The sequence below is a fragment of the Shuttleworthella sp. MSX8B genome (assembly GCF_000524295.1).
GTDB classification, from domain to species: Bacteria; Bacillota; Clostridia; order Lachnospirales; family Lachnospiraceae; genus Shuttleworthia; species Shuttleworthia satelles.
In genome coordinates this window covers 1-57,671 of sequence record NZ_JAQT01000015.1, presented here as the reverse complement: position 1 = coordinate 57,671, position 57,671 = coordinate 1, and the positions used below count along the sequence as shown (strand labels likewise).

Here is a 57,671-nt window from a genome sequence, read left to right as displayed (position 1 = left end):
TTTGCCCACCTTATCTCTTCCGGCCTCAAACTGCGGCTTGATCAGGCAGACCATCTCTCCTCCCTCGGCCAAGAGCGGATTGACGGCTGGCAGGACCTTGCTCAGCGAGATAAAGGAGACGTCGCAGGAGGCGAAATCCAAAGGCTGACCGATCTCCTCTGCCGTCACATAGCGGATATTCGTCTTCTCCATACAGACGACCCGCTCATCCTGGCGGAGCTTCCAGGCCAGCTGTCCATAGCCGACGTCGACCGCAAAGACCTTGTCGGCTCCATTTTGCAGCATGCAATCGGTAAAGCCGCCGGTAGAAGCCCCGATATCCATGCAGACCTTTCCCCTAAGAGAAATGGGAAAACTTGCCATGGCCCGCTCCAGCTTCAGGCCGCCTCTGCTGACATAGGCCAGGACTTTGCCGTGAATCTCAATATCCGCATCCGTCTTCACCTGGGTTCCCGCCTTGTCTTCCCTCTCCTGGTTGACAAAGACATTGCCCTCCATAATCATCGTCCTGGCCTTCTCGCGTGAGGGAGCCAGTCCGCGTTTTACCATAAGAACATCCAGTCTTTCCTTCAAGGCTCACTCCTCACTCGATAACAGGGAAATAATTTTCTGAGAGATCTTTTCGGCTGTCAGCCCCTCCTCCTCCATCAGGGCCTCCACTGACCCGTGCGGGATGAAGTGATCCGCGAAGCCGACCAAAAAGGTCTTCCCCCTGTAGCCGATTTTCTTCAGACAGGTCTCAATATGCTCCCCGAAACCGCCTGCCAGGACATTCTCCTCCATTGGAACAACCAGATCGACCCGGTTGGCGTAGTCGGCCAGGATCGCTTCATCAACCGGCTTTGCAAAGCGCATATTGACCAGGGCGACATCATACCCCGCCTGAAGGAGCAATTCTCTTAAGCAGAGCGCGCGCTCCACCATAGACCCGATCGGGGCCAGAAGGATCATCTTTGTCCCTCTGCCGCGCAGGGGATAAATTTCCTCCGCCCGGCCCCTTTGAATCGGTTCCCGAAACTCCCTCAGTCCGTCGAAAGCCGCCCCCCTGGGATAGCGAATCGCCACCGGCCCCTCTGTGTCAATAGCCCATTTGAGCATATCCGAAAGCTCCCACTTATTCTTGGGCGCCAGAATCACCATGTTGGGGATCAAAGAGAGATAGGAGAGGTCAAAGATCCCCTGATGCGTCTCTCCGTCCGGTCCGACCAGACCGGCCCTGTCAATCGCGAAAATCACATGCAGCTTCTGAATGGCGACATCGTGCAGAATCTGGTCAAAAGCCCTCTGCAGGAAAGAGGAATAGACGGCGAAAACCGGAATCAGCCCCTGGCTGGCAAGTCCCGCCGCGAAGGTCACCGCGTGCTGCTCCGCAATCCCCACATCGAAAAATCGGTCGGGATAACGGTTATGAAAGCGAACAAGCCCGGTCCCCGTCTCCATCGCCGCTGTCAGCGCCAGAAGACGATCGTTTCGCCCCCCCATCTTGCGCATCACTGTGGAGAAGACGTCCGTGTAGGTCGTCGCCGGATTCTTCAGAGGCAGACCCGTCGCCATGTCATAGGGCGCTGTCCCGTGGAACTTGGCCGGGTGACGCTCCGCCGGGGCGAAGCCCCTTCCCTTGGTCGTAAGCACATGGACAATCACAGGCCCCTCGATTTTGGTGGCCTCCAGGAAAATCTGCCGCATCCCCTCGATATCATTTCCATCGATCGGTCCCAGATACATAATCCCCATCTGCTCGAACATCATCCCGGGAATAACCAGCTGCTTGATTCCCTCCTTGGTCTTGCGCATCCGGTCTACAATCCGATTGCCGTAGATCGGGATCTTTTCCAGAGAGCTCTGCATGCCGGACTTGAAATTCTTGTAGTTTTCCGAGGTCCTCATCCTGGCCAGGTTCATGGACAGGCCGCCCACATTGCGGGAAATGGACATGTTATTGTCATTTAAAATGATGACAAAGTTCTTCTTGAATTCGGCCGCGTTGTTCAGGGCCTCGTAGACCATGCCCCCTGTCATGGCCCCATCGCCGATCACAGAGAAAATCTTATAGTCCTCCCCCTTTAACTCTCTGGCCACAGCCAGTCCCAGACCGGCAGAAATAGAGGTTGAAGAATGGCCTGTCCCGAAGATATCGCAGTCGCTCTCCTCCCGCTTTGGAAATCCGGCCAGTCCTCCCATGGCGCGCAGTCTGTCAAAATCTCCCTTGCGTCCGGTCAGGATCTTATGCGTGTAGGACTGATGCCCTACGTCCCAGACAATCTGATCTCTCGGCAAATCACAGATCGAGTGCAGGGCGATCGTCAATTCCACCACGCCCAGATTCGAGGCCAAATGTCCTCCCGTCACAGATAACTTCTCAATCAGGAAGGAGCGAATCTCCCGCGCCAGTTTTTCCCTCTCGAACGCGTCCAGTTTATGCACGTCGTTCGGGCCCTGTATTCGATCAAGAACCATAGTATCCCTCTGCCTTCGATCCGGCGATCACATCTCGCTACCTGTTGCGCCTGGCCAGATAAGCGACCAGCTCCATGAGAAAGTCATTTCTCCTGGGGAGAGAGGCAAGATTCTCAAGAGCCTCTCCTGTCAGGCTCTCCGCGTCCCTGAGGGCCCCCTCCAGACCGGCGAAGGTCACATAGGTGACCTTGTGGTTTCGCTCATCGCTTCCCACAGGCTTGCCGATGGTCTTCTCATCTCCGGTGATGTCCAAAATGTCATCTTCAATCTGAAAGGCCAGCCCGATCTTGGCAGCCGCCTGCTCCACGGTCAGCAGCTGACTCTCATCTGCGCCGCCCAAAAGAGCCCCAATACACATGGCGGCCTCGATCAGCGCCCCGGTCTTCAGCTCATGAATGAAATCCAGCCGGTGCTTGTCCATCCCCTGGATGTGCTCCGCCTCCACGTCAACGACCTGGCCGCCAATCATTCCGTAAATCCCCGCCTTTCTGGCCAGAAGAATCAGAGACTTGTGAACAGCCGGATTTGTCCCGTCCGTCTCAAGAGACTGAAGCGCCGTCTCAAAGGCGTAATTGAGCAGGGCGTCGCCCGCCAGAACTCCCATGGCCTCTCCAAAGCGGGCGTGCGTTGTTGGCTTCCCCCGGCGCAAGAGATCATTGTCCATAGCCGGCAGATCGTCATGGACCAGGGAATAGGCGTGTATCATCTCAATCGCCGCCATAAAGAAGGGCAGCGCCTGGGGGCTTGTCTGATCAAAGCAGGCGGCGCATTCTCTCATGAGAATGGGACGCAGTCGCTTGCCCGGGCTCATAAGGGCGTAGGACATCGCCTCCATGATTGTCTTCTGATAGCCCTCTTCCCGGGGCAAAAAGCGTCGGATGATCCCCTCCGCCTCCAGAGTCCGCTCTTCCAGTTCCCTACGAACATCCATATCTCGCACCGCTTTCTGCGTCATTTTGACAGGGTCAGATCACTGGTCTGCCCCTGAGCGTCCAGAATCTGTACCTTCCGGTCAACGGCGTCAATCTTGTCGTTAATCGCCTTGATAACCAGGGTTCCCTCCTGATAGGCCGCAAAAGAATCCTCCAGACTGCTGTCCTTATTCTCCAGTCTGGCCAGGATCTGATCCAGATAGTCAAATGACTCCTCAATCGACAGGTCCTCCCATGTCTTTTTTTCTTCTGTCATTCTTCCTCCCCGGGCATATCAGCCCTTGAAACCATCCTTTTTCAGAGAAATTCCGGACACCTCTGCGTCCAGCTGCCCTCTGTGCAGATAGATATGGATAAAATCACCCACTTTAAGCTTCCCTGCGTCTTCGACCCGTCTTCCCGCCTTATCCTGCACATAGGAGAAGCCGGAGGCCAGCTTTCTGACCGGCGACAATCCGTCCAGCCGTTCCGCTGCGACCGCTAAGAGCTGCTTCTTCTGCTCCAGTCTTCGATCCATATCCTGGCAAAGACGCTGCCTTGCCCGCAGAACCTCCTCCCTCGTCAGAGAAATTCGCCTGCTGGGATGGGCCTGGTCCAGTCGATGTCTGGCTCCATCCAGACGCCCTCTTAAATTTCGGATCATCTCCTGCGGAGAAGCCGTTTCCAACCGGTGCTCGATGTCGGCCAGACGATTTCTGAATGTATTGAGCCGGTACTGCATGGCGGATGCTATACGCTCTCTTTTCGAGCGCAGGTCTTTTTGCAGGCTCGCGTAGTCAAAAACAGCCAGTTCCGCCGCGGCCGACGGCGTCGGCGCTCTCAAATCCGCCACAAAATCGGCGATCGTGGTGTCTGTCTCATGTCCGACAGCGGAGATCAGCGGGGTCCTGCAGTCAAAAATCGCCCTGGCCACAGACTCCTCGTTAAAGGCCCAGAGGTCTTCCATAGAGCCTCCGCCGCGGCCGACAATCAGAAGATCCATCCCCATGGCGTCCAGGGTCTGAATCCCCCGGACAATGGAGGCAACCGCCTTCTCTCCCTGTACCAGGGCAGGGTAGAGGACGATTTCAATGCCCGGATACCTTCTCTTGGAGACCTGAATAATATCGCGGATGGCTGCCCCCGTGGGAGCGGTCACGATACCGATTTTAGTCGCGTATCTGGGGATTTGCTTCTTATAGGAGGCGTCGAACATCCCCATCTCAGACAGCTGCTTCTTGAGGGCCTCGAAGCGCACATAGAGATCTCCCAGTCCCTCCTTTTCAATCTGAGAGGCGATCAGCTTATAGGAGCCCCCCTTCTCATAGACCTGAACCGTCCCGCTGACGACGACCTGATCTCCCTCCCGCATGGCAAAGGTCAGACCGGAGGATCGCTGACTCCTCCACATAGCCGCGCCTAAGACACCGGAACTGTCCTTGAGACTGAAATAAATATGTCCCGACTTGTGATAGATCAGATTGGACACCTCACCCTTGACACGGATCCGGCGCAGGAGGAAATCCTCCTGAAAGAGGCCCGCGATATAGTGATTAACTTGTTCGACAGTATAGGTTTGACCGCTCATGAGATTTTTGCCAGAACCCCGTTGACGAAAGCGGGGGATTTATCCGTTCCATAGCGCTTTGCCAGCTCGACCGCCTCGTTGATGGCGATGCCGGAGGGCAGATTTTCAAACTTCATTTCATAGACCGCCAGCCGAAGCAGAGTCAGGTCCACCTTGGTCAGGCGGCTCAGCTTCCAGCCCTCAGAGGACTCCTCGATGATCCGGTCAATCTCCGGCAAGTGTCCGGCCGCGCCCAGGCATTTTGCTGTGATCTCCGGCCAGGACGCCTGGTCCAGCCGGATGACGGCCTTCTGATCCTCCTCCTCGGTCAAATCGTCTATTTCAAGCTCGGTATGATCGGTGAAGTAGAAATTCAGCTGATCCTGCATCTGATCTGCCGGACAGAAATTAAGGACAAAGAGAATGCGAAATGCGGTTTCACGAATCTGACGCCTTATCATGGTCTTCTTCTCCATCTTCTGACTCTGTTGCCGCGCGGCTTATCCCTCCTCTGAGAGAAAAGCCGCGGGGCAATCCCTCTACAACAAAGAAAAAGGTGCCTGCTGTACAGACACCTGAATGATACAACAGATAGATTGTCTGTCCCTATCCCGCTCAAGACAAGCGCACGCCCTCGACGCGCACATTGACCTCAGAGACCTTGAGTCCGGTCATATTCTCGACCGTCGTCTTGATCCGGTCCTGTACCTGGGCACAGACCTTGGGAATCTCATAGCCGAATTCCAGGTTGATAATAATCGCCACCCGAAGCGTATTGTCATCCGCCCTGACCAGGCGGACGGACTTGGACAGCTTGGACGAGGTCGTCTTGGAAATAGAGCCGGCATCCAGATTCCCGCCCAGAGAGACGACACCGTCCACCTCGCAGGCGGCCAGGCCGGCGATAATGGAAAAGACATCATTGGCCACGTTGACGCCCTCATTGATTGCGAAATGATTCTCAGCCATGCAAAGCCTCCTGCACTCAAAAGACAAAAAGCGGTAAAAACACGATCAAATTAACAAAAATATTATATCAATCCCTCTCCTGCTGCGCAAGCTTGGCGGCCTGATCCGCGGCCATCAGGGCATCTAAAAGCTCCTGAAGATCTCCGTTCAAAATCTTGTCCAGCTTGTACAGAGTCAGATTGATTCGGTGGTCCGTCACCCGACCCTGGGGAAAATTATAGGTTCGAATTTTCTCCGAGCGGTCTCCGCTTCCAATCTGCGCGAGGCGGCGGGCAGAGGCCTCCTCCTGCTGACGCAGCATTTCCATAGTATAGAGCTTGGCCCGCAGCAGGGCAAAGGCCTTGTTCTTGTTCTGCAGCTGGGACTTCTCCGTCTGACTGTAAATGACAATTCCCGTGGGATAGTGGGTCAGCCGTACGGCGGAATCCGTTGTATTGACGCACTGGCCGCCGTTTCCGGAAGCCCGCATCACGTCGATGCGGATGTCCGCCGGATCGATGACCACGTCGACCTCCTGCGCCTCGGGCATAACAGCCACGGTAACTGTCGATGTGTGGATGCGGCCGCCGGATTCTGTAGCGGGGACCCTCTGTACCCGGTGCACGCCGGACTCGTACTTAAGGGTGGAATAGGCTCCCCTTCCCCTAACCATGAAATTGATCTTCTTCATGCCCCCGATTCCGGTCTCCTCAAGCTCCATCACCTCGCATGCCCATCCTCTGGACTCAGCGTAATGGCGGTACATGCGGTAGACCTCCGCCGCGAAGAGGGCCGCCTCATCTCCTCCGGCGCCGCCGCGAATCTCAATGATCACGTTTCTGTCATCATTGCTGTCCTTGGGAAGAAGGAGGACCTTGAGCTGATTTTCCAGTTCCTCCGCCGAAGCTCTGGCCTCGGCCAGTTCTTCCTTGGCCAGTTGGCGCATCTCCTCATCGGATTCCGCGTCAAGCAGCTCCAGAGAATCCTCTATCGACTGTTTCTGCTTTTGATAGGCGCGAAAGGTCTCCACGATCGGGGCCAGCTCGCTCTGTTCTTTCATCAGCTCCGTAAATTTCGCTCCGTCCGAGGCGATATCCGGCTCCGCGATCTGGCGCATAATTTCCTCGTAGCGGGCAACCAGATCTTCTAGCTTGTCAAACATGTATCATCCTTCCTTTCAGAACCCGATCCCTCCCTGAAAGGTCCTGTATGATCTCGATTTCCTCAAAGGGGCCGTCGGACAGCATCTGCCGGACAGCCTGTCCCTGATCGAACGCGATTTCCATCAAGAGCCAGCCTCCTTCTCTCAGGTAATCCGGAGCCTGACCCGCGATTCGCCGGTAGAAGGCGAGTCCGTCTTCATCCCCGTCCAAAGCCATACGGGGCTCGTGATCTCTCACCTCCGGCATCAGATCCTCCAGCTGCCCGGAGGGAATATAGGGGGGATTGGCCGTAATCAGGTCAAAGCTTCCCTCAATCTCCGCAAAGAGGTCTGAGAGGACAAATGCAGCGGATACCCCATTTCTTTTGGCGTTCTCTCTCGCGACAGCCAGAGCCTCGGGCGAGAGATCAGCGGCCAGTCCATGTATCGGGGTTTCCTGTCCCCGGGCGAGCGCGAGAATGGAAATCAGGATGCAGCCGCTTCCGGTACAGAGATCAAGCAGACGGATTTCTCTGTCCGCGTTTGCCTGTCTATTTTTGGCGCTGCCCGATTGAAGCGAGGCAAGAATCGTAAGTCCCTCCTCCACCAGAGTCTCCGTGTCCTGCCGGGGGCAGAGGACATGCTCATTGACCATGAAGTCAAGGCCCATAAAGGCCTGGCTTCCTGTGATCTGCTGGAGGGGAATTCGCTGCGCCCTCCGTCTGACACAGTCACGGTACTTCGCAAACAGGGCCTCTGTCATCTGCTCTCTCCCATCGAGAACAAGATCGATATGTTTTCTTCCACTTGTAAATTCCAGGAGATAGCCCGCGTCCAACGCGAAGTCAGGGACTTTGACCATCCGCAATTGTTCCTGCCCCCAGGCCAGGGCCTCCCGATAGGTCATTGGCATGCTCCTTTACATCTTTATCTGCTTCGCGGTCATTTTACTCTGTACCCCGCAAAGGGTGGTTGTCCAGGTGAAACAAGAGAATGCATTCTCCGTGAACACTCCTCTGTCATATGTCAGAATACTCCCGTACAATCCCCGGCTTCACCGCCTGTGACGGCGGGAGGCCCTTTGAACATTGGAAAGATTCTGTTCCCAGCCCTTTTCAATACAGTTAACGCACTTGTGCTCCGCGCCTGCCGATAAACACGCGCAGATTACGCATTCGAATTCTACTGGTGAAATACAGAAAAAGACTGTGACCCATAGAAAAGATCGGCCGCGATAAGTGGTCGTCTTTCTATTGTCACAGCCTCTCTTGCGATCTGATATCGAATTACTCGCTGATGCCGTACTTCTTGTTGAAGCGGTCGATGCGTCCGCGGGCCTTGGCAGCCTTCTGCTGACCGGTGTAGAAGGGATGGCACTTGGAGCAGATCTCGACGTGAATGTTCTCCTTGGTCGAACCGGTGACGAAGCTGTTGCCGCAGTTGCATGTCACTGTTGCCTGATAATAATCCGGATGAATACCCTGTCTCATACTGATACCTCTTTATCATTGATACGATACGTTGATTCTCTGTTTCATGTCCCTGCAGACATACACGATACTATTTACATCCCGATAAACAGCTTTCTTATATTAGCACGGTCTCTCATCTTTTGCAAGGTATCTCCCAATCACTCTTTTTGCATCTTATCCTTATCCTTAATCGTTTCTTTTACAGATTACGAAAGGGGCTGTAATCAAACGCTCTCCCTTCAATATCTCGCAAATCAGCCAAAATACTGCTGATACATTTGTTCTAAATTTTCGATGGACAGATCCTGGTTGTACAGGAAAGGAGAGGCAATCGTAAAACCCGAAACAAGGGTGGCGTATTTCATACATATCTCAGCTGGAAACCCATTCTTGACTCCGTAAAGATAACCTGAGACAAAAGCGTCTCCCGCGCCGTTACTGTCAACGGGAGAAAATTGCTCCACAATATCCTGAAATATTTCTTTTCCGTCCGGGCTAAAATACTCTGCACCCTTTTTACCATGCGTACAAACAACGAATTGTTTATCCCGAAGAAGAGCACTTACCACCTCCTTCACTTTTTCTTCTGTCTTAAGGACATCCGAACTCATAAAAACGGCATTTGCGAAAGGAAGAAATTCCTGATGCCAGGGATTTATCCCGTCAAAATCATGAATATCCACCCAGATTTTATGTTTATGTTTTTTGAGAATAGGGAATAGATGTTTGACAAATTCACAGATATCTAACAGGATAATATCTGCCTCTTCAATGCTTTTTTCATAGGCAATGATGTCAAAATCCTGTCCAAATTTACCATAGTCCGTATAAATACTAATTCTCTCCCCATTTTTATTCATCAGATTCGTATGTCTTTCCGTGGAAGTCTCATCTTCAATATACTGATAGTTGATACCCTCGGATTCTAAGCTGGCCCGTATCTTTCGACCCGCATCATCATTGGCCAGTTTGGTCAACAAAGTGACATTAAAACCCAATCTATGTAAATTGATAGCTTTCCCGGAAGCCGTTCCACCTAGTACATCACGGCGGGCACTGGCAAAGCAGGTGCCTGCTTTTTTAGGAAAATCCTCTATATCGATAATTGTATCCCAGGAGCTTGTTCCAATAACGAGTGCCTTAAGTTGTTTATGCTTCATATTCCTATAACCATCCATTTAAAATGACTGTCCGGGATTCTGTAACTTTCTACATAAACATCACCCAAACACCTGCGCACCCATATGAAGGTCAAAAAATCGGATGACGCAGAAGCTGCCGGATGAAGTCCTTATTATCCTTGGTGTGGGCAAACATATTGAGCAGATCCTCTGTATTCTCTTCTGCCCGGCGACCGTTAATCCCCCGGTGCATAATACGGGCCGCCTCCATCTCGTCAGCGTCCAGCAGGAGGTCTTCTCTTCTGGTTCCGCTGGCCACAATATCCACCGCAGGGAAAATGCGGCGTTCAGACAGCCTTCTATCCAAAATCAGCTCCATATTGCCGGTCCCCTTGAACTCCTCGTAGACCACATCGTCCATACGGCTGCCGGTATCCACAAGAGCTGTCGCCAGAACAGTCAGACTGCCGCCCTCTCTCATATTGCGGGCCGCTCCGAAGAAGCGCTTTGGCATATAAAGAGCCGCCGTATCCAGTCCTCCGGAAAGAATGCGGCCGGAAGAGGTCACCGTCAGATTATAGGCGCGGGCCAGCCGGGTAATAGAATCCAGGAGAATGATCACGTCCTCTCCCTGTTCCACCAGGCGCTTGGCGCGTTCAATTACCATTTCAGAAACCTTGGTGTGGTGATCCTGCATCTGGTCGAAGGTGGAATAGATGATCTCCACATTGTCACCCACGATGGTCTCCTTCATGTCGGTGACCTCCTCGGGGCGCTCATCGATCAGGAGGATCATCATGTGCATCTCGGGATGGTTCTCCTGCACACTCTTGGCCACTTCCTTGAGCAGGGTCGTCTTGCCTGCCTTGGGCGGAGAGACGATCAGTCCTCTCTGGCCCTTGCCGATTGGGGCAATCAGATCAATGACACGGCTGGCGACCGAACTTCCCTTTCGCTCGAGACGCAGCCGTTCCCTTGGGAAAATCGGCGTCAGATTCTCAAAGGACTGACGGCCCCGCAGCTCCTCCGGATTGCGTCCATTGATACTGTTGATCCGAAGGAGGGCAGCGAACTTATCCGTGGGATTATTTCTCTTCTTAAGCCCCTCGACCCGGTCGCCGGTTTTCATGGCGAAGCGGCGGATCTGAGAGGGAGCCACATAGGCATCGTCCTCTCCTGTCAGGAAATTATCCGTGTGCAAAAAGCCGTATCCATCGGGCATAATCTCTAAAATACCATCGGCCTCGCTGGCGTCAGACATCTGCTCGGCTAGCTGGGGAGAAACGGCATCGCTGACTTCTTCCCTGTGGGGCCTGAAGCTGTGGCCATACTCACTGTAGGATCGGCGCGGCGACTCGTGGTAGGTCTCCTGCCTGTCTCCCCTCGATTCATCCCTGGAGTCGTAGCTCCTGCGCGAATCGGCTGAATCCTGCTCATGGCGGCGGGGCCGATCAAAGGTCTGTTCCTGCTCATGGTGGCGGGGCCGGTCGGAGGTCTGTTCCTGCTCATAGCGGCGGGGCCGGTCGGAGGTCTGTTCCTGTTCATGGTGGCGGGACCGGTCGGAAGTCTGTTCCTGCTCATGGTGGCGGGGCCGGTCAAGCCCCTGTTCATTGTATCTGTGGTAGAAGCCGGAATATCCTCCGTGTCCCGCCGCGTCCGCGGATTCTTCTTCCACTCCCAGGTCCATATGCCTCTTTGGGCGGCGCTGGATCTTCCCGATTTCCTCCCTCGACTGGTCCTCTGACAGCTGGTTCTCTGCCCTTCGAGCAGGAGTCCTCCGCTTTGCGCGCCCGATCCCGGGCGACGGTTGAGAATTCTCCGGATTCCCGCTCTCTCTCTTCTGCTCTTCCGAGCCCGCGCTCTCAGCAACCGCGGTTGTATCAGCGGACAGCTGATCCTCAACCCGCTTCTTCCGGGGTCTTCCTCTCCGCCTGACCGGTTTTACAGCTTCTCCATCGGTCGAAGCGGCATTCTCTGTCCCTGCCGTCTCGCTTCCCGTCGACTTCTCTGTGATCTTTCCTGTCCTCAGCGCTCTCTCCGCCGCCGCGACATCCTCAGTCTCTCTGGCATCTAAAGCCACCATCTCGGCGATCAGATCCGCCTTGCGTCGATTTGTGACGCGCTTGATCCCCCTCTTCTTGGCAATGGCCTTTAAATCGACCAGCTTCAGGGTTTTGTAACGGGCTTCCATAGCACTTGTAGCCATCAGCAACTCCTCAAAAATGAATATTTGATTCAACGAATGATTTCAAAGTGAATTTCATTGTCCAAACGGACCTATATGTGATGAATTCAATACTGGAAGTATATCTTATATATTCTGCGTATGCTATCATTATTTTAAATTTTATGAACAGGCAGGATATTGAGTCGCTTCTTGTAGCCGCAACTGTCTGAGCCATTGCCGGGCGCCAGGCAAGCTAAGCCGGCCGGAAAAGCTTTTGCCATGGCAGGGAAGGATTTCATTTTGACCGAACAGAATCTCCTCTTCAAAATAATGGTTTTGCAATTGATCCACTCCGCTCAGGAGCCCTTGAGCAAGTCGCAGATCACAGACTTTTTCACCGATTTCCGCTACGCGGACTACTTTCGCGTTCAGTCTGTCATCTTTGAACTGCTTGAAAGCCAGATGCTGATCGAGGGTCCCAGATCCACAGTTCACCTCTACAGACTCAGCGAGGAGGGCGAGAGAACTCTTGAGGCCTTCTCGGACCGTATCAGCGAGGCAATCGCCGGAGACATCCGGGCCTATCTCTCATCTCAGGGCAAACGCATCTGCCGGGAGAACTCCCTGACCGCCAATTATGACAGGTCTGTCGGCGGCGGCTATATTGTTCACCTGATTGCCAGAGAGGGAAATCAGGAAATCATCCGTCTCGATTTGCATGTGACCGGGAAAGAACAGGCTGAGGCCCTCTGCTACAACTGGAAAATTCGCTACGATGAAGTCTATATGCAGATCGTAGATCTCCTGCTTCAATAGAGCCGATATTTCTCTCGATACCGCGTCACAAGAAAGCCCGTCAGAAGGATAGCCCCCGTCTCGACCAGGGCCGCAATCATCCAGAGAGAAGTCCCTCCCAAAATAAGCGGCAAAAGCAGCACAAGAACGACCTGCAAAAGGACAGACCTGACCAGGGACAAAATCGCTGACACTTTTCCATTGCCCAGAGCTGTAAAGAGGGCTGAACCGAATATATTGAATCCCATAAAAAGATAAGCGACGCTGTAAATTCTCATCCCGTGCACGGTCAGCGCGTACAGCTGTGGATTGTAGCCGACGAAAATCCCAGCCAGAAGACCGGCGCTGAGTTCCGCCAGAAGCGTCAGAATCAGACTGGCCCCTGCGAGGAGAGACAGACTGCGCCGAAAGAGATTGCGCAATTCCGCCTGATTCCTGGCTCCATACTGGTAACTGATGATTGGAGAAACGCCCATGGCGTAGCCAAAGAAAATGCCCACAAAAATGAAATTGACGTACATAATCACACCGTAAGCCGCAATTCCATTGGTCCCCATGTAGCAAAGGAGCTGTCTATTGTAGAGCATGCCGATAAAGGAGGCGGCGGCGTTGGACAAGAACTCACTGGAGCCGTTGGTACAGGTTTTCACCAGAGCCCAGGGCATCCAGCCTGTCTTTCCCAATCGCAGCGGAGTCTTATTGGGCAGAATAAAAAAGACCAGAGGAACCAGCCCTCCCACTAGTTCGCTGCCCACGGTTGCCCAGGCAGCCCCTGCCAGCCCGAGGCCAAATCCTGCCACAAAGACATAATCGAGGATCATGTTCGTCACGCCGGCGATTACCGTGATCCAAAAGCCCATGCGGGGGCGTTCCGCGGCGATCAGAAAGCTCTGAAAAAAGTGCTGCAGCATGAAGGCGGTCATGCTGACCATACTGATCCTGGCATAGAGAACGCCATAGGGAAGCAGTTCCTCCGAAGCTCCCAGAAGCACTGCCGCCTGCGGGGCAAACAGGTATCCCAGCAAAGAGAGAAGGATCCCCAGGACCATAAGAGTATAGGTTGTCAGAGAAAAAATCTCCTTTGCCTGTCTCTCCTCCTTTTGTCCCAGCTTCAGAGAGACCAGGGCGACGCCACCTGTACCGAACATAAAGCCCACTGCAGCGATCAACATCAGAAGGGGCATCACCAGATTCAGAGCCGCAAAGGCAACTTCTCCGGCGTAATTGGACACAAAAAAGCCGTCCACAATGCCGTAAATGGACGTGAAAATCATGGTCAAAATGGAGTGGCTGGTGAAACGCAAAAGCTTCCTGTCATCAAAATGATCCGCCAGACTGATTGCCTTTCTGTCGGCCATATCCTGCTCCTTTTCACACGGAATATTTCATATCGGCAAGCCTGTATCGCACGTGTTTTCAGCGCGTGTTCTCAGCATATGTTCTCTTCGCCTCTTTCTATCTCTTTCTCACCGAACAGCCAAAGGTCCCCAGTTCCTGCCCCAGATCATAATAACTCCCGTGACTGTAAACAATCGGATCCGCCTTTTCCAGGCAGAACTTGCCCCTCTCATCCATATATCTGCTGTCGGCATGAATCCGCAGGATGTCCGCAAGAAACATGGAGTGGCTCCCCAGCGCTATCTCCTGGCGAACCCTGCACTCCATATTGACCGGGCTCTCCGCGATCATGGGACAGCTGATCAATTCCGCCTCCTCTTTCGTGAGATCACAGCGCTGAAATTTATCCAGGTCTTTCCCCGAGGTCACCCCGCAGAAATCCGTAGCTCGCATCAACTCACGGGTCGTTAGATTCACTGTGAAAACGCCGCTCTCCTGAATCATCAGATAGGAGTGACGGGAGGGGCGGATCGAAATTGACAGCATGGGAGGATTGGTATTGATGGTTCCTGTCCAGGCCACAGTCAGAATATTATCCTCTCCCGCCTTGTTTCTGCAGCTGACCATCACGACCGGAAGGGGATAGAGCATATTGCCCGGCTTCCAGGATTCTTTCTTCATTCCTCTCTCCATTCCTCTTCCCATTCCTTTCTCTTCAGATGGACCGATAGTGAATCGCCTCAATCATCTGCGGCACTACCTGCTTCTTTCTGGATACAACTCCAGGGAGGATCGCGGAATCCTCTGCCATCCGATCTTCTCCATAAGCGTCAAGGACGATATCCCGGCTGTCCGTCCCCGCATAGAGCAGCTCGGTGCTCTGCTCCAAAATATTTGTCAGCATGACGAAGATCATATGCAGATTTTTCTCCACAATGACCGTCTCCATGTACTTGAGCAGTTTTCCCTTGATTGCTGCCAGCTGTTTGGCGGAGACACTAGACACCTGGGAGACACCGAAATTGACATCCCCCGCGGTGAAGGTCTTAAAATCCGTGAACATGATCTCCTCCGTAGACTTGTTCCTGAAGTTGCTCCCCGCCTCGAACATGGCCATTGCGTGCTCTTCAATGTCAATATCCGCAATCTCTGCCAGGGTTCTCGCCGCGGCCTCGTCATAGGGTGTGCAGGTGGGGGAACGGAACATCAGTGTGTCCGAGAGGATGGCCGAACACATCAGGCCCGCGATCTTCTTGGGAATCTCGATCTTTTTTTCCTGATACATCTGATAAATAATGGAGCAGGAGCAGCCCAGGGGCTGATTGCGAAAGACAATAGGACTGATCGTCTCCAGGCTTCCAAGCCGGTGATGATCGATGATTTCCAGAATATCCGCGTCCTCAATCCCGTCCACCGCCTGATTCTTTTCATTGTGGTCGACCAGGATCACCTTTTTCTTCTGCTTGGACAAGAGGATCCTGCGGGAAAACATCGCCACATAGTGCATCTGTTCGTCAACAATCGGGAAATCCCTGTGCCGGATCTTGTTGAGCCGGTCCGTCACATCCTCCAAATAGTCATCCATCCCAAACCAGATCAGATTCTTGCTCATCGTCATGAACTGGCGGATCGGCATGGCCTGATGAATCAGGCGGGCCGTCGTGAAGATATCATAGGTCGTAGAGATAATCACGATATCCTTCTCCCTGGCCATGGCAATAATAGAGTCCTCCACGCTGTTCACCCCGCAGATGATCAAGCAGGAGGGATTCTCATTGATGGCAATCACCTGTCTCTCCCAGGCATTTCCCGTAATTACCATGTCATTGGCGGCGATCTCCCGCCGCATATTGTCCCGGTCGCCGGATCCGATCACGACCTTGCCCCTGTGAAAGACACCGTGGTCATTGCCGGTCCAGAGCTTCCCGTCCAGGGTCTCTACAACATTTGCGTAGGAGGTGCGGGAGCTACTCATCGTCTCGTTGTCATAGACATTCATGTAGGATCTGGCAATGTCATCAGAAGTGATGATCCCCTCCACCTGGCCTTTGTCATTGACAATCGGAAGCGTAACCACATTCAGCTCGCGCATCTGCTCCCAGGCCCTTCGCAGAGAGTAGCTGCCCTTAACGCCCGGCGTGTATTTAAGGGCCAGATCCTTAATCTGGGCGCTGACATCAAATACCGTTTCCGGCTCCTCACACTGGAAGGTTTTTAAGACATAGCGAGTCTCCTCGTTCATCTCTCCCGCCTTCTTGGGTACATATGTCCCCTTATCTGTCATATTCTTGAAATTAGCATAGGCAATTGCCGAGCATATGGCGTCCGTATCCGGATTCTTATGTCCCAGCACCCAAATCAGATCATCACGATTCATCTTTTCTCCTCAGGCACTTTATTATCTAAAAGAAAAATGCAGCAAAACTGCTGCATTTCCCCTCGATATCATCATCAGAATATTCCAAACAGTTTCAGCAGAATCACAAGCAGAGCGACAAAATCAACAGCGGCGAAGGTCGAAACCAGCGCAAAGCGTTTCCTGAGTGAAGTTGCTCTCGAATCAGCCTCTTTTAACTCCTCTTCCCTATGATCCAGTTCCTTCAGAAGGGCCTGAATATTTCGATAGGATTGGACGTTTTCCTTGTGCACCTTATTTGCAATGTCGGATTTGACTCCGTCAAGTCCTCCATTCATGCTGGCGATCGCCTCTGTCAGCTCATCCGACATCATCTTTACGGTGTCATCCAGCTTGGACCGCATCCCCAGCATCTGCCCGTCCATATCCCGGGTCATCTGCGTCACCTGACTTCCCATGTCCTGGGTCAGCTGATTCAGCTGTTGATCCATATTCTGGGCCAGCTGGCTCACCTGATCTCCCATGTCCTGGGTCAGCTGGTTCACCTGCTGATCTATCCCGCTCGTCATCTGCTGAAACTGCCCTGTCACAGACGACTGCATCTGACTCAGCTGATCTCCCATATTCTGGGTCAGCTGGCTCATCTGCCGGTCCATCCCGCTCGTCATCTGCTGAAACTGTCCTGTCACAGATGACTGCATCTGACTCACCTGATCTCCCATATTCCGGGTCATCCGGCTCATCTGCTGATCCATCCCGCTTGTCATCTGCTGAAGCTGTCCTGTCACAGACGACTGCATCTGGCTCATCTGATCCCTGAGAAAGGCATCCTGATCAGCCCTGCTCTCCTCTGTCTGCTTCAGGGAATCCGAAAGCTTCTGATTGAGAGCTCCCATATCGCCGGACAGCTTGCTGAGAACCCGGTCAACCTGATCCTCGACATCTCCGGCGATGCTGTCCGCCTCTTCCTTCTTCTCAGAAATCAGTTGATTCAGGCGGGATTTCTCCTCCTCCTTGACCCGGACAATCGCATCCAGCTCCCGGACCTGGTTCTGCCTGGACAGGATCAGATTCTGCAGCTGTGTCGCCTTCTGGCGGAAGGAGTCAATCTCAGCCAGAAAAGCCATATCCTCACTGCTGAACTGCTCTTCGGCCGAATCGACCTCCTCGTCATCAGGCCGATCGAAGTTCTCCTCTTCAGACGGATTGGTCTCCTCGTCTTGAAGTTGATCCCTGTCCGCGTCGCCAAAGCGATCGATATCCGCATCATTTGGCAGAATATTGAATTTGATCTCTGAAGTCTCTGGCATAATGGCTACATCCTTTCGTAACATATGGATCATTCTATCATCACTGGAAAATCTTGACAAGATAAACAGCCCCCGGGCCTAAGCTCGGGGACTGTTTATCAGGTCATATGAGAGCCTCATACTCTTTGATTCGAGGTGATCCTCTTTGGAATTTGAAGTGACTCTTTTTGGAATCAGTCTTCCGACTTTTTGTAGAGGTTCACCAGCTTCTGAAGGTGTTCATACTTATCTCTCGCATCCTGCTCGGACTTGGCGAAGAGTTCGGCTGCCTTCTGCGGGTCGAACTTCTGCAGGGCCGCGTATCTGTTCTCACCAAGAAGGAATTCCTTATAGTCTCCGCTGGGCTGCTTGGAATCAAGAGAGAACTTGCTGTCAGCCTGGGGATTGAAGCGGAAGTTGAACCAGTAACCGGACTGAACTGCCAGCTTCTCCTCTGTCTGCGCCTTGCTCATACCCTTCTTGATACCGTGGTTAATGCAGGGCGCGTAGGCGATGATCAGAGAGGGACCCGGATAAGCCTCTGCCTCGGCAATTGCCTTGACCGTCTGCTGCATGTCGGCGCCCTGAGAGATCTGAGCAACGTACACATAGCCATAGCTCATGGCAATGGACGCAAGATCCTTCTTCTTAGTCTCCTTACCGCCGGCAGCGAACTGGGCAACCGCGCCGATCGGTGTTGACTTGGAGGACTGACCGCCCGTATTGGAGTAAACCTCCGTATCGTAAACCATGACGTTGATATCCTTGCCGGATGCCAGGATGTGGTCAACACCACCGAAGCCGATATCATAGGCCCAGCCGTCACCGCCGAATACCCACTGGGATTTCTTGGCCAGGAAACTCTTCTCGTCAAGGATCTCCTTTGCGGCTTCAGATCCCTCCTTCTCAAGCTCGGCAATCAGGATATCGGTCGCGGCGCCATTTGTTGCGCCGACACGGAAGGTCTCCTTCCAGACTGCGATCGCATCCTTCAAGCCTGCGGAAGCAGTGGTCTTCTCCAGGGCATCCAGCTTGTTCTTAAGCTTGTCGCGCATAGCGTTCTGAGCCAGGAGCATGCCGTAACCGAACTCGGCCGCATCCTCAAAGAGGGAGTTGGACCATGCGGGTCCGTGTCCCTTGGCATCTACCGTATAGGGCGTAGAGGGTGAAGAGTTGCCCCAGATGGAAGAACATCCGGTCGCATTGGCAATGTACATGCGATCGCCAAAGAGCTGAGTGATCAGCTTGGCATAAGGGGTTTCTCCGCAGCCTGCACAAGCGCCTGAGAACTCAAGCAGGGGCTGCTTGTACTGGGAACCCTTGACCGTATTGGGCTTGAACTTCTCGACAACATCATTCTTAATGGGAAGTTCAACTGCATAGTCGAAGTACTTCTGCTCGCCCTCGTTCTCCTCGAAGTTCTGCATGGTCAGAGCCTTGTTGCCCTTCATGCCGGGACATACATTAGCGCAGGAGCCGCATCCCGTACAGTCATAAGCGGATACGACAACAGCGTACTTGTAATCGGTGGGTCTGAGATCCTTAGCTGCAAAGCCCTCGGGAGCATTGGCAAGCTCCTCATCGGTCAGGGCAACCGTGCGGATTGCCGCATGGGGGCAGACGTAAGAGCAGAAACCGCATCCGATACAGTTGTCTGAATTCCACACGGGAACATCGGTTGCGACACCGCGCTTCTCGTAAGCTGCCGTCCCGTTCGGAGTGGAACCGTCCTGATAGGGAAGAACGTCAGATACAGCAAGCCTGTTGCCGGTCTGTGCATTGACCTTCTGCTGGATATTCTTGACAAAGGCGATGGCGTCTGCGCGTCCGGTTGAGGGGACGGCAGCCTCAAGGTCATCATCTTTGGCATCCTTCCAGGAGGCGGGAACATTTACCTTGTGGTAAGCGGTTGCGCCGGCGTCGATGGCATCCCAGTTCATCTTAACAACGTTATCACCCTTCTTGGCGTAAGATGCCTTAGCCGCATCCTTCATGAGCTTCAGTACCTGCTCCTCGGGAATCAGCTTGGTCAAAGAGAAGAAAGCGGACTGGAGAACGGTGTTAATCCGTCTTCCAAGGCCAATCTCCTTACCGATCTTTACACCATCGATGATGTAGAAGTTGATATCATTCTCGGCGATGAAGCGCTTTACCTGTCCGGGAAGCTTCTCATCTAACTCATCCTCGGTCCACTGGGTGTTGAAGAGGAAGGTGCCGCCGGGAACCAGATCCTGAACCATGGGATACTTGTAGATATATGCCTGGCAGTGGCATGCTACGAAGTTAGCCTGGCTGATCAGATAGGTCGAACGGATGGGGGTATGACCGAATCTCAGGTGAGACACGGTAACGCCTCCGGACTTCTTGGAATCATAGTCGAAGTAAGCCTGGGCATACATATCGGTGTTATCGCCGATGATCTTGATGGAGTTCTTGTTGGCTCCGACGGTTCCGTCTGCGCCAAGTCCCCAGAACTTGCAGTTGGTAGTCCCCTTGGGAGTGGTAACCGGATTCTCATGAACATCGAGAGAGAGGTGGGTTACATCATCCTTGATGCCAATCGTGAATTCCTTCTTCTCGTCATTCTTGAATACGGAAATGATCTGGCCGGGCGTGGTGTCCTTGGAGCCAAGACCATAGCGGCCGCCGAAGACGGGAACCTGATCGAACTTGCTGCCTCGCAGGGCCGCAACAACATCGAGGAAGAGAGGCTCGCCAAGAGCGCCGGGCTCCTTGGTGCGGTCAAGAACATTGATCCTCTTGACTGTGTCGGGAATTGCCTCAATCAACTTCTCTGCAACGAAAGGACGATAGAGACGAACCTTGACAACACCGACCTTCTCGCCGCGGGCCATCAAAAAGTCAATGGTCTCATCGATAGTCTCACAGACAGAGCCCATGGCAATGATAACAGACTCGGCATCAGGAGCGCCATAGTAGTTAAAGAGACCATAGTTGGTTCCAAGCTTCTGGTTCACCAGATCCATGTAGTGCTCCACAATCGCGGGCATATCATCATAAGCCTGGTTGGATGCCTCACGGGTCTGGAAGAAGATATCGGGGTTCTGTGCGGACCCCATCTCACGGGGATGTGTGGGATTAAGCGCATTCTGACGGAAGGCCTTTAAGGCATCCTGGTCAACGAAATCCTTGAGGTCCTCGTAGTCCCAGGTCTCGATTTTCTGGATCTCATGGGAGGTGCGGAAGCCATCGAAGAAATTGATGAAGGGAAGACGTCCCTTCAGGGCAGCGGCGTGCGCTACAGGCGTCAGGTCCATAACCTCCTGTACAGACGACTCACAGAGCATGCAGACACCTGTCTGACGGGCGGCGTATACATCGGAATGATCTCCGAAAATGCTCAGTGCGTGAGAAGCGATGGCCCTGGCAGACACATCGAAGACGCCCGGCAGTCTCTCACCAGCGATCTTGTAGAGGTTGGGGATCATCAGCAGAAGACCCTGAGACGCGGTATAGGTCGTGGTGAGGGCGCCTGCGGCGAGAGAACCGTGGACGGCACCGGCAGCGCCGGCCTCGGACTGCATCTCGGTGATCTGTACGACCTGGCCAAAGAGGTTCTTGCGCCCCTGGTTGGCCCACTCATCGGTTGCCTCAGGCATCACTGACGAGGGGGTGATGGGATACATAGCCGCTACATCGGTAAATGCATAAGAAGCATGTGCCGCTGCATGGTTACCATCCATGGTTTTCATAGTTCTTTTCATGTTGGTTCCTCCTAATAGATTTGCGTAACATCCTAGTAGCCGTCTGCCACACGGCCCCATCAAACGTTATAGATAAAGTGTAGGGTCTTTATCATGGAAAATCAACAAATTTCCCCTGAATCTCTGTTTTTAATTGTAAACATCGTCGAAGATCGCTTATTAAGCACCGACAGGTTTCCTTCTGCGCTCCCCCTGCTCTCCTGGCAAAAGCGGGGCAAATCGTGTACACTTGACCAGAACTCTGGCAATGGGCCCATGTCATCTGTGAACGTATTCTGACGCCCATACCATTCATACACTAATCTAAGACAAGGAAGAACAAGCATGATCCAGGCAGTCAACGTATCTCTTCGTTTCGGCAAGAAGGCCCTCTTTGAAGATGTGAATGTCAAATTCACCGAGGGGAATTGTTATGGTCTGATCGGCGCCAACGGAGCCGGCAAGTCCACCTTTCTCCGCATCCTCTCCGGCGCTCTGGAGCCGACCACGGGCGACATTGTCATCAGTCCCGGTCAGAGACTGTCCGTCCTGGAGCAGGATCATTTTAAATACGACGATTACACAGTCCTTGACACGGTCATCTCCGGCAATGCCCGCCTCTATGAGATTATGAAGGAAAAGGACGCCATTTACGCCAAGCCCGATTTCTCAGATGAGGATGGCGTCAAGGCGGCGGAGCTGGAAGCCGAGTTCGCCGAGATGGACGGCTGGAACGCGGAATCCGACGCCCAGACCCTGCTCAACGGCCTCTCTGTTGACCCGGACTGGCACTACGCTGTCATGAAAGATGTCCCCACAGACATCAAGGTCAAGATCCTTCTGGCACGCGCTCTCTTCGGAAACCCTGACATCCTCATCTTAGACGAGCCGACCAACCATCTGGATCTGGACGCCATCGCCTGGCTGGAGGAGTTCTTAATCAACTTTGAAAACACAATCATTGTGGTTTCCCATGACCGCTATTTCCTGAACAAGGTCTGCACCCACACTGCCGACATTGACTATGGAAAGATCCAGCTCTACGCCGGCAACTACGACTTCTGGTACGAGTCCTCTCAGCTGATCATGAAGCAGCGCAAGGAGGCCAACAAGAAGAAGGAGGAGCAGATCAAGGAGCTCAAGGAGTTCATCTCCCGCTTCGCGGCCAATGCCTCCAAGTCCAAGCAGGCAACCTCCCGCAAGAAGGCGTTGGAAAAGATTGAGCTGGACGATATCCGTCCCTCCTCCCGCAAGTATCCCTACATTGACTTCCGCCCCAAGAGGGAGATCGGAAATGAAGTTCTCTCCGTGGAGAACCTGACCAAGACCATCGATGGAGAACTGCTCTTAGATCATTTGACCTTTAACCTCAATTCCACCGACAAGGTCGCCCTGGTAGGCTCGAACGAGGCTGCCAAGTCCGTCCTCTTCCAGATTCTGGCCGGCCAGATGGAGCCCGATGAGGGGAGCTACAAGTGGGGCATCACCACCTCTCAGTCCTACTTCCCCAAGGACAACAGCAAGATTTTTGACAACGACATGATCATCGCCGACTGGCTGACCCAGTTCTCCGAGATCAAGGACGCCACCTATGTCCGCGGATTTTTGGGCCGCATGCTCTTTGCCGGCGAAGACGGCAACAAGAAGATGCGGGTCCTCTCCGGAGGTGAGAGAGTTCGTGTTCTCCTCTCCCGCATGATGATCGAGGGCTCCAATGTCCTCATGCTGGACGAGCCCACCGACCACCTGGATATGGAGTCCATCACAGCCTTAAACACCGGACTGACCAAGTTCCCGGGCGTCCTCATTTTCTCTTCCCGCGACCACCAGGTCGTACAGACCACAGCCAACCGCATCATCGAGATCCTGCCGAATGGAACTATTGTCGACAAGGTATCCAGCTACGACGAATATCTGGAGAGCGATGAGATGGCCAGAAAGCGAACCGTCTACTCCACCACGGAAGACGAGGAAGAAGACGATTGAGTCATGCCTGATCCCATTATCTTTCACGTTGACGTCAACTCCGCCTTTCTCTCCTGGACCGCGTCAGACCGCATGGCAAAGGGCATCGACAAGGTAGACCTGCGCGATCTCCCCTCTGCCATCGGAGGCGATCCCAAAACCAGGCATGGCATTATTACCGCCAAGTCCATCCCCGCCAAGCGATACGGAATTGTCACCGGAGAGCCGGTCAGCCAGGCCCTGCGCAAGTGTCCCTCCCTGATCCTCGTCCCCGGCGATTATTCTCTCTACGCCCGGCAATCTCAGGCTCTGATGGACCTTCTGCGCAAATACGCCCCTGCCGTGGATCCCTTTTCCATCGACGAGGCCTTCTGTGATATGACCGGAACCGCCAGCCTCTATGGCGATCCGGTCCTTTTTGCCCACAAGCTCAAGGATGAAATCCGCAGAGATCTGGGCTTCACCGTCAATGTTGGCATTTCCTCCAACCATCTTTTGGCTAAAATGGCCTCTGACTTCACCAAGCCGGACCGGGTTCACACGCTCTGGCCCCGGGAGATTCCCCGGAAAATGTGGCCTCTTCCCGCAGCTGATCTCCTCTTCGTAGGCGAATCTACAGCCCAAAAGCTCAAGAGTCTCGGCATTCTGACCATCGGAGATCTGGCTGGGACACCTGAGGATCTTCTGGTCTCGCACTTTGGAAAGCACGGATCCCAGATGCTCGCCTACGCCAACGGGACGGAACCGTCAGACCTGACTTCCCGTCACAGGAAAAGCAGAGGCTTCTCCAATGAAATCACGATCTCTCATGACCTGGTCGACCGGGAAGAAGCCCGACTCATTCTCCTCTCTCTCTGCGAAACTCTGGCTGCCCGGATCAGGCTTCAGGGGGACAAAATCCGTCTGGTCGGCGTCTACTACAAGGACAGCAGCTTCGTCTCCGCCTCCCGACAGACAAGGTTAAACCGGCCCAGTTCCTCAACACAGACCATCTATGAGACCGCCTTGTCTCTCTTACATGAGCTTTGGGATGGAAGGCCTCTTCGTCTGCTCGGCGTTCGCGGCTCGGAGATTGACAAGGACAGCGGCAGCTATCAGATGGATCTCTTTGATGCCGGAAAGAGCAGGAAACTGGATCAATTAGACGCCGCTGTAGATCAGATTCGGGATAAGTTCGGCGATACCTCCATCAGACGAGCTGTCTTCCTGGGAGCGGATGAAACCGACTTAAAGAGGCGCAGGTCAAATCACAGCAGAAAAAAGCCAGAGGACCCGACCGAGCCGGAAACCCCTTGCCGCTAAAACATGACAAAGGCTGCGCTTAATTTTTAAAGGAGTGTATGGGAGCGGGAATTCTGCCGCCGCGGTTCACGAAATCCGAGCATCCGAAAGTGGATACCGGCTGTACGGGAGCTGTCCCGAGCAGACCTCCCAGTTCCACACTGTCTCCGACGTCTTTGCCGATAACCGGAATCAGACGAACCGCCGTCGTCTTCTGATTGATCATGCCAATTGCCATCTCGTCCGCGATAATCCCGGAAATGGTATCCGCGCTGCTGGCCCCGGGGATGGCAATCATGTCAAGTCCCACAGAGCAGACGCAGGTCATTGCCTCAAGCTTCTCCAGGGTCAAGGCATTGGCCTGTACAGCGTCAATCATTCCCTGATCCTCCGAGACAGGGATAAAGGCCCCGGATAAGCCCCCGACATAGGACGAGGCCATAATGCCGCCCTTTTTGACCTGGTCGTTGAGCAGGGCCAGGGCCGCAGTCGTACCGGGAGCTCCCACCCGTTCCAATCCGATCAGCTCCAGAATATCCGCGACAGAATCCCCGATCGCCGGCGTCGGGGCCAAAGACAGGTCAATGATCCCGAAGGGGATGTTCAGGCGCTTAGAGGCCTCCTTGGCCACCAGCTGCCCCACGCGGGTAATCTTGAAGGCCGTCTTCTTAATCGTCTCACAGAGGATTTCAAAGCTCTCCCCCCTGACAGACTCCAGAGCCGTCTTGACCACACCCGGCCCGGAGACGCCGACGTTAATAATCGCGTCCGCCTCCGTCACTCCATGGAAGGCGCCGGCCATAAAGGGGTTGTCGTCGGGGGCATTGCAGAAGACCACGAGCTTGGCGCACCCCAGAGAATCCTCTTCTTTCGTGTAGACCGCGGTCTCGTGTACGATCTCTCCCATGAGGCGGACAGCGTCCATGTTGATCCCTGTCCTGGTGGAAGCGAGATTCACAGAAGCGCAGACCAGCTCGGTCTCAGCCAGAGCCTGCGGGATCGATCGGATCAGGTTCTCCTCCGCGGCTGTCATCCCCTTGGAGACCAGGGCGGAGTATCCGCCGATGAAATTAATTCCCAGCTGATGAGCCGCCTTATCCAGCGTGTGAGCGATGGTCACAAAATCCTCTGGTCTCTTACAGGCCGCGGCGCCCACCAGAGCGATGGGGGTGACGGAAACCCTCTTGTTGACGATGGGGATCCCATACTCCCGTTCTATCTGACCTCCTACCTTGACCAGATCCCGTGCGACGCTGGTCAGCTTGCTGTAAATCTTCTCATTGACAGAATCTAAATCAGAATCAATGCAGTCGAGAAGGCTGATGCCGATGGTAATGGTACGGACGTCCAGGTTCTCCTCTTCTACCATGTGATTTGTCTCAAGAACCTCATACTGGCTAATCATTGCATATCCTCATATCATTTCCTATTGTCACGCGCGATTTCTTCTTGTTGTCACGCGCGCTGTCTTAGCCCGCTTTTCGGGAGCGGATGAACTGGTCTCCTCTGACACGATCAATCAAACGCGGTGCATCATCTCAAAGATCTCTTCCTTCTGGCACTTGATCTGCACTCCCTTATCCCTGCCGATCTGATCCAGACTCTTCTGCACATCTTCAAGCTGCAGAAGAGCACGGTCAAAGTCAACGATCATCATCATGTTGAAGTAGCCGTTTACAATGGTCTGGGAAATGTCTAAGATATTGATCTGCTCCTGAGCCAAATAGGTGCAGACCGCGGCGATAATGCCCACCGTATCCTTGCCGACAACAGTAATAATTACTTTGGTCTTCTCCATATGCTTCTCCTTTATTCGATCCTTTCTTCCTGTATTCAGACAACAACCCTCACGGAGGGACGATCTCTGTGGGCTACCGTAATCGGAAAGTCGCTGCCCTGATAGGGATTATCTCCCAGCGTCACCTCCAGACGAACTGTCTCGTAGGCCAGTTCTTCCAGATTGTTCTCATGCGAGAGATGACCCAGCAGAATATGCTTGATCTTGTCATGCAAAAGCCGCCCCAGAAGCTGCCCCGAGGATTCGTTGGACAGGTGTCCCCGAGATCCCAGGATTCTCTGCTTGAGAGGATAGGGATAGGGCCCGACCTCCAGCATTTTCACATCGTGGTTGGCCTCCAGAAGCATGGCGTCCATTCCCTTAAGGCGCTCTATCGTATAGTCGTCATAGGCGCCGAGATCGGTGCAGACGGCGACCCTCTTGTCCCCATCTCCTGTCCTTTGCCGCATGGTATAAGCCACGGGATCCGCCGCGTCATGAGAGATATGCATGGGACAGATCTCCATATCTCCGATTGTAAATGTCTGGTCCGGTCGAATCACATGATAGAGCGATGGGTCAATGGTTCCCAGACTCCGCTTTGTGGCAACGGCGTCTATTGTCCCCTGGGTGGCATAGATCGGCAGGTGATACTTCCGGGCCAGAACACCCAGTCCGCTGATGTGATCAGAGTGTTCATGCGTCAGCAGGATCGCGTCCATATCGGAGCTGGTCATATCAAAAGAGTTAAGGCCCGCCTCGATCTGTTTGGCGCTGATCCCGGCGTCTATCATCACATGACTCTGATCTGTCCCGACACACACACAATTTCCGCTGCTGCCGCTCCTCACACTAAATAATTCCATCACCTAAAATACTCCGAATCTGCCGATAGGATTCTTCCACACTTCCGCTGTTGTCAATCACATGTGTACAGTTCCTTCGAAAAAGCTCCTCAGATAACTGGGAGGCGAAAATCGCATTGATCTTCTCATCACTGTAGCTGCGCGACTTTCTCAATCGCTCCCTGCGATGTCCCTCATCCGCGTAAATATACCATAGTTCATCACAGATCTTTTTGTAACCGTCCTCAATCAGAAGCGCCGCTTCCACAACGAAGTAGGGGTTTCTTCCTTCCTTTTCCCTGTCGGCAATCTGCCGAATCACCTCTGCCTTGACCGCAGGGTGAATCAAATCATTCATCCGCGCGCGCAGGGTGGGATCTTTGAAAATCAGCTCCGCCGCCCTTGTCCGGATCAATCCTCCCTCCGGGTCAAAGGTATTTTTCCCGCGAAAAAGCTCCTGGAGCCTGCCGTGCAGGTCTGTTCCCGGCCTGATCAGCTCCTGGGCCAGCTCATCGGTTCGGACGACACAGGCCCCGTATTTCTCCTCAAGATATGCCAATATCAGGCTTTTCCCCGCTCCGACGCCGCCGGTGACCCCAATCACTTTCAATCTAAATCACTCTCCATCCAAGTCACTCTCCATATTCGATTTGTCCCGGCCCTTCAGGCACGGACAGAGTCAACCGCTCATGACAGACAATGGAAGCTTTATTTGGCATCATACCAGTTCCTGCCGCTGTGCGTGTCAATTTCCAGCTCGACGGAGAGCTGAGCGGCTCCCCTCATCTCCTGATCCAGGATTTCTCTGACCTCTTGCTCTTCCTGTTCGAAGGTTTCAACCAGGAGCTCATCGTGAACCGTCAGAATCAGGCGCGACCGCAATCCCTCTTTGGCAAGACGATCGTGAACCCGAGCCATGGCAATCTTGATAATATCCGCCGCCGTCCCCTGAACAGGCGCATTCATGGCAACTCGCTCTCCGAACTGCCGCTGCATGAAATTGGAATTCTTCAACTCGGGAACAGGCCTGCGTCTCCCAAAGAGAGTGACCGCGTAGCCCTCCTTCCTGGCAAATTCCACAAGGCCATCCAGATAGTCATGCAGCCTGGGATAGGCGGTAAAATATCCGTCGATATACTCCTGGGCTTCCTCTCTGGAAATCCCCAGATCCTTGGCCAGACCGAAGGCCGAGATCCCGTAGACAATTCCGAAGTTGACCGCCTTGGCGTTAGACCTCTGTTGATCCGTGACCTCTTCAAAGGGAGTATGGAAAACCAGAGAGGCTGTCGCCCGGTGAATGTCCTTTCCCTGCCGATAGGCCTCGATCAGCTTGGGATCCTGGGACAGATGCGCCAGTACGCGAAGCTCAATCTGCGAGTAATCGGAATCGACAAAGACGCAGCCCTCCATGGCGGGGAAAACCCGGCGGATCTCCTTGCCGAGCTCCATGCGTATGGGGATATTCTGCAAATTAGGCTCCGTCGAGGAGAGACGTCCGGTGGCCGTCACTGTCTGCTGGAAAGAACTGTGTATCCGACCATCGTCCGCAATCACCTTGGCCAGTCCATCCGCGTACGTCGACTTGAGCTTTGTCAGCTGGCGAAACTCCAGGACATCTCTCACAATCTGATAATTGACAGCCAGAGGGTCTAAAACATCCGCGGCAGTGGAATAGCCCGTCTTGGTCTTTCTGGCGCCGGGCAGCCCCAACTGACCAAAGAGAACCTCTCCCAACTGCTTTGGAGAATTGATGTTAAAGGTCTCTCCCGCCTCCCGGCAGATACCCTCCTCCAGCTCCTTGATACGGCCGATTAGCTGATCTCCATAGCTCTTAAGGGCCTCTTTTTCAACCGCGATTCCTGCCGTCTCCATGTCGTAGAGCGTATAGACTAAGGGAAGCTCTACTTCTTCATAGAGAGCGCGCATCCCCTGCTCCTCCAGACGCTTTAATAGCTTCTGAGGGGCCCTGGAGGCAACATAGGCCTGATAGCAGGCATAATGCATCCGATGCTCTACCTCCTCAGGATCCTCCCAGATCTGGTCCGCCTTCTTCTTTCCAAAGAATTCAGAATAGGATGGAATGCTCAGGGCAAGCTGGTCTCTCGCGATATCCTCTGTCGGATAAGAGGAGGACAGAGGATCTAAAAGATAGGCCGCCACCTGCAGGTCAAAGGACCTGCCGCGGTCTGAAAAGCTAAGCTGTGACAGCGCCTCTTTTAAGTCCAAAAAAGCAAGGTTTTTCCCCGCGTCCGCGAGAGCCTGCAGTCCGCGCCGCAGGTCAGTGGATTGGATCAGGTCCCCGGAGCCATCATCCGCTTCAGAACCAAACAGGCTCAGCTGCCTGGCCTCTGTATCCGCTTCCGCAAAAAACGCCTTCCCCTCGAAGGAGATGGCAAGCGCCCGGATCTGCCCGGCCCTGGCGGCCGAGTGATCCTTGAGAAAGAGTCCTGCCCCGATCCATGTCTCCTGGCTTTGCCCGGCCCTTTCAATCATCTCCTCAAAGGCCGTTCTCGATGTCAGATGAGAAAATCGACTGGTCAGATCCTTCTCTTCCCTGTCAACAGACTCCTTGTCAAATCGGAGAAGGATATTCTTAAATCCCCAGTCCTTACAGAGACGATAGGCGTCATCTGTGAAGATATTCCCTATCTGAGCCGCTGCCAGATCATAGTCGATTTTTGCGTGAACATCGATCGTTGCCAGTGTCTTACTGAGTCTGGCCTGGTCCCAGAAGTCAACAATGTTCCTGGCGGCTCTGGGCGGTTTCAAGTCCTGGGCGTGCTCGTGAGCGGCCTCAATGGAACCATAGGCCGCGATGATATCGGTCGCCGTCTTCTCTCCGATCCCGGGAACTCCCGGGATATTATCTGCCGTATCTCCCCAGAGGGCCTTCACATCGATGAACTCGGTTGGACTGACCTGATAGGTCTCCCTGACATCTTTGGCATAATAGCTCTCGGTCTCCGTGCCGCCCTTTTTGGTCTTCGGAATCATAATCTTGACCTTGTCCGTAGCCAGCTGCAAGAGATCGCGATCCCCGGACAGAATTGTCACATCCATCCCGGCAGCTTCTCCAATTTTTGACATGGTCCCCAGCAGATCATCCGCCTCCAGCCCCTCCTTGGTCACCAGGCATATCCCCATGGCGGCGAGCATCTCCTTTATCATGGGAACCTGCTCCCTTAACTCGGCTGCCATGGGCTTACGGGTCCCCTTGTAGTCGGCAAACATTCGGTGGCGAAAGGTCGGAGCCGACAGGTCAAATGCCACCGTCAGATGATCCGGCTTCTCCTCCTCCATTGTCTTAAAGAGAATATTCAAGAACCCATAGACCGCGTTCGTGTGCTGTCCCTTGCTATTGGTCAGGTCAGGCAATCCGTAAAATGCCCGGTTTAAAATACTGTGACCATCGATGAGGAGAAGCTTGCTCTGCTCTGCCATAGGATACCTCTTGTCTGCAAACAATACTGTTCCTATTATGCCACCAAGCCCCGCCTCCTGCAATCCATGCAGGCTCTGTCAGACAGCTGCCTGTCTGACCCGCTTGCCAGACAGCTGTACCTCTTATGCTTTTTTATCTGTCAGGCAGCTTCCCCGCTGTCCTCCCAGTAATCCCGGTAGTCATCCTCACTGGAAAAAAGCATGTAGCAATTCAGCACATAGCCCATATAGCCCTCATTGGTGTAATATCCCTTCATTCTGTCCTCCTGTCCCTGCAAGATCTGCCATAGCAGCGGAGCCTTCCCGCTTTGCCTTCCTCTTTCGGATGATCTAAGGATAGTCTTTCATATGTACCATTTATGGGATATTTATAAGTCTTCCGTTCAACCTTCTGTTCAAACTGAAAAGGCTGAATTGAAAAAGCAAATTCCATCGTCTCTTTCGAAAGATTGGGTTGATCTTTTCTCCCTATGGAAAAGGGGCTAGGTATTTTCTCCATTCACCGCTATAATAATGAACAGTCGCATGCATATGGCAAACATTCGATTGCGAAAATTCATCTATTATCACCCCGCCCGCAAAATACGGGCACAGATTATGCAGAAAAGGAGTTCCAATGAAAAAATTTCTAACTGAATTCAAGGAGTTCGTTGCCCAGGGCAATGTCATGGACATGGCCATTGGCGTCATCATCGGCGCAGCCTTCAAGGCCATCATTGATTCTCTGGTCAAGGATATCTTAAATCCCCTCATCGCCCTCTTCACCGGCGACGATTTGAGCATGCTCTCCATCAAGATTGCCGGCGCTCAGCTGACCTACGGAAACTTCATCTCCGCTGTCATCAACTTTTTCATCATCGTCCTGATTCTCTTTATCATGATCAAGGCTGTCGCCAAGGCCAAGAATATTACGGCTAAATCCGAAGAAGAGGCTTCTGAGCCGACTGAGAAGGAATGCCCTTACTGCAAGCGCATGATTCCCATCGGCGCAACCCGCTGCGGATACTGCACCACAAAGCTTAAGGGCTTCCAGGGGCAGGAATAAACATCTTTTTCCATTGAAACTGTGGAACGCGCATGTGAATCTACGGAATATGCATGTGTGTCTATGGAATATACATGTGAATCTATGAAATATATGCCGTGAACATTCCCTAATTATGAATCATATGCGTCCACCGGGCGCACGCAAGAATCCCCCTCTCCACGGGTTGTCCATGGAGAGGGGGATTCTTATCTTTTCACTGCTGCAGAGGCCTCTTTGCCAGCACATTTTGTCCTATCATTCAAAAGGACAAGGGACATGGCCGATCCCTTCCGCCAAAAAAGGACAGGCATAAGACCCCGAAATCCATCACGAAAGCCGGGAAAAAGCTCAATTCTGCGCCGCCTGAAGCAGCTTCTCCTTGAGCTGGTTCTCGATTCCGACCAGCTGCTTCTCGGCATCGGCTCTCTTGGCCTTGCCATCCTTCTGGATCTGCATTACCTCATCCAGAGTAGAGATCAGCTGATTGTTGGTGTGCTGGAGAGTCTCAATATCCACAATGCCGCGCTCAGACTCCTTGGCTGCCTCGATTGTGGCGGACTTGAGCTTATCCGCGTTCTTGCGCAGAAGCTCATTGGTCATATCTGTGACCTCTCTCTGAGCCTTAGCCGCCTGGGTCGCGTGCTCGACGCCCAGAGCAATGACCATCTGATTCTTCCAGAGCGGGATGGTATTGACAATGGTGGTCTGAATCTTCTCCGCCATCATGGTGTCGGAGGACTGAACCATACGGATCTGGGGCCCGGTCTGTACAGAGATGGTCCGGGTCAGCTCCAGATCATAGAGCTTCTTCTCGAAGCGGTCGCACTGAGCCGCAAGATCCTTGGCCGCCTGGGCATCCTCGGCGGAGCCGGTCTGAGCCGCCTTGGCCTCCAGCTCCTTGAGCTGGCCGTTTCGCACGTCGGCAAGGCGCTTCTTGCCGGCGATAATATACATGGTCAATTCCTTGTAGTAATCCAGGTTCATCACATACATCTGATCCAGCATGGCGATGTCCTTGAGCAGGGTCTGCTGATGCTTCTCCAGCTCTCTGGTGATCGTTCCCACATTGGTCTCTACCTTGGAGTACCTGGTGCGAAGCGTCTCGATCCTGTTCTGCGCCTTGTGAAAAATGCCAAACAAGCCCTTCTCCTGCTCACTTGCGTCGAAATTCTTCAGCTCGCCGATCAGGTTGGTGATCATGTCTCCAACCTCTCCCATATCCTTATTGCGGACAGAATTTAAGGTCTGTTCGGAAAAGGAAGCCATCCTCTGCTGGGTTCCTGCCCCGTAGCTTAAGATCCCGTTGGAATCCGTCAGATCGATTTTGTCTGCAAATGCCTCAGCCTGCGCTCTCTCCTGGGGGGTCAGAATCGAGTCATCCATCTTAGCCTCCGCTGGGTCAGCTGCCACCGCGACCTGGGGCGCTGCGGGGCTTCCAAAGCTTAAGGTCGCCTGAGACTGCTGCGCAAGGCCCTGATCCTGCGCCGGATTCGCCTCCTCCTGAGCCATCGCCTGAGACTGCTGAACAGCTGCTGCGGGCTCTGCCATCTGATTCTGTCCTGCCGCCGCTGCCTCCTGCGGATTGGTCTGATTGAATTCCAATTCTGCCATCTCTTTCTCCTCTCCTTTTATCCTGAAAACATCTCATTGATAGCAATGGAATATTAGCTTCGCGAATATTTCATTGTGCGTATCCAACATTGGTATTTCTTATCTAATTCTCTTCTTTTTGCGCAGAGCCTGCCAGCGCGGATGCATAGTCCCGGTCTCCAAAGGGAGCCTCCGCAGCAGCCGTCTGCGTCTGTCCGGGGCCTGCCGCACTTGCTGTCGCACCGGAGCCGAAGCTCAGTCCGCTCTCATAGTCGCGAATGCTCTTGCCTGACAAACCATCCTGTCTCATCATGGTCTCCATGACCGAGATATCAGAGCTGACATCAAACAGGACATTCTGGAAGAGATCATTCAGGAGCTTCTCAAACGCATCGTTAATGATATCCATGGAGTCTTCAATCTGAGCCTTGGTTCGCTTGACATTGTCCAGGTGGCCGGACTGGGAATCCAGTTCAATATAGGCATCAAGAAGCTTCTGAATCGTCGGAAGGTAGAAGTCTATCATGCGGCGGATGTCTCTGGCGGACTCGGGATGCTTCTTCACATTTTCAAAGATGTTTCGCATGATCTGTTCCAGCCGGTCTAACTTTGCCGTCATGGCGTGATCCGGGATTCTGTCATTGGCAGCCCGAACCTCCCTGATATAGTTCTCCCCCTCCTGTGTCAGTTCAAGGATCTCCCGTTCAGCCGGAGACATGTTTGCCTCCTGCTCTCTCCTTCGATCACGCTCCTTCTCCCAATCAAGGTACTGCTTATAAGCCTGATCCGTCAGAATGATCGTAGACATATCCCGATCAAAATGAACCAGAGGCAGATAGTCATTCTCCCTCATCTTTTTCAGATTGACCTTCACTTCATCCTCTGTCTGTCCCGCCAGGCGGGCCAGATCCCGAATACTGATCACTTCCTTATCCTGAATCAGGTTTCCATAGCGGCGATAGGTATCCGCCAGCTTATGGTCCTTAGCCCCCAGCAAAGCCAGACGGCAAAAGGCTGCCGCGGCGGCGGCAAAGCCAAATCCGCTCATCAGGCCGGCCATGCGAAGAACCGGAATGAACATGAGCGCGAAACTGCCGAGACTCAGAAGGGCAAAAAGGCCAAAGCCCGACCAGCCTAAGATCTGCTTCCCAAGGCCGGTCATCTGTGATACATCCCTGGCTAAAAAATTATTTCTCCGATCGGATACGCCCCCGAAAACCCGGTTGACCTCCGCCCGAAAATCACTGTTGCCAAAAACCCGGGAGGCATTGTCCCGGGCTGTCCCGGAAGCCTGTCCCATCTGCCCGGCGGCCTCCTGCACGGAAGCAGATACGGAAGACGCCACCTGTCTGGTCGCCTGATTAACCGTCTTGGTGATGTCGGATGTCAGCTTGGAATAGTCCCCGCTCTTCAAGGCGTAGTTGACAGAGTCCAGAATATCCTGTCCTGCACTGATCAGATCATCACTGCCCTTGCGTTTTTCCATGAAAATCTCCTGTCCGCCCAACTTTCATTATATGTGCAGAAACAGTCCCTGTGAGGAACCGCAAACTCCAGCTATTATCTTATAATATCCCTCTTTCTGCCGCAACTACCGATCCATTTTGGAAACTGCCCCTACCGATCCATCTCGGAAACTGCCCCTGCGGCCTTGTGGTCCCGGATAATTCCCTGTATCTCAGTCAGATCTGTATTCATCAGGTCTCCGGGCACCGTGTTCTTGAAGGAACCCGTGGCATTTCCATACTCCAGGGCCTTCTGATAATCCCCCGGATTGGCCAGAAGTCCATAGAGGACGCCGGACAGGTAGGCGTCTCCGGAACCAATCCGGTCCACAACGTCAATATGGTCATAGGGGGCCTCCTCATAGAAGGTATCTGTATCCGCGGCATAGAGCTTGGATCCGAAATTGTGCAGCTTGGGTGATAAAACCACACGCTCGGTCGAGGCAACAAGGCGTATGGGATAGTCTTTTGTAAAGGATTTCATAATTTCTCTGACATCCCCCTTCTTGCCGAAGGTCAGGCGCGCTGTGGAATCGGAACAGAAGAAGATATCCACATAGGGAAGGATCTGCTCAATGCAGGCCCTGGCCTCCTGGCCGCTCCAGAGATTTCCCCGGAAGTTCACATCAAAGGAAATCAGCGCTCCCTCCTTCTTAAAGCGCTTGATCATCTCAATGGCATTGGCTCTGATCTGCTCTCCTAAGGCCAATGTGATCCCCGAGACGTGAAAACAGCGGGCAGAACTGTAGATGACCGGATCCAGTTCTCCGATATGCAGGGTCTGGAAGGAGGTATTCATGCGGTCGTAGACAATGCGGGGCTTTCTTGGGTAAGCGCCGTACTCGTAATAATAGACTCCCAGCCGGGCGTTTTTACTGTGATCATAGACCAGAAAATCGTCACTGACCCCGTTCTGACGCACCCGTTTCTTAATGAAATCCCCCAGATCATTGGCCGGAAGTTTGGAAATCACCCCCGTCCGCAGTCCCAGCATAGCGACCCCGGCCGCAACATTCATCTCCGCGCCTCCAGCTGTGCGCAGCATAAATTCTCCCCCATTGAGCCTCTCGTTGAAGGCCGGGGTCAGACGCAGCATAATCTCTCCCAGTGTCAGAAGGTCAAAAGACTGATGTTCACTCATAGGCTTCTCCTCTTTTCCCGATCAGGCAGGTGTTTAAAAGCACATCGCCGACAAGCACAGAAAAACTGCCGGATGATCCGACAGTTTCATTATAGAATATGATCCGGGTCATCTCATTAGAGAAATTGACCTGCTTCTTGCATATCTTGCGGTTCGCTTCCCTCTGTCAGCGCCGGTGAAGAATCCGCCTTAAAGAGCCGGTTCTCTCTTCAGGCGCTTTTCAACAGCCCCCAGGATCACATTGGCAAGTTCCGCAATAAACATACAGAGAATCGTCGCAAAGGCAATCTTAGGCACGTTCATGGTCCGCATCCCGGAAAAGAGCAGACTTCCCAGACCGCCGGCGTTGATCGTAGCCGCAATGGTGGCAATCCCCGTGGTAGAGACAATGGCCAGCTTGATGCCGGCGACAATCATAGGGGCCGCGAGAGGGATCTGCACTCTGCAAATCATCTGCATATGCGTCATGCCCATTCCGCTTGCCGCCTCTAAGATTGCAGGATCCACCTGTGTCAGTCCTGTCATGATATTTCTGACCAGAAGATACTGGTTGTAGAGGACAAGGACCAGGATGGCTGTTCCCCTTCCAAGCCCCGTCAGAGGAATCAGGATGGCAAAGAGAGCCAGAGACGGAACGGAATAAATCGCGGAAAAAACCTGAATACAGATATTGCTGGCCCTGGGAAATTTAAGCAGAACCAGGCAGATCAGACTGGCCAGGGCAATGGAAATAAGCAAGGTCAGAGCGACAATTTGCAGATGCTGCAAAAAGGCATTGGCAAAGAGATCTATGTGATCGAAAAAGTAACGCATCAGATTCCCTCTCCATCGACCAGGCTGTCAGATCCGGTCTGTAAGGTTGCCAGCAGCGAGCGGACAAAGTCGTCGGCCGGATGAGCTAAAATATGCCGCGGGCTGTCATACTGGATCACTCTTCCCTGATCCATAATCAAAACCCTGCTGCCCAGCTTGAGAGCCTCTCGAATATCATGAGTCACAAAGAGATAGGTGGCCTTCGACCCGGAATGGATCCGCTTTAACTCGTTCTGCAGACTCTCCCGGTTGATGGCGTCGATGGCACCGAAGGGCTCATCCAAAAGCATAAGTCCGGGATGCGTGACCAGCGCTCTCGCCAGACCGACTCTCTGCTGCTGTCCTCCGGACAGCTGGGCTGGATAACGCCCCCGAAACTCTTTTGGATCTAAATCGACCAATGAGAGCATCTCATCGACTCCGGCGTCCGCCTTCTCCTTGTCCCAGCCCAGGAGCCTGGGCAAAACCTTGATATTCTCCTCGACAGTCATATGCGGGAACAGCCCGACCTGCTGGATCACATAGCCGATCCTGCGGCGCAGGCTGACCGGATCCTGACCGCGAATGTCCTGTCCCATCACCGTAATCCTCCCGGAATCCACTTCCAGAAGGCGATTGACCATCTTGATCAGAGTCGTCTTCCCGCATCCGGAAGAACCTAAAATGGTGACAAACTCGCCCTCCTCAATCTGAATGCTCACATCATCCAGGGCCTGGTAGTTTGCTCCCGGGAAGCGTTTATTGACATGTTCAAATGTGACTGCGTACATGCAATTTATCTCCTTAAGAAACTGCCTTTTCAGACCTCGGAACAAGCGTAAGTGCTCCGGAGGGACACTGCGTCTGGCAGATGCCGCAGCCCACACATGTGGATACATCCGCAGACACCTTTCGAATCTCCCGGTTCAGGGTAAAGACTGAAAAATGACATCTTCGCGCGCATTTCCCGCAGCCAACGCACTTGTCGGCATTGAGTCTGATGATGGTTTCTGTGGCCGGCCAGACTCCCAGGGAGTCTCTTCTCTTCTGGCTGCGAAAGAGATAACAGCAGTCAGAGCAACAGTTGCAGACTCCGAATGGATTGACCGTGTGCATCAGCCCTTCCCGGTCAGCCGCTATGATCATCTCTTTGGCCTCTTCTTTGGTCAGTGTCTTGGAAATACCCCGGTCCGCAAAGCTGTTAGGTCCTCCCCGATAAGAGAGGCAGGTGGACCGGCTGTGTCCGCAATCACCGGTCAAGGACCTGCAGTCACAGGGATTTAAGTAGATGGTCTCCTCATGCGCGTCGACAAACCGCAGCGTATCCTCTAATGAGAGGATTCGGTCGGGCGTAGGGACTTCCCCCTTAAGACCGTCATAGTAACGGTCAAAATACCAGGTATCCAGCGTCCCCTTCTCATGGCGGGTCAGCTGATTGTAACGATCCTGATGGGCGCAGACAAAGACATCGAACATATTGTAGAAATTGGACAGCTGAAAGATCCCCCTGTCATAATCAGCATAGGAGACAAGGCCATCTCTGTAGCACTGCCGCACAAATCCAGGCTCGTAATCCGCCTCGGTAAAGGTGTCCGGAGCATGCAAGATCAGATCACGCTGCCTGTCATCAAAGAAGAAATCAATGAGATAGGCCGCGTTCTCTGGGAAATCAAACCGCCCGCAGATCTTCTCTTTTTCCTCACTTAATGCTCTCATACAATTCCTTTGCCACATCCTTGTACTCTTTGCCCTTCAGCTCGACCTCGGCATTGGCCCTGGTGATATTCTCCGTCGTAATCTTCGGGCTGATTTTATTTAATGCCTCGGCAATCCTCGGATTTTTCTCAAGAACCTCGTCGCGGACAACCGGGGCCAGGTTATAGGGAGGCCACACCTGTTTGTCATCCTCCAGCAGCACGTACTTGCTCGTGTCTGACAGCTGCCCCTCCGTTGTGTAGGCCGGCGCCGCGTCCGCTTGATTCTGGTCCAGAACCTGATACTTGAGCGCATTGTCATAGACATTCGTGGATTTCCAATGGAATTCTCCGTACTTTGCTGTCAACGCGGGAAGCCCATCGGCCCTCTGGTCAAATTCTCCCTGAGAGGCAAAGCGGATCTGTTCGGCATTTTTCTGCAGATCAGAAATGGTCTTGATCCCATACTGATCTGAAGCCGCCTTTGTGATCACGATGCCCTGGCCGTCGTTAGCCGGCGAATAGTCAAGCCAGCTGATCTTAAACTTGTCCTCATAAGCCTTCTTGACCTCCTGATAGACCTCGTTGGCACTGGTCCTTGGCTCCTCCTTCAGAACGGAAATCAGGCCGGTTCCCGTGTACTCCGGATACAGATCAATATCGCCGGTGGTCAGAGACTGATGGATAATCGAGCTCCCCAGATCAGGAGTGCGCTCTACCTTGAGCCCCGCGTCCTCGAGGGCAAGAGCGTAAACCTCCGCCACAATTTCATTCTCGGTAAAGCCCTTGGATCCGATCCGAATGGCGGACCCCGACTTGTCGGCGGACTTGGACCCGCAGGCAGCGAAAGCCATCAGAGCGGTCGCCGCGACTAAAGTTAGTGAGAGAAGTTTCTTCATAGCGTATCTATCCTGCTTTCTGTTTCCTGGAACTCTTTCTGTTTTCTGTAATTGAAAATCCTCTTCCCGTCCTCCCGGCTGATATGCAGCCGAGAATTCTTTTCTTTTCATCTTGCCAAAAGGGGACTTTTAAGCCTCTGATCTGAAGCTCTGCTCTTAATTTCCTCTTGCCTGTCTGGCAGGCTCCTTGACCCGCATATAGCCCGTCCGGCTCCGATAGAAGGCGTCTAAAAGAGCGCCGCTGACCAGAGAGAGAGCAGCGACCGATATCCCGCCGATCAAAAGATAATCCGTTCTGAGCAGTCCCAGACCGGTCACGATAATCTTGCCAAAGCCACCGCCCCCGATATAGGCGGCCAATGTCGTCGACGCGATCACCTCGACAAAAGCCGTCCGAAAGCCCGCGAAAATGTAGGGAAAGGCAAGGGGCAGCGTCACCTCTTGAAAGACCTGTCGCGGACTCATTCCCATGCCGGTTGCCGCCTCGATGGTGGCGGCAGGCACCGCATTGATCCCGGAGCTTGTATTGACCAGAATCGGGGGAATGGCCAGAGCCACAAGAGCCACAAGAGCTGTCTTGATCCCGGTTCCAAGGAAGGGCAGAGCAAGCATGAGAATCGCCAGACTCGGGACGATTCGAATCAATCCAAAGAGATGCTCGGCCAGGGCTCTTCCCAGTGGGCTCCTAGAGACCAGTATCCCCAGGGGAAAGGCGATGATAAATGCAATCAGAGCCGCCAGTACGCTGATATAGATATGACTGGCCAGCATGCCGAAATAGTCGGCGGATTGCGTCTGAAAGTATTGGATGATGGAATTCATGGAAGCCTCGTTAGGATCAGGGGATCAGTCCTGAATTGCCTCAAATGCCTCGGTCAGATCCTCAATGATATCATCAATATTCTCGGTTCCGATCGAGAGACGAACTGTGTTGCCCTTGATTCCGATCCTTTCCAGTTCCTCCCGGGAACTCTCCGAATGGGTCGTGGAGACGGGGTGCACAACCAGAGACTTGACGTCAGCGACGTTAGCCAAAAGAGAAAAGAGTCTCAGCTGGTCGATCCAATCCCTGGTCCTCTTCTCATCTCCGCGAATATCAAAGGTGAAGATAGAGGAACCGCCATTGGGCAGATATTTCCTGTAAAGTGCCTGTTGAACAGGGTCCCCGGAGACAGAGGGATGACTGATAAACTCGACTTCCGGGCGATTCTTTAAGAAATCGACAACCTTAAGGGCATTTTGGGTCTGGCGCTCAACGCGAAGCGAAAGCGTCTCCAGTCCCTGCAGGAGAATCCAGGCGGAAATCGGGCTGATACAGCCCCCTTCATCGCGAAGGAGAATCGCTCGGATATAGGTCGCGATAACCGCGGGAGCCGTGTCTTTGGCAAAGACCAATCCGTGATAGGAGGCGTTTGGCTCTGAGAGCCAGGGCCATTTTCCTGTGCCGTAGTCAAATGTCCCGGCATCGACGATCACCCCGCCCAGGGTCGTCCCGTGACCTCCGATGAACTTGGTCGCCGAGTGAACAACGATATCTGCTCCATAGGAAATGGGGCGAATCAGATAGGGTGTGCCAAAGGTGTTGTCTACGATCAGAGGAAGGCCATGCTTATGAGCCAGATCGGCCCAGGCCTCAATATCGACCGCTTCTCCGGATGGATTTCCAAGACTCTCAATATAGAGAGCCCTGGTGTTATCCAAAATCGCATCCTCCGCCGCCTGCAGATCCGTCGGATTAACAAATGTCGTCTTCACCCCGAAGTCCTCAAAGGTATGCTCTAAGAAATTAGCGGTTCCTCCATAGATATTGTTGGCAGATACCAGGTGATCCCCCGCCTTGGCGACCGCCTTGAAGGCATATGTGACCGCGGCGGCGCCGGACGCGACAGCCAGAGCCGCCACCCCGCCCTCCAGGGCAGCCATCCTCTTCTCGAAGATGTCCTCGGTGGGATTGGTCAGACGGCCGTAAATATTACCGGCAGCTTTGAGCGCGAATCTGGCCTCCGCATCATCGCAGTTGTCAAAGACAAATGACGTGGTCTGGTAAATGGGAACCGCTCTGGAATCCGTTGCTGGATCCGCCGCCTCCTGACCGACATGCAGGGCCAGGGTCTCAAACTTTAAATTCCTGTCTTTTAATTCTTTGGGTCCTGTCATCTGCTATCCTCCTTTGGAGCTTCTGATAAGTGACCTGGGGTCAAATCACATAGTTATCGGCCAGCTGACGCTGATGATCGACCAGGTCTGCCAGCGTGATATGATCTACCACCTGATTGACAGCTTCATAGATTTTCCGATAGACATCATAGGTAACCAGCTCCGGGTGACCGGCCAGATCAGGCTTCCCATCCTCCAGTCCTTCAACGGGAGCCAGACTCCCCTCGGTCAGGCGAAAAATCATGCCGACGGTATATTCTTTCGGATCTCTCGTCAGCAGGTACCCGCCGCCGGCGCCGCGTACGCTGCGCACATAGCCCGCTCTGTTCAAGACAGAGATAATCTGCTCCAGGTATTTCTCTGAAATTATCTGCCGCCGGGCAATGTCCTTAATGCTGATCGGCTCTCCTGTATTATAAGCCGCCAGATCCAACATCAGACGCAACGCATAGCGTCCCTTGGTCGAGATCTTCATTCTTCCTCCTTTGTCCGCTCACATCCCTCAGTCACTGAAGAGGGCCGTGGACAGATAGCGATCACCGGAATCGGGGAGCAGGGCGACGATCGTCTTGCCCGCATAGTCCGGGCGATTTGCCAGCTCAACAGCCGCCTTTAAGGCAGCGCCGGAGGAAATGCCCACCAGAGCGCCTTCTGTCTGGGCAAAACGCCTGCCCTCCTCGAAGGAGTCCTCATTCTCCACTGTAATAATCTCGTCATAGATGGAGGTGTCGAGCGTCTCAGGGACGAATCCGGCTCCGATTCCCTGGATCTTATGAGGGCCCGCTTTTCCTGTGGAGAGGACCGGAGATCCGGCGGGCTCAACCGCGACGATTTTGACCTGGGGATTCTTCTCCTTTAAGTATCTTCCGACGCCGGTCAGCGTGCCGCCGGTGCCGATCCCCGCGACGAAGACATCTACCTTGCCTTCTGTCTGCTCCCAGATCTCAGGTCCGGTCGTCTCATAGTGCGCCTTTGGGTTGGCCTGGTTTTGGAACTGGCCCAGGATGACCGATCCCTCGATTTCCTTTTGCAGCTCCTCCGCCCTGGCGATCGCGCCCTTCATTCCCTTGGCCCCGTCCGTCAGAACCAGCTTGGCCCCATAGGCCTTGAGCAGGTTGCGCCGTTCAACCGACATGGTGTCAGGCAGGGTCAGAATGGCCTTATAGCCCTTGGCAGTCGCCACCGAAGCAATGCCGATTCCGGTATTCCCGGAGGTGGGTTCAATAATGATAGCGCCCGCCTTCAAGATCCCCTTCTCTTCCGCGTCCCTGATCATAGCCTCCGCGATGCGGTCCTTAACAGAGCCGGCCGGATTGAAGTACTCAAGCTTGGCGTATACCGCGCCCTCTCTGACGCCCGCTGCTCTGCTGTAACGGCTTGCCTTTAAAAGGGGAGTATTGCCAATCAGTTCCGTGATATTTTCATATGCCTTGCTCATGATAATCTCCTGTTCTCCGACGGTGTCGGTCATTCTTAACTTTTATTCTCACTTATCTTTTGTCTGCGCAAATCCATCATCAACACAATCAAGATCAACAGAAACTCGATGTGTATCTGTGGAGGCTCTGCATTTTCTGTTTCCTGGATGACATGTTCGCCTCTTAATTCCTATTAGTTTAGTATGATTACTATGATTTATATTTTAGCAGACTGATTTTAAAAGTCAAGCTCTTTCCTCAGATCCTCTCCGCGTCCTATCTTCAGATAAGCACCTGATTCTTATAGGCTTCCAGCTCTCTGATATAGCGCTGTCCCATGGGAGAGAGCGCTATCCCCTTTCGGGTCAGATAACCAACCCGCATGATCTCGCTGCTCTTCAGCTTGACTGCCGTGTACTCCTGACCGTTTAAGTCCTCACAGATAATCCCGGAGCAGAGGGTATAGCCGTTTAAACCCACCATGAGGTTTAAGATGGTAGCCCTGTCATTGCACTTGATCACCTGCTTATAGTCATAGGTGGCGAGGACTTCCTCCGAGAAGTAAAAGGAATTGAACTGGCCCTGGTCAAAAGAGAGCAAAGGGTAGGGGTCCAGTTCCTGAAGCCGGATGCAGTCCCTTTTGGCAAGGGGATGGTTTTTAGACATATAGACATAGATATGGCAGTCCATCAGGGGTGTGAAATCCAGATCATTTTCCTTAAAAAGCTTTGTCAACACCTTGCGGTTGAACTCGTTCAGATAGAGAATTCCAATTTCCGACCGGAAATTCTTCACGTCATCAATCACCTCAGACGTCTTGGTCTCATTGATGGCAAACTCGTACTTGTCCATGCCGAATTCCCGCACCGTATTCACATAGGCCTGAACCGCGAATGTATAGTGCTGGGCCGATACGGAGAACCTGGTTCTGACCTGGTCCTTGGTCACATAGCGGGATTGGAGGAGCTCGTACTGCTCTACCACCTGGCGGGCATAGCCGATGAACTCCTTGCCCTCCGGCGTAATCTGAATTCCCCGATTGGTTCTGCGAAAGAGATCAATCCCGATCTCCTCCTCCAGCTCTTTGATGGAAGCAGACAGGGACGGCTGTGATATAAAAAGCTGGCGGGACGCCTTATTCATAGATGTAGAATTTGAAACGGCAATGGCATAGCGCAATTGAGTGATCGTCATGGCAGGATACCTCCTTCTGTGAATTCTATCTCTGAATGTGCAGGAAATTTTGTTTTCGCTTCGACATTTCAGCTTCCTTCTGTCGCACGCATCCCGTCTTTTGCAGATGTTCGTGCAGACCTGAAATTGCTTATAGCTTATGTCGATAGATAAGCTAAGTCAATAGGAGATTCATAAGTCTCTGCCGGCAGAGGAAATTTCATAGTCCCTGGCTGCAGAAAAACATCCGTAAATAACACAATCCGCGATCCGTGAGCTTTCTATCTCATGAACCTTGGAATGCACGCGCCGCGGGCTTTCTATTTCATAAACTGTGGAATACACGCGCCGCCGTGGGCATTCTATTTCATAAACTGTGTAATACACGCGCTATGGGCTTTCTACAGTCATGAAGAAAAAGCCGACCGCCGATATTTCTCCGCGCAATTACGGAGAAATACCGACAGTCGGCTCTTTCACGCTTGGATCTTCAATTACATGAGCTGACGATACATGGCGATGACGTCCTCTTTCGTCGCCTCCCTGGGATTACCGGGGCAGCAGGCATCCGCCAGAGCGTCCGCGGCAAGAATTTCCAGATCCTCCTCCCGGATCCTCTCATTCTTCTGTGGAATGCCCACATCCTCCGAGAGCTTTCTGACTGCGGCGATGGCCGCGTCCCTGTACTCTTCCTGGCTCATGGAATCGACACCCTCGACGCCCATGACGCGGGCGATCTCGCGGTACTTCTCCCCCGTGTAATCGCGGTTGTACTCCATGGACAGGGGAAGAAGCTGAGCACAGGCCATACCATGAGGGGTATCGTAATGCGCGGACAGGCAGTGAGCCATGGAATGATCGATCCCCAATCCTACATTGGAGAATCCCATGCCGGCGATATACTCCGCCATCGCCATGCCCTCCCGGCCCTTGGGATCATTATTGACGGCAGCGCGCAGATTCTGGCCGATCAGCTTGATTGCCTCCAGGTGGAACATATCGGTCATCTCCCAGGCTGCCTTCGTGGTATAACCTTCAATGGCATGGGTCAAAGCATCCATCCCGGTGGCTGCCGTCAGCCCTTTGGGCATAGATGACATCATCTCCGGATCAACGACTGCGATTGCAGGGATGTCATTGGTATCGACACAGACAAACTTGCGCTGCTTCTCAACATCAGTGATGACATAGTTGATCGTCACTTCCGCGGCGGTGCCTGCCGTGGTAGGAACAGCGATGGTGGGAACAGCGTGATTCTTCGTGGGCGCAACGCCCTCCAGAGAGCGGACGTCCTCAAACTCCGGATTCGTGATAATCACCCCGATTGCCTTGGCCGTATCCATGGAGGAGCCTCCGCCGATGGCGACAATGGCATCCGCTTTCGCTTCTCTAAAGGCCTTTACTCCCTCCTGAACATTCTGAATGGTGGGGTTTGGCTTAATCCCGTCATAGAGACTGTAGGCAATCCCCGCCTCTTCAAGAAGATCTGTCACCTTAGCTGTCACTCCGAACTTGACCAGATCTGGATCAGAAGTGACAAAAATTTTCTGATAACCGCCGCGCTGAAGCTCGGGGACAATTTCTTTGATCGCGCCTTTCCCGTGATAGGAAACGCCATTGAGTACTATCCTGTCTGCCATAATAACCTCCTGTAAATTCATAAAATAAATCCTGTACAAATCTTTGTTGTGCCAACCTGCTCACAGCTAATCACCACACAGAATCATTAGAGATCTCCGTACTTCTTCTCATAGAGGAAGCGCTCCGGAAGCTCGACGCCGAAATCTTTAGCCAGCTGACGGAATTGATCCGGCTGAATCGTCTGCCGCTTCTTTTGAGACATGGATAAAACCTTGACAAGGATCTCCGCCGACTTCTCTACGGTGTGCATCAGGCCAAAGGTGGCGTCGAAATCCTCGCCAGCGGCGAACATCCCATGATGGGCCCAGATCGCCACGTCATATTTCTCCATCAGCTTGGAGGTCGCAACGGCAATCTCTCTTCCGCCCGGAACCATCCAGGGGACAACGCCGATTCCGTCCGGGAAGACCACAGGACACTCCGTAGCCATCTCCCAGAGTTCTCTGGTAAATGCCTCAGATGTCAGGGGGAGCACAAAGGTCAGAGCGATGGTATTGGCCGGATGGCAGTGGTAAATCACCCGATATCTGCCGCCTGTCAGTTCCTTTTTGACCTCATGGTTCATCAGGTGAGAGGGGAGCTCGGAAGTCGGTCTTCCGCCGCTCTCCAGGCCCCAGACAAGGCGGTAATTCTCCCCCTTGTCGTCAACCTCGATCATAGCCATGGTATCCTGCGGATGGATGATCAGATTGCGCAGGTACTTGCCGGATCCGGTTACCAGGAAATACTCTCCTCCCAGCTTGGGAACGCTGGTCCCGATGGGCTGCCAAGCCTGGGGTCTTAAGTCCTCCCGAATCTCCTCGACCTCCTCGGGCTTGACCCGGTAGGTCAGATTGCCGCCGTTTCTCTCATGCCAGCCCTGTTTCCATCCATCATCTCCCATATGGATAAAACCATTGACAAACTTCGCGTCTAAAAACCTCATCCCATCTCTCCTCTCACCTATGCGTGCGCTATGCCCGGTCTAGTCGGCATCTCTGTACGAGAGCAGTTGCTCTCATCTATATCTATGCGTGGTCTATGCCTGCGCAATGCCCATCTGTAAAAGGGCTTACGCCGCTGATTGACGATCACCGACAGCTTCCGTATATGCGCATTATCTCCCGGTTCTCCTGCAAAGGTCAACTGTCAAAAATAAAATCTGTGTCCTGCGCGCAAATTGGCGCGCAGACACAAATCTCAGCCGCCGTCACTGGCGCCTGGCCAGGACTTCCCTCTCATAGCTTTCCAGCTCGTCAAACCAGGACATATCGCCCACTACATTCTCCTGTCTGCAGTACTCCTCCCAGATAGCGCCAAAGTCGTAAAGCTTCATCTCCTCCTGGGCTACCATGAGCTTTGTGAAGTTTTCCTGATCCTGCAAGGCCTTCAAAGATTCACTGGGGAGGACTAGCGCGTTCAAAAGGGCCTTCTGCCAGTTGCGGAAGCCCACAGTCCATGCGCTGACCCGGTTGATGGAAGCGTCAAAGAAGTCAAGAGCCATATTGACGCGTCCTAAGGCGTCATTTCTCACAATCTCCTTGGCCATCTCTTTGGTCTCGTCGTCAAAGAGAACCACATGGTCGGAATCCCAGCGAACCGGTCTGGTAATGTGGAGGGCGAACTCAGGGTAAAAGCAGAGCAGAGCCGGAATCTTGTCGCTGACCACCTCTGTCGGGTGGTAATGTCCATTATCCATCAGCGGGATGCACTTGTTTGGATGAGAAGCCGCGAAGGAGAGAGTGAACTCAGCGGATCCGACCGTATAGGACTCGACGCCGATCCCGAAGACCTTGGATTCAACACAGGGCTTTACCCTGGCGAAATCGAAGGGCTCGGAGAGAATCTGCTCAATGGAGTCCTTATAGCGCATTCTCGGCCCCATGCGGTCTGCCGGAATATCCTTAAAGCCATCCCCGGTCCAAATATTCATGGTGCAGGGAAATCCGGTCTCCTCGGCGAAATAATTGGAGATACGAATGCAGGCCTTGCCGTGCTCGATCCAGAAGCTGCGAATCTCCTCATCCGGCGAGGAAAGGGTCAGGCCCTTGGCCATGGGATGGCTGAAAAAGGTCGGATTGAAGTCCAGACCGATACCGTGTTTCTTGGCGAAATCAACCCATTTCTTAAAGTGCCTGGGCTCAATCTGATCGCGGTCCACCCAGGGATTTTCCTCATCAAAAACGGCGTAACTGGCGTGCACATTGATCTTCTTGGTCCCGGGGGTCAGCTTTAATACTTCCTCAATATCCGCAAAGAGCTCCTCCGGAGTTCTGGCCCTCCCTGGATAGTTGCCGGTCGTCTGAATCCCGCCGGACAGGCCCCTTCCCTTTTGATCAAAGCCAAGGACATCGTCTCCCTGCCAGCAGTGGAGAGAGACCGGCACCTTTTTCAGGATCTCGATCGCCCGGTCGGTATCTACTCCGACCTTTGCATATGCCTCTCTTGCCGCCTCATATCTTGCGCTCATACCTGCTCCTTTCCTGAAAGGATCAATCCTTCCTCTTTCTCTGATTTTTATCCTTCTCTGATTTTAAAAAACACTGGTTCACGGCTGATAAGATCTGATCTCAAAGGAATCCCGGATCAGCTTCCTGCCCGCCTGCAGGTCTTCTACCTGGCCCGCGGCAATCATCTGGGCGAGAATGTTCCCAATCGCCGTCGCCTCGGTCGGGCCTGCGAGTACCTCCCGCCCCGTAGCTCTGGCCGTCAGTTGATTTAAATAGTCCGCGTTGGCGCCGCCGCCAACGACATGAATCCTCTCATAGGACATCCCGTTGACCGCTTCCAACTCCTGAATGGTCCTGCCGTAGCAGACTGCCAGCGAATTGTAGATCACACTTGCCAGCTGACCAATCCCCTGCGGAACCTCCTGTCCCTTTTCCTCACAGGCCGTCTGCACCTCTCTTGCCATACTGGCCGGGGCCAGGAAACGGGGATCATTGGCGTCGACCAGGGATTTGATCTTCTCTTTTTCCGCCAGACGACATATTTCCGCGAAGCTCATATCAGGGGCAATTTCTTTGCGGACTGACTGGATCATCCACAGGCCCATAATATTCTTGAGATAGCGGAAGCGATCATTGTAGCCTCCCTCATTTGTGAAGTTGGCTGCTCTGCTCTCCGGGGAACAGTTGGCTTCTTCCAGTTCCGTTCCCATCAGTGACCATGTCCCGGAAGAGATGTAGAGAAGATTGCCATCCTGACTGGGAACAGCCATGACGGCCGAAGCGGTATCGTGGCTGGCCGGCAGCACGATCTTACAGTTGAATCCGATCTCCTCCTGAATCTCGGGGAGAAGTTCTCCAATGTAGGTTCCCGGTTTTGTCACAGGCTGAAAGATCCGCCTGGGATAGCCCAGACGATCGATCAGATCCCAGTCCCAATTCCTGCTCTTGGGGTCTACCAGCTGGCCGGTCGTCGCGTTGGTGTATTCCTGGGCCCTGACTCCGGAGAGCAGGAAGTGAAAATAATCCGGGATCATCAGCATGGCGTCCGCCTGCTCTAAGATCTGCGGACGCATTGTCTGATCCGCCGCCAGTTGGTAGATGGTGTTGAAGATCTGCTTTTGAATTCCGGTTCTGGCATAGAGCTGATCCTCAGAGATCTTTTTATACACGAGTTCATCCACCCCGTCCGTTCTCTGATCCCGATAGCCGTAAGCCTCTCCCAGACGTCTGCCCTCCCTGTCAATCAGAGCATAATCGACTCCCCAGCTGTCGATGCCGACAGATTCTGGAATTTTGCCCATCTCTTTGCACTTAATCATCCCCCTCTTGATCTCCTCAAAGAGCTGGATGAGATCCCAGGCCAGATGCCCCTGTCTTCGGACCATCCCATTGGGAAAGCGGCGAATTTCCTCCAGCTGCATCCTCCCATCCTCAAGGTGGGCAAGGATGTGACGTCCGCTGGAGGCCCCAATGTCGACAGCCAGATAGTACTTGCTCATCGAATCCCTCCTTTTGCTTGCTGCACTTGATCGATTCCTCACTGCATTTGGCAGCCCTCGCTTTCATGCCTTAATCCTACCCTCAAAGTGGCAGCAAAAAAAGGACAGTTTTTGTGTGAAAACTGTCCTTTTTTGTCAAGGGTAAATATCATGTGGACAAGACCAGAAGAAGCCCTCTATGCCCTGTGACTCAGCCGGTATGCCCTCGGTGTCTCTCCATACTCCCCTTTAAACAATCGGTAGAAGTAGGACTGATTTTCATATCCCACCTTCATGCCGATTTCGTCCACGCGCATAGAAGTCTGAGTCAAAAGATAAGCCGCCTGCTGCAAACGCTTTGCCTGAATCAGACGGGTGTAATTGCGGCCGGTCAGCCGTCTGATCTCCTTGGACAACCAGAACAAGTCATAGCCCAGGATAGCTGCCAGATCGGATAATTTCCCATCGACATAATGGTCTTCCACATAGTTTAAAACCGCAAGCTGCAGGTTGGCCCCCCTGTCCGAGGCCTCAAAGGCAATTCGGTCAGAGTAATTGACCAGGTTGAGAAAAAGCAGTCCCATACTGATCTGATTGATCGCCCTCTGGTTGGTCTCATGGTTCCAGAGACTCCAGATCAGATTTTCCAGCAGGTTCTGAATTGGAAGAATATCCGCCACCTGAAAATAAAGATAAGAAGTCTCCCCTCTTCCCTGAAGGGCGTCGAGAAGAAAAGCGCGCAGGGGACTCTCTGTCTCCCCCAGCATACGCAGACCCTCATCAAAGAACTGGGGAAGGACAATGAAGTTGACTGCGATATCCTCCTCTCCGGCCGGAAAGAGTTCCTGCCTTGCCTTCTGGGACAAAAAGAGGATCTCCCCCTCTCTGAGAAGAATATCGTCCCCGTCCACCACATGGTGGGTGAAGCCCTGGCACATATAGACCACTTCAATATAGTTGTGCCGATGGGGAGGGAAGTAGGCAAAGCGGGTCGATGGCCGCACCGTAATCAGACGTCCCCGCTCCAGGAGCTTGTCCGCATCAACGGTATCCGCCCTCCTGCTCGTGTAAATGTCCGCATCAGGTCCGTTTCCCGCAAGAATCCCCTCTTCTTCCGGACTGATCCTGCGCAATTCATTTAAAAGCTTTACATTCATCTCCAGCCAATCTCTTTATCTGTATTTCCTCATCCCTCTACTTCAGCTCGTAGCTGTTTCCTCCCAGGGGCTCTTCGACCCTGATATGCGCATAGGGATGACCATATCCGTTCACGGTCTGCCTCCCGCTCAACCGGCCATCCTCCTGGATAAATTCGTAGATATCCACCTTGCCCTGCCGATAGTCGAAATCCTCTCCGTTATCCCGATAGTGGCGATAGCTGCCCCTGCCCGGGAAGACCTTGAGAATCAGGCTGTCATATTCCCTCTCCCCAACATACTGCATGACTTCCCAGTTGGGGATAATCGCCCCGGCTCTGGCAAAGAGGGGGAGCTGGTCTAAGGCCGCGCTGACCACCTGATAGGACCCTCCCTCATAGACAGTCCCGGTAAAATAGTCATACCAGGTTCCCTGGGGGAAATAGACAAGGCGCCGGGTCTTCCCCTGGTCCACAACAGGAGCCGCCATCAGATCCTCGCCGACCAGAAACTGGTCATTGATCGCAAAGACATTGGGATCATTCGGATAGTGGAGCACCAAAGGGCGCATCAGCGGAAGACCCGTGAACTCCGTCACCCGGCAGAGGTCATAGAGATAGGGCAAGAGCCGGTAGCGCAGCTCGACATATTCCCGGTAAATATCCAAAACCCTGCTTGTAAACTGCCAGGGCTCCTGAAAGAGGCAGAATACGGCGGAGTGGTTGCGAAAGAGAGGAGAAAAGACGGCTGCCTCAATCCACCGCGCCATAAGCTCTCCATTGGCGTCCCCGGAAAAACCTCCGATATCCGTCCCGGCCAAAGAGAATCCGGACAGGCCAAGGTTGCATAGCTGGGGAATCATCATCTGCAGATGGGACCAGATTGACTGGTTGTCCCCGGTCCAGACTGTGGCGTACTTCTGTCCGCCGGCATAGGTGGCCCGCGTGATGACAAAGGGCCGCTTGCCATTGGCCTTTCTCAGCCCCTGGCTGGTCGCCTTGGACATAAGATAACCGTAGACATTATGTATTTTCGCGTGGGATATGGGCTGATCTTCCCGATGAAAGCAGACGTCATCCGGCAGTTCACCCCGAAAAGAAGCCGGTTCATTCATGTCATCCCAGGTGGCGTCAAATCCCCAGTCCGTCAGAATCTTCTCTTTTCCCGCCCACCAGTCGCGCACTTGCCGGCGCCCGAAGTCCGGGAAGACGGTATCTCCCGGCCAGACGGCATTGACATAGACCTGACCATTTCTATCCCTGGCAAAGTAATCGCCTTTGATTCCCTCATCATAGACGGCATATCCCGGATCCTTCTTGACCCCGGGATCGATGATCGGCACCGCGTGAAAGCCTCTTTTATGCAGGTCTTTCAGCAGTTCCTGGGGACAATCGCCATAATATTTTCTATCCCAGGTAAAGACCCGGTAACCATCCATATAGTCGATATCGAAATGGATGGCATCACAGGGGATGCGATATGCTCGCATCTGATCGGCGATCCGACGGAAAACGCTGGCAGAGTCATAGCCCAAGCGGGACTGCTGATAGCCGAGCGTCCACAGCTGGGGCAGGGGCTGGCGCCCGGTCAGCTCCGTGTAGAGGGAGACGAGGCCGACCATATCGGGGCTGTAGAGGATGTACTCCACATGATTACCCCCATTTGCCTGGTAATAATAGAGCTCCGGGTCATCTCTTCCCAGGTCGATATGGCTGCGGCAGGGATTGTCATAGAAGAAGCCAAGCACTCCCTGGTCCCTTCGGACAATGAGAAAAGGGATGGACTTATAGGTGGCTGTCACCTGTTCCGTGTGTGTCTGGGGAATATCCGAATTCCAGTTGTCAAAGGCATAGCCCCTCTTATCCAAAAAACCGGTCTTGTCGCCCAGACCGTAGAAATGTTCATCTGCGTGCATTTGCCTGGTCACAATGAAGGCGGGAACCTGCTTGATCTTCTCTAAAGGGTTCTCATGCCCCTCCTCCTCCATCACGGTCTTATTATCTGAAACCGCCCCGAAGATCCCGCCCAGCTTCTCCTCCGTCTCAGAGGTCATGCGGGCCGGCTTGACCAGTTCCTTGTCCCCGCTTGCGGCCAGTAAATTTCCTTTGGTATCGTAAATTGCGTTGGTGAAATCATCTCCGATCACAAGAGAGAGTCTGCCTGTCTTAAGAGTCAGCCTGGCCCGGGCCCCACTGCCCTTTCTGAGGCTGATGTCCACGTCTTGATGGAGGTCTTCTTCCACGGCATAGGATTCATCCTCCCCGCTCTCATAGGCGACAAAGAGCTTGATCAGATCCTCCCGCAGGATATCCACCGAGGCCTCGGCACCCTCGTAGTGCAGACGGATGACAGACCCCTCCCGGTCATATCCCAGCAGCTTTCCCAACTTCTGATTCTTCTGTTTTGCCATACAGATCCCTTCTCTTCCCGACACATCTGCGATAAGCAGCGCAGATGACCCGGTGATTTTGATTTTACATTATGGTTCCGAATCCGGTCTGCCCGCTTTTTCGTACCAGTCCAAAAAGCTGTGTTTGACCCCCTGTTCCTTGTAGGCGATTACCGTCTGCAGGTTGACATTTTCCACGCTCCGAAAAATATTCTTCTCCACATACGGGTTGGTCTTCTTGAGTTCTCTGATCAGGGTTTTGATTTCGGCCCGCTTTGACCCGGTCTCTGCCCCTCCCACAACGGAGCAGGAATCCGTCAGACGGCAGGCGCAGAGGATAAAGCGCAGGTCATTGTAGCGGGCCCAGTGGATAATGTCCGCCTCACGGACCAGATAGAGGGGGCGGATCAACTCCATCCCCTGAAAATTCGTGGAGTGGACCTTGGGCATCATGGTCTGAATCTGGCCGCCATAGAGCATGCCCATCAGGATGGTCTCAATCACATCGTCAAAATGGTGGCCCAGGGCGATCTTATTGCAGCCCAGCTCCCTGGCCTTGGCATAGAGGTGGCCACGCCGCATGCGGGCGCAGAGGTAGCAGGGATTTTCAATCTCCTCTCCGGCCACGATATCATAGATGGAAGAGTCAAATACCCGGATAGGAATTCCAAGAAGCCTGGCATTATCTGTGATTCTTCGGTAGTTCTCCTCATTGTAGCCCGGATTCATAAGCAGAAATTCCAGACTGAAGTTCTGCTTCCCATGCCGCAGGAGCTCCTGAAAGAGCTTGGCCATTATCATGGAATCCTTGCCGCCGGAGATGCAGACGGCGATCTTATCCCCGTCCCGGATCAAATCGTACTCCCTGATGGCCCTGGTGAACTTGCACCAGATGTCTTTCTTGAACTTCTTGATCAGGCTGCGCTCAATTTCTCTGGTCCGGTCGGCGACCCTGTCCTCTTCCTCCATAAATCGCGAGAGCTGATAGCGAATATAGGCCTGGTAGCCGTGCTTGATCGAATAGATCTCATAGCCCAGAGCTGACAGGTCTCTGGCGACCTCCTCCGAATGTTCTCCCGAATAACACAGGAGGTAGACTGGCCGATCCAGGGGAAGTTCCTCTCTTCTTTCGACGACCTCCTCCCAGAAGATATTTCCGGCTCCCTCGATGGTATCCTTTGCAAACTCCTCCCGACTTCTGACGTCGATCAGGCATTTGTCCCGGGGATCCTCCATCATCTGCTCTATAGTGCGAACATAGGCCCTTTTTCCTGAGCCTGCCTCCTCTGCAGCCGCAGAGGACTTTCGTCCAGGCCTCGCTTTCTCTCCGGCCACAGAGACTTTCTCAACCGAAGTCTCTGCGCCTGTGACAGAAATTCCTCGATCAACACTCTGCTCATCTTTGGCAGAAATCCTCCGATCAACACTCTTCTCGTCTCCGGCAGAAACACTCTGCCCCATACCGTCCTGATTTATCTCCTGACTCACCTATCACTCCTCTTCCACATGTTCTAAGGCGGTGCCTATAATGCTCGATACATGCGCGTCTGCCAGAGAATAATAGATCTGTTTTCCATCTCTTCTGGCCTTGACCAGACGGGTGTTCTTTAAGATCCGCAGCTGATGGGAAATCGCCGGCTGGGTCATGGACAGGGTCTCCGCCAGATCGCTCACGCAGATTTCACCCTCGCTGAGAGCACAGAGAATGCGGATACGGGTGGCGTCTCCGAAGATTTTAAAGAGCTCTGCCAGTCTCAGCAGAGACTCCTCCTTGATGTCAAAAGCTTTCATATTGTTCGAGCCCTATCTTTTTTTACAGTTTCTTTACAAAGAGTACCCGAACCGCGTTGATTACGCAAATAACCATAACGCCCACATCAGCGAAAATCGCCAGCCACATATTGGCGATCCCGAGAGCGCCGAGCACAAGGCAGGTCAGCTTCACACCGATGGCAAAAACCAGGTTTTCATAGACAATCCGCATGCACTTTCTCGCAATTCGGATGGCCTTGGCAATCTTCACGGGATCATCATCCATGAGAACCACATCGGCAGCCTCAATCGCGGCGTCAGACCCCATAGCCCCCATGGCGATTCCAATATCCGCCCGGGTTAAAACCGGGGCGTCGTTGATCCCGTCTCCCACAAAGGCAACTGTCTCTTTCCCCTCTTTTTGGCTCAGGATATCCTCCAGGGCAGATACCTTGTCCTGGGGCAGAAGCTGGGACCGAACCTCGGAGATTCCAACCTGATTTGCAATATTTTCCGCCACAGCGCAACTGTCCCCGGTCAGCATCACCTGACGGCTGACCCCAAGCTTCTTTAACTTGTCAATCGCCTCTTTCGAGGACTCCTTGACCTGGTCCGCAATCACAATATGGCCGGCATATGCCCCGTCCACTGCCATATGAACAATGGATCCCACAGAGTGACACTCGATGAAATTGATCCCGACGGTATCCATCAGTTTGCCGTTTCCACAGGCCACCTGATGTCCGTCGACCTGGGCAATCACACCCTGCCCTGAAATCTCTCTCACATCTCGAATGACCGAGAAATCAATCGGCTTGCCGTAGGCTTCTTCCAGAGATTTCGAAATCGGATGAGAGGAATTGGCCTCTGCGTGCGCCGCCAGACGAAGCATTTCCTCATGGCTGAAGGTCGCGTGGTGCAGACCGCTGACCTGAAAATTCCCCTTGGTAATAGTCCCGGTCTTGTCCATGACAATGATCTTAATCTTGGACAGGGTCTCCATATAATTGGATCCCTTGATGAGAATCCCCGAGGAAGAAGCTCCGCCCAGACCTCCGAAGAAGCTGAGGGGAATAGAGACAACGATGGCACAGGGACAGGAAATAACCAAAAGGGTCAGGGCTCGATAAATCCAATCGCCCCAGTCGGGATTGAGTCCCATAATAAGGCGAATGACAGGGCCTATGAATGCCAGAGCAAGGGCTGAATATACCACAGCCGGGGTGTAATAGCGGGCGAACTTGGAAATGAAGTTCTCTGATCTGGACTTTCGGGAGGAGGCGTTCTCCACCAGGTCTAAAATCTTAGAGGCTGTGGACTCCTCAAATTCTCTTGTCGTCCGGATTGTCAGAAGGCCATCCTGATTGATACAGCCGGAGAGGACTTCTGATCCTTCCGCGACCTCTCTTGGGGCGGACTCTCCGGTCAGAGCAGCCGTATCCAGACTGGATTTTCCCCTGATCACCGTCCCGTCAATGGGAATCTTCTCCCCAGGTTTTACCGTGATTGTCGATCCGACTCCTACCTGATCCGGATCGACCTGGACTGTCGTCCCGTCTTCTCGCAACAGATTGGCGTAGTCCGGACGAATATCCATGAGAGCTGTGATGTTCTTTCGGCTCCGGCCGACAGCGACAGACTGGAAGAACTCCCCGATCTGATAGAAGAGCATAACCGCGACACCCTCGCGGAAATCGCCCAGAGCCATGGCTCCGACGGTGGCGATCGCCATGAGGAAGGCCTCATCAAAAGGCCGCCTCTTGGCAATATTTCGAGCAGCTCCCTTTAATACCGACCAGCCCAGGAGAAAATAGGGAATCAGGAAGAGGCCATTTTGGATGTATTGCCCGATTCCCTCCGGAAAGGGAAGCAGGGAAATAAGAATCCAGAGAAGGCCGCCCAGCACAATTTCTTTAAATGCTCTCTTCTGTTTTTTGTTCAGATCACGAAACCAGAACATGAAAGCTCCTTTCATCACTCTGTTCAGAAGAAAATCTCGCAGTCGTCCTCCACCTTCCGGCAGTTTTCCAGTACGCGCGGCATGACCTCCGCGGGATCGGCTCCCTCTTCAAATTCCACCTTCATCTGAAGCAGCATAAAGTTGACCAGGGCATCTTTCACTCCATCGGTTTTTTGTGCTGCCTCTTCCATCTTGTTGGCACAGTTGGCGCAGTCAACATCGATCTTGTAGCTCTTCTTCATGGAATTTCTCTCCTCTCCTGCATCGAAATATCAAAAGTGAATGACGTCTCTATACATATGATTAATTGTTCATATGTTTATGTTTAGATACTATCTTTCTTTCATGCTTCTGTCAAGACTTGTTTTTATTTTAAAAGAACTCTTTTTACAGCGGTGAATTGGGGTTATAGGACAAAACGTGTTGATGGCTAATCCCATTGATCATAGAATCTGTCCACCTTATGGAAATCGCTCCAAACAATAGCATCTCCCCATATCGAAAGATTTTTTTCTAGTTTTTGCTTCTCACTCATCTTTTTGTATATGGCAGCTATGCTCCTGTCAGTGGGCATTATATTTAATATTTCAGACAATGAAAGCGGTTCTGGTGAGTGCATATAACACCACCAGTAAACCGCTTTTATTCGTCTCTCGATTGAAAGTCCCCTATGGTTTCTCAGCATCTCTCTTAGCCTGGAATTAACACCTCCCTCAATACGATTATTCATAGATGGAGGGGTAAAATCTCGCTTCAAATCATCATCGAGATAGGTAAAGATGGTGTTCTCTCTGATCAGCTTCAATAGTGATCTTTCCGCTTTTAAAAGCCTCTCGTGCGTGGGCCTTTTCTTTCCGTTCTCATCGATGGTCATCTGGCTTAAAAACTCTTGATGCTTATGGGTCCAGTATACAA

Annotated in this window: 49 protein-coding genes and 1 pseudogene (1 of these 50 running past the window's edge); 4 read left to right on the top strand and 46 right to left on the bottom strand. The window is 53.1% G+C overall.

The window, feature by feature from the left end:
* The 13 genes from HMPREF1508_RS04220 to rho all read right to left on the bottom strand — a co-directional run.
* Positions 1 to 573 carry the 5' portion of a TlyA family RNA methyltransferase gene (locus tag HMPREF1508_RS04220; protein WP_044959711.1) on the bottom strand. It extends 237 nt beyond the left edge of the window, so the window shows 573 of its 810 coding nt (coding positions 1–573); it begins with the start codon at positions 571 to 573; its stop codon lies off the left edge, out of view.
* A gap of 3 nt (positions 574 to 576) precedes the next feature.
* A complete protein-coding gene (gene dxs, locus HMPREF1508_RS04215) occupies positions 577 to 2,457 on the bottom strand; it encodes a 1-deoxy-D-xylulose-5-phosphate synthase (RefSeq protein WP_044959708.1) in 1,881 nt (626 codons plus the stop codon).
* A gap of 37 nt (positions 2,458 to 2,494) precedes the next feature.
* Positions 2,495 to 3,388: a polyprenyl synthetase family protein gene (locus HMPREF1508_RS04210; protein ID WP_044959730.1), complete on the bottom strand. Its 894-nt coding sequence runs from the start codon at positions 3,386 to 3,388 to the stop codon at positions 2,495 to 2,497.
* Between the two features lie 20 nt (positions 3,389 to 3,408).
* Entirely contained in the window at positions 3,409 to 3,645 is a 237-nt protein-coding gene (gene xseB / locus HMPREF1508_RS04205) for an exodeoxyribonuclease VII small subunit (RefSeq protein WP_044959705.1), read from the bottom strand.
* 18 nt (positions 3,646 to 3,663) lie between these two features.
* Complete coding sequence (xseA, locus tag HMPREF1508_RS04200; protein WP_044959702.1) at positions 3,664 to 4,956, bottom strand: exodeoxyribonuclease VII large subunit; 1,293 nt, start codon at positions 4,954 to 4,956, stop codon at positions 3,664 to 3,666.
* On the bottom strand, positions 4,953 to 5,411 hold the full coding sequence (gene nusB / locus HMPREF1508_RS04195) for a transcription antitermination factor NusB (protein ID WP_049906884.1): 459 nt from the start codon (positions 5,409 to 5,411) through the stop codon (positions 4,953 to 4,955). Before nusB ends, xseA begins: the two co-directional genes overlap by 4 nt.
* 139 nt (positions 5,412 to 5,550) lie before the next feature.
* A complete protein-coding gene (locus HMPREF1508_RS04190; protein ID WP_044959699.1) occupies positions 5,551 to 5,904 on the bottom strand; it encodes an Asp23/Gls24 family envelope stress response protein in 354 nt (117 codons plus the stop codon).
* Between the two features lie 67 nt (positions 5,905 to 5,971).
* Positions 5,972 to 7,045 carry a peptide chain release factor 1 gene (gene prfA / locus HMPREF1508_RS04185; protein WP_006905971.1) on the bottom strand — a complete coding sequence of 358 codons (1,074 nt, stop codon included), beginning with the start codon at positions 7,043 to 7,045 and terminating at the stop codon, positions 5,972 to 5,974.
* Positions 7,038 to 7,931 (bottom strand): peptide chain release factor N(5)-glutamine methyltransferase, encoded by an 894-nt coding sequence (gene prmC, locus HMPREF1508_RS04180; protein ID WP_044959696.1) that lies wholly within the window; start codon positions 7,929 to 7,931, stop codon positions 7,038 to 7,040. The genes prfA and prmC overlap by 8 nt, the downstream gene beginning before the upstream one ends.
* A gap of 147 nt (positions 7,932 to 8,078) precedes the next feature.
* A complete protein-coding gene (locus HMPREF1508_RS10795; protein WP_278244579.1) occupies positions 8,079 to 8,192 on the bottom strand; it encodes a DUF1385 domain-containing protein in 114 nt (37 codons plus the stop codon).
* Positions 8,193 to 8,310: 118 nt separating this feature from the next.
* Positions 8,311 to 8,514 (bottom strand): 50S ribosomal protein L31, encoded by a 204-nt coding sequence (gene rpmE / locus HMPREF1508_RS04175; protein WP_006905975.1) that lies wholly within the window; start codon positions 8,512 to 8,514, stop codon positions 8,311 to 8,313.
* 236 nt (positions 8,515 to 8,750) lie between these two features.
* A complete protein-coding gene (locus tag HMPREF1508_RS04170) occupies positions 8,751 to 9,674 on the bottom strand; it encodes a carbohydrate kinase family protein (RefSeq protein WP_044959693.1) in 924 nt (307 codons plus the stop codon).
* A gap of 73 nt (positions 9,675 to 9,747) precedes the next feature.
* Complete coding sequence (rho, locus tag HMPREF1508_RS09895) at positions 9,748 to 11,808, bottom strand: transcription termination factor Rho (RefSeq protein WP_044959691.1); 2,061 nt, start codon at positions 11,806 to 11,808, stop codon at positions 9,748 to 9,750.
* A 255-nt stretch (positions 11,809 to 12,063) separates the two neighbouring features.
* On the opposite strand from rho, the gene HMPREF1508_RS04160 reads away from it, so the two are divergent.
* Complete coding sequence (locus HMPREF1508_RS04160; RefSeq protein ID WP_044959688.1) at positions 12,064 to 12,600, top strand: DUF4364 family protein; 537 nt, start codon at positions 12,064 to 12,066, stop codon at positions 12,598 to 12,600.
* Here HMPREF1508_RS04160 and HMPREF1508_RS04155 read toward each other — a convergent pair.
* From HMPREF1508_RS04155 to nifJ, 5 genes are all read right to left on the bottom strand, one after another.
* Complete coding sequence (locus HMPREF1508_RS04155) at positions 12,594 to 13,937, bottom strand: MATE family efflux transporter (protein ID WP_044959686.1); 1,344 nt, start codon at positions 13,935 to 13,937, stop codon at positions 12,594 to 12,596. The genes HMPREF1508_RS04160 and HMPREF1508_RS04155 overlap by 7 nt on opposite strands.
* 97 nt (positions 13,938 to 14,034) lie before the next feature.
* Positions 14,035 to 14,598, bottom strand: coding sequence for a flavin reductase (locus HMPREF1508_RS04150; RefSeq protein ID WP_044959726.1), 564 nt, complete (start codon positions 14,596 to 14,598; stop codon positions 14,035 to 14,037).
* Between the two features lie 34 nt (positions 14,599 to 14,632).
* Positions 14,633 to 16,294 carry a putative manganese-dependent inorganic diphosphatase gene (locus tag HMPREF1508_RS04145; RefSeq protein WP_044959684.1) on the bottom strand — a complete coding sequence of 554 codons (1,662 nt, stop codon included), beginning with the start codon at positions 16,292 to 16,294 and terminating at the stop codon, positions 14,633 to 14,635.
* Positions 16,295 to 16,368: 74 nt separating this feature from the next.
* Positions 16,369 to 17,583 carry a hypothetical protein gene (locus HMPREF1508_RS04140; protein ID WP_156923176.1) on the bottom strand — a complete coding sequence of 405 codons (1,215 nt, stop codon included), beginning with the start codon at positions 17,581 to 17,583 and terminating at the stop codon, positions 16,369 to 16,371.
* Between the two features lie 173 nt (positions 17,584 to 17,756).
* Positions 17,757 to 21,287, bottom strand: coding sequence for a pyruvate:ferredoxin (flavodoxin) oxidoreductase (gene nifJ / locus HMPREF1508_RS04135; protein ID WP_044959678.1), 3,531 nt, complete (start codon positions 21,285 to 21,287; stop codon positions 17,757 to 17,759).
* Between the two features lie 324 nt (positions 21,288 to 21,611).
* On the opposite strand from nifJ, the gene HMPREF1508_RS04130 reads away from it, so the two are divergent.
* The gene (locus HMPREF1508_RS04130) at positions 21,612 to 23,252 is read left to right on the top strand and encodes an ABC-F family ATP-binding cassette domain-containing protein (protein WP_044959675.1); all 1,641 of its coding nucleotides are present in this window, start codon (positions 21,612 to 21,614) and stop codon (positions 23,250 to 23,252) included.
* Positions 23,253 to 23,255: 3 nt separating this feature from the next.
* Complete coding sequence (locus HMPREF1508_RS04125; protein WP_044959672.1) at positions 23,256 to 24,533, top strand: DNA polymerase Y family protein; 1,278 nt, start codon at positions 23,256 to 23,258, stop codon at positions 24,531 to 24,533.
* A gap of 19 nt (positions 24,534 to 24,552) precedes the next feature.
* On the opposite strand, the gene HMPREF1508_RS04120 is transcribed toward HMPREF1508_RS04125, so the two are convergent.
* The 5 genes from HMPREF1508_RS04120 to polA form a co-directional block, all read right to left on the bottom strand.
* Positions 24,553 to 25,917, bottom strand: coding sequence for a PFL family protein (locus HMPREF1508_RS04120; protein WP_044959670.1), 1,365 nt, complete (start codon positions 25,915 to 25,917; stop codon positions 24,553 to 24,555).
* Between the two features lie 114 nt (positions 25,918 to 26,031).
* Positions 26,032 to 26,310 (bottom strand): ACT domain-containing protein, encoded by a 279-nt coding sequence (locus HMPREF1508_RS04115; protein WP_006905989.1) that lies wholly within the window; start codon positions 26,308 to 26,310, stop codon positions 26,032 to 26,034.
* Between the two features lie 35 nt (positions 26,311 to 26,345).
* Positions 26,346 to 27,155 carry an MBL fold metallo-hydrolase gene (locus HMPREF1508_RS04110; RefSeq protein ID WP_044959667.1) on the bottom strand — a complete coding sequence of 270 codons (810 nt, stop codon included), beginning with the start codon at positions 27,153 to 27,155 and terminating at the stop codon, positions 26,346 to 26,348.
* Positions 27,142 to 27,738 (bottom strand): dephospho-CoA kinase, encoded by a 597-nt coding sequence (gene coaE / locus HMPREF1508_RS04105; protein WP_242834492.1) that lies wholly within the window; start codon positions 27,736 to 27,738, stop codon positions 27,142 to 27,144. The genes HMPREF1508_RS04110 and coaE overlap by 14 nt, the downstream gene beginning before the upstream one ends.
* A gap of 104 nt (positions 27,739 to 27,842) precedes the next feature.
* Positions 27,843 to 30,575, bottom strand: a complete 2,733-nt coding sequence (polA, locus tag HMPREF1508_RS04100) for a DNA polymerase I (RefSeq protein ID WP_044959661.1) — start codon at positions 30,573 to 30,575, stop codon at positions 27,843 to 27,845.
* Between the two features lie 616 nt (positions 30,576 to 31,191).
* Here polA and mscL point away from each other — a divergent pair.
* On the top strand, positions 31,192 to 31,620 hold the full coding sequence (mscL, locus tag HMPREF1508_RS04090) for a large conductance mechanosensitive channel protein MscL (protein WP_044959656.1): 429 nt from the start codon (positions 31,192 to 31,194) through the stop codon (positions 31,618 to 31,620).
* A 330-nt stretch (positions 31,621 to 31,950) separates the two neighbouring features.
* Here the strand turns inward: mscL and HMPREF1508_RS04085 are convergent, their stop codons facing one another.
* From HMPREF1508_RS04085 to HMPREF1508_RS03975, 23 genes and pseudogenes are all read right to left on the bottom strand, one after another.
* Complete coding sequence (locus HMPREF1508_RS04085) at positions 31,951 to 33,213, bottom strand: toxic anion resistance protein (RefSeq protein ID WP_156923175.1); 1,263 nt, start codon at positions 33,211 to 33,213, stop codon at positions 31,951 to 31,953.
* A 103-nt stretch (positions 33,214 to 33,316) separates the two neighbouring features.
* On the bottom strand, positions 33,317 to 34,678 hold the full coding sequence (locus tag HMPREF1508_RS09630; RefSeq protein WP_049906883.1) for a 5-bromo-4-chloroindolyl phosphate hydrolysis family protein: 1,362 nt from the start codon (positions 34,676 to 34,678) through the stop codon (positions 33,317 to 33,319).
* 131 nt (positions 34,679 to 34,809) lie between these two features.
* Positions 34,810 to 35,838, bottom strand: a complete 1,029-nt coding sequence (locus HMPREF1508_RS04075) for a sugar kinase (RefSeq protein WP_006905997.1) — start codon at positions 35,836 to 35,838, stop codon at positions 34,810 to 34,812.
* Positions 35,839 to 36,027: 189 nt separating this feature from the next.
* Complete coding sequence (locus HMPREF1508_RS04070; RefSeq protein ID WP_044959653.1) at positions 36,028 to 36,651, bottom strand: ABC transporter permease; 624 nt, start codon at positions 36,649 to 36,651, stop codon at positions 36,028 to 36,030.
* Positions 36,651 to 37,421, bottom strand: a complete 771-nt coding sequence (locus HMPREF1508_RS04065; protein WP_044959651.1) for an ABC transporter ATP-binding protein — start codon at positions 37,419 to 37,421, stop codon at positions 36,651 to 36,653. Before HMPREF1508_RS04065 ends, HMPREF1508_RS04070 begins: the two co-directional genes overlap by 1 nt.
* A 13-nt stretch (positions 37,422 to 37,434) precedes the next feature.
* Positions 37,435 to 38,346, bottom strand: coding sequence for a 4Fe-4S binding protein (locus tag HMPREF1508_RS04060; protein WP_049906882.1), 912 nt, complete (start codon positions 38,344 to 38,346; stop codon positions 37,435 to 37,437).
* Positions 38,330 to 39,223: a glycine betaine ABC transporter substrate-binding protein gene (locus HMPREF1508_RS04055; RefSeq protein WP_044959719.1), complete on the bottom strand. Its 894-nt coding sequence runs from the start codon at positions 39,221 to 39,223 to the stop codon at positions 38,330 to 38,332. Before HMPREF1508_RS04055 ends, HMPREF1508_RS04060 begins: the two co-directional genes overlap by 17 nt.
* A 156-nt stretch (positions 39,224 to 39,379) precedes the next feature.
* Positions 39,380 to 40,045, bottom strand: coding sequence for an ABC transporter permease (locus HMPREF1508_RS04050; protein ID WP_044959648.1), 666 nt, complete (start codon positions 40,043 to 40,045; stop codon positions 39,380 to 39,382).
* A gap of 24 nt (positions 40,046 to 40,069) precedes the next feature.
* Entirely contained in the window at positions 40,070 to 41,380 is a 1,311-nt protein-coding gene (locus tag HMPREF1508_RS04045; protein WP_044959645.1) for an O-acetylhomoserine aminocarboxypropyltransferase/cysteine synthase family protein, read from the bottom strand.
* Between the two features lie 40 nt (positions 41,381 to 41,420).
* Complete coding sequence (locus HMPREF1508_RS04040) at positions 41,421 to 41,855, bottom strand: RrF2 family transcriptional regulator (RefSeq protein ID WP_044959642.1); 435 nt, start codon at positions 41,853 to 41,855, stop codon at positions 41,421 to 41,423.
* A 27-nt stretch (positions 41,856 to 41,882) separates the two neighbouring features.
* The gene (gene cysK, locus HMPREF1508_RS04035; RefSeq protein WP_044959718.1) at positions 41,883 to 42,818 is read right to left on the bottom strand and encodes a cysteine synthase A; all 936 of its coding nucleotides are present in this window, start codon (positions 42,816 to 42,818) and stop codon (positions 41,883 to 41,885) included.
* A gap of 262 nt (positions 42,819 to 43,080) precedes the next feature.
* A complete protein-coding gene (locus HMPREF1508_RS04030) occupies positions 43,081 to 43,992 on the bottom strand; it encodes a LysR family transcriptional regulator (protein WP_044959641.1) in 912 nt (303 codons plus the stop codon).
* 473 nt (positions 43,993 to 44,465) lie between these two features.
* Positions 44,466 to 45,611 (bottom strand): lactaldehyde reductase, encoded by a 1,146-nt coding sequence (gene fucO, locus HMPREF1508_RS04025; RefSeq protein WP_044959639.1) that lies wholly within the window; start codon positions 45,609 to 45,611, stop codon positions 44,466 to 44,468.
* Between the two features lie 86 nt (positions 45,612 to 45,697).
* A complete protein-coding gene (rhaD, locus tag HMPREF1508_RS04020; RefSeq protein ID WP_006906010.1) occupies positions 45,698 to 46,537 on the bottom strand; it encodes a rhamnulose-1-phosphate aldolase in 840 nt (279 codons plus the stop codon).
* Positions 46,538 to 46,801: 264 nt separating this feature from the next.
* Positions 46,802 to 48,061 carry an L-rhamnose isomerase gene (locus HMPREF1508_RS04015; RefSeq protein ID WP_044959638.1) on the bottom strand — a complete coding sequence of 420 codons (1,260 nt, stop codon included), beginning with the start codon at positions 48,059 to 48,061 and terminating at the stop codon, positions 46,802 to 46,804.
* A gap of 78 nt (positions 48,062 to 48,139) precedes the next feature.
* On the bottom strand, positions 48,140 to 49,540 hold the full coding sequence (gene rhaB, locus HMPREF1508_RS04010) for a rhamnulokinase (protein ID WP_044959635.1): 1,401 nt from the start codon (positions 49,538 to 49,540) through the stop codon (positions 48,140 to 48,142).
* A 176-nt stretch (positions 49,541 to 49,716) separates the two neighbouring features.
* On the bottom strand, positions 49,717 to 50,676 hold the full coding sequence (locus HMPREF1508_RS04005; RefSeq protein ID WP_044959633.1) for an AraC family transcriptional regulator: 960 nt from the start codon (positions 50,674 to 50,676) through the stop codon (positions 49,717 to 49,719).
* A gap of 37 nt (positions 50,677 to 50,713) precedes the next feature.
* A complete protein-coding gene (locus HMPREF1508_RS04000; RefSeq protein WP_044959630.1) occupies positions 50,714 to 53,065 on the bottom strand; it encodes a glycoside hydrolase family 31 protein in 2,352 nt (783 codons plus the stop codon).
* Between the two features lie 69 nt (positions 53,066 to 53,134).
* Positions 53,135 to 54,283, bottom strand: a complete 1,149-nt coding sequence (locus tag HMPREF1508_RS03995; RefSeq protein ID WP_044959717.1) for an ATP-binding protein — start codon at positions 54,281 to 54,283, stop codon at positions 53,135 to 53,137.
* Between the two features lie 252 nt (positions 54,284 to 54,535).
* Positions 54,536 to 54,835 (bottom strand): ArsR/SmtB family transcription factor, encoded by a 300-nt coding sequence (locus tag HMPREF1508_RS03990; RefSeq protein ID WP_006906017.1) that lies wholly within the window; start codon positions 54,833 to 54,835, stop codon positions 54,536 to 54,538.
* Positions 54,836 to 54,857: 22 nt separating this feature from the next.
* Positions 54,858 to 56,738 carry a heavy metal translocating P-type ATPase gene (locus HMPREF1508_RS03985; protein WP_044959715.1) on the bottom strand — a complete coding sequence of 627 codons (1,881 nt, stop codon included), beginning with the start codon at positions 56,736 to 56,738 and terminating at the stop codon, positions 54,858 to 54,860.
* A gap of 41 nt (positions 56,739 to 56,779) precedes the next feature.
* Positions 56,780 to 56,998: a cation transporter gene (locus HMPREF1508_RS03980; RefSeq protein ID WP_044959626.1), complete on the bottom strand. Its 219-nt coding sequence runs from the start codon at positions 56,996 to 56,998 to the stop codon at positions 56,780 to 56,782.
* A 188-nt stretch (positions 56,999 to 57,186) separates the two neighbouring features.
* Positions 57,187 to 57,671: pseudogene (locus tag HMPREF1508_RS03975) on the bottom strand (IS256 family transposase); the annotation flags it as partial.

Excerpts from the sequence above, each read along its gene's own strand:
- dxs (WP_044959708.1), bottom strand. The coding sequence starts at position 2,457 with ATGGTTCTTGATCGAATACAGGGCCCGAACGACGTGCATAAACTGGAC.
- HMPREF1508_RS04210 (WP_044959730.1), bottom strand. The coding sequence starts at position 3,388 with ATGGATGTTCGTAGGGAACTGGAAGAGCGGACTCTGGAGGCGGAGGGG.
- xseB (WP_044959705.1), bottom strand. The coding sequence starts at position 3,645 with ATGACAGAAGAAAAAAAGACATGGGAGGACCTGTCGATTGAGGAGTCA.
- xseA (WP_044959702.1), bottom strand. The coding sequence starts at position 4,956 with ATGAGCGGTCAAACCTATACTGTCGAACAAGTTAATCACTATATCGCG.
- nusB (WP_049906884.1), bottom strand. The coding sequence starts at position 5,411 with ATGGAGAAGAAGACCATGATAAGGCGTCAGATTCGTGAAACCGCATTT.
- HMPREF1508_RS04190 (WP_044959699.1), bottom strand. The coding sequence starts at position 5,904 with ATGGCTGAGAATCATTTCGCAATCAATGAGGGCGTCAACGTGGCCAAT.
- prfA (WP_006905971.1), bottom strand. The coding sequence starts at position 7,045 with ATGTTTGACAAGCTAGAAGATCTGGTTGCCCGCTACGAGGAAATTATG.
- prmC (WP_044959696.1), bottom strand. The coding sequence starts at position 7,931 with ATGACCTATCGGGAGGCCCTGGCCTGGGGGCAGGAACAATTGCGGATG.
- rpmE (WP_006905975.1), bottom strand. The coding sequence starts at position 8,514 with ATGAGACAGGGTATTCATCCGGATTATTATCAGGCAACAGTGACATGC.
- HMPREF1508_RS04170 (WP_044959693.1), bottom strand. The coding sequence starts at position 9,674 with ATGGATGGTTATAGGAATATGAAGCATAAACAACTTAAGGCACTCGTT.
- rho (WP_044959691.1), bottom strand. The coding sequence starts at position 11,808 with ATGGAAGCCCGTTACAAAACCCTGAAGCTGGTCGATTTAAAGGCCATT.
- HMPREF1508_RS04160 (WP_044959688.1), top strand. The coding sequence starts at position 12,064 with ATGGCAGGGAAGGATTTCATTTTGACCGAACAGAATCTCCTCTTCAAA.
- HMPREF1508_RS04155 (WP_044959686.1), bottom strand. The coding sequence starts at position 13,937 with ATGGCCGACAGAAAGGCAATCAGTCTGGCGGATCATTTTGATGACAGG.
- HMPREF1508_RS04150 (WP_044959726.1), bottom strand. The coding sequence starts at position 14,598 with ATGAAGAAAGAATCCTGGAAGCCGGGCAATATGCTCTATCCCCTTCCG.
- HMPREF1508_RS04145 (WP_044959684.1), bottom strand. The coding sequence starts at position 16,294 with ATGAATCGTGATGATCTGATTTGGGTGCTGGGACATAAGAATCCGGAT.
- HMPREF1508_RS04140 (WP_156923176.1), bottom strand. The coding sequence starts at position 17,583 with ATGCCAGAGACTTCAGAGATCAAATTCAATATTCTGCCAAATGATGCG.
- nifJ (WP_044959678.1), bottom strand. The coding sequence starts at position 21,287 with ATGAAAAGAACTATGAAAACCATGGATGGTAACCATGCAGCGGCACAT.
- HMPREF1508_RS04130 (WP_044959675.1), top strand. The coding sequence starts at position 21,612 with ATGATCCAGGCAGTCAACGTATCTCTTCGTTTCGGCAAGAAGGCCCTC.
- HMPREF1508_RS04125 (WP_044959672.1), top strand. The coding sequence starts at position 23,256 with ATGCCTGATCCCATTATCTTTCACGTTGACGTCAACTCCGCCTTTCTC.
- HMPREF1508_RS04120 (WP_044959670.1), bottom strand. The coding sequence starts at position 25,917 with ATGATTAGCCAGTATGAGGTTCTTGAGACAAATCACATGGTAGAAGAG.
- HMPREF1508_RS04115 (WP_006905989.1), bottom strand. The coding sequence starts at position 26,310 with ATGGAGAAGACCAAAGTAATTATTACTGTTGTCGGCAAGGATACGGTG.
- HMPREF1508_RS04110 (WP_044959667.1), bottom strand. The coding sequence starts at position 27,155 with ATGGAATTATTTAGTGTGAGGAGCGGCAGCAGCGGAAATTGTGTGTGT.
- polA (WP_044959661.1), bottom strand. The coding sequence starts at position 30,575 with ATGGCAGAGCAGAGCAAGCTTCTCCTCATCGATGGTCACAGTATTTTA.
- mscL (WP_044959656.1), top strand. The coding sequence starts at position 31,192 with ATGAAAAAATTTCTAACTGAATTCAAGGAGTTCGTTGCCCAGGGCAAT.
- HMPREF1508_RS04085 (WP_156923175.1), bottom strand. The coding sequence starts at position 33,213 with ATGGCAGAATTGGAATTCAATCAGACCAATCCGCAGGAGGCAGCGGCG.
- HMPREF1508_RS09630 (WP_049906883.1), bottom strand. The coding sequence starts at position 34,678 with ATGGAAAAACGCAAGGGCAGTGATGATCTGATCAGTGCAGGACAGGAT.
- HMPREF1508_RS04075 (WP_006905997.1), bottom strand. The coding sequence starts at position 35,838 with ATGAGTGAACATCAGTCTTTTGACCTTCTGACACTGGGAGAGATTATG.
- HMPREF1508_RS04070 (WP_044959653.1), bottom strand. The coding sequence starts at position 36,651 with ATGCGTTACTTTTTCGATCACATAGATCTCTTTGCCAATGCCTTTTTG.
- HMPREF1508_RS04065 (WP_044959651.1), bottom strand. The coding sequence starts at position 37,421 with ATGTACGCAGTCACATTTGAACATGTCAATAAACGCTTCCCGGGAGCA.
- HMPREF1508_RS04060 (WP_049906882.1), bottom strand. The coding sequence starts at position 38,346 with ATGAGAGCATTAAGTGAGGAAAAAGAGAAGATCTGCGGGCGGTTTGAT.
- HMPREF1508_RS04055 (WP_044959719.1), bottom strand. The coding sequence starts at position 39,223 with ATGAAGAAACTTCTCTCACTAACTTTAGTCGCGGCGACCGCTCTGATG.
- HMPREF1508_RS04050 (WP_044959648.1), bottom strand. The coding sequence starts at position 40,045 with ATGAATTCCATCATCCAATACTTTCAGACGCAATCCGCCGACTATTTC.
- HMPREF1508_RS04045 (WP_044959645.1), bottom strand. The coding sequence starts at position 41,380 with ATGACAGGACCCAAAGAATTAAAAGACAGGAATTTAAAGTTTGAGACC.
- HMPREF1508_RS04040 (WP_044959642.1), bottom strand. The coding sequence starts at position 41,855 with ATGAAGATCTCGACCAAGGGACGCTATGCGTTGCGTCTGATGTTGGAT.
- cysK (WP_044959718.1), bottom strand. The coding sequence starts at position 42,818 with ATGAGCAAGGCATATGAAAATATCACGGAACTGATTGGCAATACTCCC.
- HMPREF1508_RS04030 (WP_044959641.1), bottom strand. The coding sequence starts at position 43,992 with ATGACGATCACTCAATTGCGCTATGCCATTGCCGTTTCAAATTCTACA.
- fucO (WP_044959639.1), bottom strand. The coding sequence starts at position 45,611 with ATGGCAGACAGGATAGTACTCAATGGCGTTTCCTATCACGGGAAAGGC.
- rhaD (WP_006906010.1), bottom strand. The coding sequence starts at position 46,537 with ATGAGGTTTTTAGACGCGAAGTTTGTCAATGGTTTTATCCATATGGGA.
- HMPREF1508_RS04015 (WP_044959638.1), bottom strand. The coding sequence starts at position 48,061 with ATGAGCGCAAGATATGAGGCGGCAAGAGAGGCATATGCAAAGGTCGGA.
- rhaB (WP_044959635.1), bottom strand. The coding sequence starts at position 49,540 with ATGAGCAAGTACTATCTGGCTGTCGACATTGGGGCCTCCAGCGGACGT.
- HMPREF1508_RS04005 (WP_044959633.1), bottom strand. The coding sequence starts at position 50,676 with ATGAATGTAAAGCTTTTAAATGAATTGCGCAGGATCAGTCCGGAAGAA.
- HMPREF1508_RS04000 (WP_044959630.1), bottom strand. The coding sequence starts at position 53,065 with ATGGCAAAACAGAAGAATCAGAAGTTGGGAAAGCTGCTGGGATATGAC.
- HMPREF1508_RS03995 (WP_044959717.1), bottom strand. The coding sequence starts at position 54,283 with ATGATGGAGGATCCCCGGGACAAATGCCTGATCGACGTCAGAAGTCGG.
- HMPREF1508_RS03990 (WP_006906017.1), bottom strand. The coding sequence starts at position 54,835 with ATGAAAGCTTTTGACATCAAGGAGGAGTCTCTGCTGAGACTGGCAGAG.
- HMPREF1508_RS03980 (WP_044959626.1), bottom strand. The coding sequence starts at position 56,998 with ATGAAGAAGAGCTACAAGATCGATGTTGACTGCGCCAACTGTGCCAAC.